At 36.6% G+C, this 57,371-nt stretch carries 64 protein-coding genes, 1 pseudogene and 2 riboswitches (2 of these 67 cut by a window edge); of the genes and pseudogenes, 15 read left to right on the forward strand and 50 right to left on the reverse strand.

The features are described from left to right. Positions 1 to 810, forward strand: partial view of a threonine--tRNA ligase gene (gene thrS / locus BK577_RS00260; RefSeq protein ID WP_078431080.1) — the 3' portion only. 402 nt of this gene lie to the left of the window's left edge; the window shows 810 of its 1,212 coding nt (coding positions 403–1,212); its start codon lies off the left edge, out of view; it ends in the stop codon at positions 808 to 810. A 224-nt stretch (positions 811 to 1,034) separates the two neighbouring features. Here thrS and BK577_RS00265 read toward each other — a convergent pair whose 3' ends face one another. The 9 genes and pseudogenes from BK577_RS00265 to BK577_RS00300 form a co-directional block, all read right to left on the reverse strand. Next, positions 1,035 to 1,784 (reverse strand): ABC transporter permease, encoded by a 750-nt coding sequence (locus BK577_RS00265; RefSeq protein WP_078431081.1) that lies wholly within the window; start codon positions 1,782 to 1,784, stop codon positions 1,035 to 1,037. After that, on the reverse strand, positions 1,785 to 2,546 hold the full coding sequence (locus BK577_RS00270) for an ABC transporter ATP-binding protein (protein WP_078431082.1): 762 nt from the start codon (positions 2,544 to 2,546) through the stop codon (positions 1,785 to 1,787). 178 nt (positions 2,547 to 2,724) lie between these two features. Then, positions 2,725 to 2,870: pseudogene (locus tag BK577_RS26300) on the reverse strand (DUF1048 domain-containing protein); the annotation flags it as partial. Between the two features lie 135 nt (positions 2,871 to 3,005). Then, positions 3,006 to 3,338, reverse strand: a complete 333-nt coding sequence (locus BK577_RS00275; protein WP_078431083.1) for a DUF1048 domain-containing protein — start codon at positions 3,336 to 3,338, stop codon at positions 3,006 to 3,008. Beyond that, entirely contained in the window at positions 3,335 to 3,688 is a 354-nt protein-coding gene (locus BK577_RS00280; RefSeq protein ID WP_078431084.1) for a DUF1048 domain-containing protein, read from the reverse strand. Before BK577_RS00280 ends, BK577_RS00275 begins: the two co-directional genes overlap by 4 nt. Positions 3,689 to 3,731: 43 nt before the next feature. Continuing rightward, positions 3,732 to 4,064: a DUF1048 domain-containing protein gene (locus BK577_RS00285; protein WP_078433406.1), complete on the reverse strand. Its 333-nt coding sequence runs from the start codon at positions 4,062 to 4,064 to the stop codon at positions 3,732 to 3,734. Further along, positions 4,064 to 4,408: a PadR family transcriptional regulator gene (locus tag BK577_RS00290; protein WP_078431085.1), complete on the reverse strand. Its 345-nt coding sequence runs from the start codon at positions 4,406 to 4,408 to the stop codon at positions 4,064 to 4,066. Before BK577_RS00290 ends, BK577_RS00285 begins: the two co-directional genes overlap by 1 nt. A 332-nt stretch (positions 4,409 to 4,740) precedes the next feature. Continuing rightward, a complete protein-coding gene (locus BK577_RS00295; RefSeq protein ID WP_342743263.1) occupies positions 4,741 to 5,880 on the reverse strand; it encodes a M20 family metallopeptidase in 1,140 nt (379 codons plus the stop codon). Between the two features lie 143 nt (positions 5,881 to 6,023). Further along, entirely contained in the window at positions 6,024 to 6,533 is a 510-nt protein-coding gene (locus BK577_RS00300) for a GNAT family N-acetyltransferase (protein ID WP_078431086.1), read from the reverse strand. Positions 6,534 to 6,618: 85 nt separating this feature from the next. On the opposite strand from BK577_RS00300, the gene BK577_RS00305 reads away from it, so the two are divergent. Next, positions 6,619 to 7,047 carry a (deoxy)nucleoside triphosphate pyrophosphohydrolase gene (locus BK577_RS00305; protein WP_078431087.1) on the forward strand — a complete coding sequence of 143 codons (429 nt, stop codon included), beginning with the start codon at positions 6,619 to 6,621 and terminating at the stop codon, positions 7,045 to 7,047. 13 nt (positions 7,048 to 7,060) lie between these two features. On the opposite strand, the gene ilvA is transcribed toward BK577_RS00305, so the two are convergent. The 8 genes from ilvA to BK577_RS00345 form a co-directional block, all read right to left on the reverse strand. Then, positions 7,061 to 8,263 (reverse strand): threonine ammonia-lyase, encoded by a 1,203-nt coding sequence (gene ilvA / locus BK577_RS00310; RefSeq protein ID WP_078431088.1) that lies wholly within the window; start codon positions 8,261 to 8,263, stop codon positions 7,061 to 7,063. Positions 8,264 to 8,374: 111 nt separating this feature from the next. After that, a complete protein-coding gene (locus BK577_RS00315) occupies positions 8,375 to 9,367 on the reverse strand; it encodes an SGNH/GDSL hydrolase family protein (protein WP_078431089.1) in 993 nt (330 codons plus the stop codon). A gap of 151 nt (positions 9,368 to 9,518) precedes the next feature. Further along, entirely contained in the window at positions 9,519 to 10,319 is an 801-nt protein-coding gene (locus BK577_RS00320; RefSeq protein ID WP_078431090.1) for a DUF817 domain-containing protein, read from the reverse strand. 274 nt (positions 10,320 to 10,593) lie between these two features. After that, a complete protein-coding gene (locus BK577_RS00325) occupies positions 10,594 to 10,998 on the reverse strand; it encodes a VOC family protein (protein ID WP_078431091.1) in 405 nt (134 codons plus the stop codon). Positions 10,999 to 11,166: 168 nt separating this feature from the next. After that, positions 11,167 to 12,291: a polysaccharide deacetylase family protein gene (locus BK577_RS00330; RefSeq protein WP_169908049.1), complete on the reverse strand. Its 1,125-nt coding sequence runs from the start codon at positions 12,289 to 12,291 to the stop codon at positions 11,167 to 11,169. Between the two features lie 17 nt (positions 12,292 to 12,308). Next, the gene (locus BK577_RS00335; RefSeq protein ID WP_245823401.1) at positions 12,309 to 13,634 is read right to left on the reverse strand and encodes a 6-phospho-beta-glucosidase; all 1,326 of its coding nucleotides are present in this window, start codon (positions 13,632 to 13,634) and stop codon (positions 12,309 to 12,311) included. A gap of 4 nt (positions 13,635 to 13,638) precedes the next feature. Continuing rightward, positions 13,639 to 14,613, reverse strand: coding sequence for an N-acetylglucosamine kinase (locus tag BK577_RS00340; RefSeq protein WP_078431094.1), 975 nt, complete (start codon positions 14,611 to 14,613; stop codon positions 13,639 to 13,641). A 97-nt stretch (positions 14,614 to 14,710) separates the two neighbouring features. Continuing rightward, positions 14,711 to 15,604: a helix-turn-helix transcriptional regulator gene (locus BK577_RS00345; RefSeq protein ID WP_425435889.1), complete on the reverse strand. Its 894-nt coding sequence runs from the start codon at positions 15,602 to 15,604 to the stop codon at positions 14,711 to 14,713. A 125-nt stretch (positions 15,605 to 15,729) separates the two neighbouring features. Between BK577_RS00345 and BK577_RS00350 the strand changes: the two genes are divergently transcribed. Further along, a complete protein-coding gene (locus BK577_RS00350) occupies positions 15,730 to 16,854 on the forward strand; it encodes a glycoside hydrolase family 88/105 protein (protein ID WP_078431095.1) in 1,125 nt (374 codons plus the stop codon). 223 nt (positions 16,855 to 17,077) lie between these two features. On the opposite strand, the gene BK577_RS00355 is transcribed toward BK577_RS00350, so the two are convergent. Both BK577_RS00355 and BK577_RS00360 read right to left on the reverse strand, forming a co-directional pair. Next, a complete protein-coding gene (locus tag BK577_RS00355) occupies positions 17,078 to 17,332 on the reverse strand; it encodes a spore coat protein (RefSeq protein WP_078431096.1) in 255 nt (84 codons plus the stop codon). Between the two features lie 13 nt (positions 17,333 to 17,345). Further along, positions 17,346 to 17,555 carry a hypothetical protein gene (locus BK577_RS00360; protein WP_078431097.1) on the reverse strand — a complete coding sequence of 70 codons (210 nt, stop codon included), beginning with the start codon at positions 17,553 to 17,555 and terminating at the stop codon, positions 17,346 to 17,348. Positions 17,556 to 17,699: 144 nt separating this feature from the next. On the opposite strand from BK577_RS00360, the gene BK577_RS00365 reads away from it, so the two are divergent. Both BK577_RS00365 and BK577_RS00370 read left to right on the forward strand, forming a co-directional pair. Next, positions 17,700 to 18,731: an ROK family transcriptional regulator gene (locus tag BK577_RS00365; protein ID WP_425435890.1), complete on the forward strand. Its 1,032-nt coding sequence runs from the start codon at positions 17,700 to 17,702 to the stop codon at positions 18,729 to 18,731. A 24-nt stretch (positions 18,732 to 18,755) separates the two neighbouring features. Then, entirely contained in the window at positions 18,756 to 19,991 is a 1,236-nt protein-coding gene (locus BK577_RS00370) for an MFS transporter (protein WP_078431098.1), read from the forward strand. 293 nt (positions 19,992 to 20,284) lie between these two features. Here the strand turns inward: BK577_RS00370 and BK577_RS00375 are convergent, their stop codons facing one another. From BK577_RS00375 to BK577_RS00385, 3 genes are all read right to left on the reverse strand, one after another. Continuing rightward, a complete protein-coding gene (locus BK577_RS00375) occupies positions 20,285 to 20,986 on the reverse strand; it encodes an SDR family oxidoreductase (protein WP_078431099.1) in 702 nt (233 codons plus the stop codon). A gap of 148 nt (positions 20,987 to 21,134) precedes the next feature. Then, a complete protein-coding gene (locus BK577_RS00380; protein ID WP_078431100.1) occupies positions 21,135 to 21,608 on the reverse strand; it encodes a VOC family protein in 474 nt (157 codons plus the stop codon). Positions 21,609 to 21,930: 322 nt separating this feature from the next. Next, positions 21,931 to 22,995, reverse strand: coding sequence for a DUF5105 domain-containing protein (locus BK577_RS00385; RefSeq protein ID WP_169908050.1), 1,065 nt, complete (start codon positions 22,993 to 22,995; stop codon positions 21,931 to 21,933). Between the two features lie 537 nt (positions 22,996 to 23,532). Here BK577_RS00385 and BK577_RS25675 point away from each other — a divergent pair. After that, complete coding sequence (locus BK577_RS25675; protein WP_139367240.1) at positions 23,533 to 23,679, forward strand: BH0509 family protein; 147 nt, start codon at positions 23,533 to 23,535, stop codon at positions 23,677 to 23,679. Between the two features lie 145 nt (positions 23,680 to 23,824). After that, positions 23,825 to 24,301 (forward strand): glutathione peroxidase, encoded by a 477-nt coding sequence (locus BK577_RS00390; RefSeq protein WP_078431102.1) that lies wholly within the window; start codon positions 23,825 to 23,827, stop codon positions 24,299 to 24,301. 36 nt (positions 24,302 to 24,337) lie between these two features. Here BK577_RS00390 and BK577_RS00395 read toward each other — a convergent pair whose 3' ends face one another. The 4 genes from BK577_RS00395 to BK577_RS00410 form a co-directional block, all read right to left on the reverse strand. Then, on the reverse strand, positions 24,338 to 25,516 hold the full coding sequence (locus BK577_RS00395; RefSeq protein ID WP_078431103.1) for a serine hydrolase domain-containing protein: 1,179 nt from the start codon (positions 25,514 to 25,516) through the stop codon (positions 24,338 to 24,340). Between the two features lie 152 nt (positions 25,517 to 25,668). Further along, positions 25,669 to 27,603 (reverse strand): fructose-1,6-bisphosphatase, encoded by a 1,935-nt coding sequence (fbp, locus tag BK577_RS00400; protein WP_078431104.1) that lies wholly within the window; start codon positions 27,601 to 27,603, stop codon positions 25,669 to 25,671. A gap of 244 nt (positions 27,604 to 27,847) precedes the next feature. Further along, positions 27,848 to 29,680 carry a coiled-coil domain-containing protein gene (locus BK577_RS00405; protein ID WP_078431105.1) on the reverse strand — a complete coding sequence of 611 codons (1,833 nt, stop codon included), beginning with the start codon at positions 29,678 to 29,680 and terminating at the stop codon, positions 27,848 to 27,850. Continuing rightward, positions 29,680 to 31,680, reverse strand: a complete 2,001-nt coding sequence (locus BK577_RS00410; RefSeq protein WP_078431106.1) for an efflux RND transporter permease subunit — start codon at positions 31,678 to 31,680, stop codon at positions 29,680 to 29,682. The genes BK577_RS00405 and BK577_RS00410 overlap by 1 nt, the downstream gene beginning before the upstream one ends. 206 nt (positions 31,681 to 31,886) lie before the next feature. Here BK577_RS00410 and BK577_RS00415 point away from each other — a divergent pair, with 206 nt between their 5' ends. Next, positions 31,887 to 32,453 (forward strand): TetR/AcrR family transcriptional regulator, encoded by a 567-nt coding sequence (locus BK577_RS00415; protein WP_078431107.1) that lies wholly within the window; start codon positions 31,887 to 31,889, stop codon positions 32,451 to 32,453. Positions 32,454 to 32,699: 246 nt separating this feature from the next. After that, positions 32,700 to 32,846 carry a BH0509 family protein gene (locus BK577_RS25680; protein ID WP_139367241.1) on the forward strand — a complete coding sequence of 49 codons (147 nt, stop codon included), beginning with the start codon at positions 32,700 to 32,702 and terminating at the stop codon, positions 32,844 to 32,846. 56 nt (positions 32,847 to 32,902) lie between these two features. On the opposite strand, the gene BK577_RS00420 is transcribed toward BK577_RS25680, so the two are convergent. From BK577_RS00420 to BK577_RS00430, 3 genes are all read right to left on the reverse strand, one after another. Beyond that, the gene (locus BK577_RS00420) at positions 32,903 to 34,006 is read right to left on the reverse strand and encodes a 5-methyltetrahydropteroyltriglutamate--homocysteine S-methyltransferase (protein ID WP_078431108.1); all 1,104 of its coding nucleotides are present in this window, start codon (positions 34,004 to 34,006) and stop codon (positions 32,903 to 32,905) included. A gap of 107 nt (positions 34,007 to 34,113) precedes the next feature. Further along, a riboswitch (SAM riboswitch) is annotated at positions 34,114 to 34,218 on the reverse strand. Between the two features lie 117 nt (positions 34,219 to 34,335). After that, a complete protein-coding gene (locus BK577_RS00425; protein WP_139367242.1) occupies positions 34,336 to 35,574 on the reverse strand; it encodes an MFS transporter in 1,239 nt (412 codons plus the stop codon). Further along, a complete protein-coding gene (locus BK577_RS00430; protein WP_078431110.1) occupies positions 35,571 to 35,891 on the reverse strand; it encodes an HPr family phosphocarrier protein in 321 nt (106 codons plus the stop codon). The genes BK577_RS00425 and BK577_RS00430 overlap by 4 nt, the downstream gene beginning before the upstream one ends. Positions 35,892 to 36,095: 204 nt before the next feature. Here BK577_RS00430 and BK577_RS00435 point away from each other — a divergent pair, with 204 nt between their 5' ends. Continuing rightward, the gene (locus BK577_RS00435) at positions 36,096 to 37,013 is read left to right on the forward strand and encodes an AraC family transcriptional regulator (RefSeq protein WP_078431111.1); all 918 of its coding nucleotides are present in this window, start codon (positions 36,096 to 36,098) and stop codon (positions 37,011 to 37,013) included. A gap of 49 nt (positions 37,014 to 37,062) precedes the next feature. On the opposite strand, the gene gnd is transcribed toward BK577_RS00435, so the two are convergent. The 7 genes from gnd to BK577_RS00470 all read right to left on the reverse strand — a co-directional run bounded on the left by gnd (position 37,063) and on the right by BK577_RS00470 (position 43,323). Next, positions 37,063 to 37,956, reverse strand: coding sequence for a phosphogluconate dehydrogenase (NAD(+)-dependent, decarboxylating) (gene gnd / locus BK577_RS00440; RefSeq protein ID WP_078431112.1), 894 nt, complete (start codon positions 37,954 to 37,956; stop codon positions 37,063 to 37,065). 69 nt (positions 37,957 to 38,025) lie between these two features. Beyond that, complete coding sequence (gene zwf / locus BK577_RS00445; RefSeq protein WP_078431113.1) at positions 38,026 to 39,516, reverse strand: glucose-6-phosphate dehydrogenase; 1,491 nt, start codon at positions 39,514 to 39,516, stop codon at positions 38,026 to 38,028. 136 nt (positions 39,517 to 39,652) lie between these two features. Beyond that, positions 39,653 to 40,465, reverse strand: a complete 813-nt coding sequence (locus tag BK577_RS00450; protein ID WP_078431114.1) for a sulfite exporter TauE/SafE family protein — start codon at positions 40,463 to 40,465, stop codon at positions 39,653 to 39,655. A gap of 14 nt (positions 40,466 to 40,479) precedes the next feature. Further along, the gene (locus tag BK577_RS00455) at positions 40,480 to 40,746 is read right to left on the reverse strand and encodes a hypothetical protein (RefSeq protein ID WP_139367243.1); all 267 of its coding nucleotides are present in this window, start codon (positions 40,744 to 40,746) and stop codon (positions 40,480 to 40,482) included. A 161-nt stretch (positions 40,747 to 40,907) separates the two neighbouring features. Beyond that, complete coding sequence (locus BK577_RS00460; RefSeq protein ID WP_078431116.1) at positions 40,908 to 41,477, reverse strand: cupin domain-containing protein; 570 nt, start codon at positions 41,475 to 41,477, stop codon at positions 40,908 to 40,910. A 73-nt stretch (positions 41,478 to 41,550) separates the two neighbouring features. Beyond that, positions 41,551 to 42,594 (reverse strand): flavin-containing monooxygenase, encoded by a 1,044-nt coding sequence (locus BK577_RS00465; RefSeq protein WP_078431117.1) that lies wholly within the window; start codon positions 42,592 to 42,594, stop codon positions 41,551 to 41,553. A 201-nt stretch (positions 42,595 to 42,795) separates the two neighbouring features. After that, positions 42,796 to 43,323, reverse strand: a complete 528-nt coding sequence (locus BK577_RS00470; protein ID WP_078431118.1) for a hypothetical protein — start codon at positions 43,321 to 43,323, stop codon at positions 42,796 to 42,798. Positions 43,324 to 43,538: 215 nt separating this feature from the next. Here BK577_RS00470 and BK577_RS00475 point away from each other — a divergent pair, with 215 nt between their 5' ends. Beyond that, on the forward strand, positions 43,539 to 43,652 hold the full coding sequence (locus tag BK577_RS00475) for a hypothetical protein (protein WP_026560055.1): 114 nt from the start codon (positions 43,539 to 43,541) through the stop codon (positions 43,650 to 43,652). A gap of 70 nt (positions 43,653 to 43,722) precedes the next feature. Here the strand turns inward: BK577_RS00475 and BK577_RS00480 are convergent, their stop codons facing one another. From BK577_RS00480 to BK577_RS00505, 6 genes are all read right to left on the reverse strand, one after another. Further along, positions 43,723 to 44,781 (reverse strand): LLM class flavin-dependent oxidoreductase, encoded by a 1,059-nt coding sequence (locus BK577_RS00480; protein ID WP_078431119.1) that lies wholly within the window; start codon positions 44,779 to 44,781, stop codon positions 43,723 to 43,725. 141 nt (positions 44,782 to 44,922) lie between these two features. Then, positions 44,923 to 45,360, reverse strand: coding sequence for an SRPBCC family protein (locus tag BK577_RS00485; protein ID WP_078431120.1), 438 nt, complete (start codon positions 45,358 to 45,360; stop codon positions 44,923 to 44,925). A 21-nt stretch (positions 45,361 to 45,381) separates the two neighbouring features. Continuing rightward, positions 45,382 to 46,164 carry an SRPBCC domain-containing protein gene (locus BK577_RS00490; protein WP_078431121.1) on the reverse strand — a complete coding sequence of 261 codons (783 nt, stop codon included), beginning with the start codon at positions 46,162 to 46,164 and terminating at the stop codon, positions 45,382 to 45,384. A gap of 321 nt (positions 46,165 to 46,485) precedes the next feature. Then, positions 46,486 to 47,151, reverse strand: coding sequence for a DUF421 domain-containing protein (locus BK577_RS00495; RefSeq protein WP_078431122.1), 666 nt, complete (start codon positions 47,149 to 47,151; stop codon positions 46,486 to 46,488). Between the two features lie 182 nt (positions 47,152 to 47,333). After that, positions 47,334 to 48,335, reverse strand: coding sequence for an LLM class flavin-dependent oxidoreductase (locus BK577_RS00500; protein ID WP_078431123.1), 1,002 nt, complete (start codon positions 48,333 to 48,335; stop codon positions 47,334 to 47,336). A gap of 166 nt (positions 48,336 to 48,501) precedes the next feature. After that, positions 48,502 to 49,701 carry a phosphoglycerate dehydrogenase gene (locus BK577_RS00505; RefSeq protein WP_078431124.1) on the reverse strand — a complete coding sequence of 400 codons (1,200 nt, stop codon included), beginning with the start codon at positions 49,699 to 49,701 and terminating at the stop codon, positions 48,502 to 48,504. Between the two features lie 132 nt (positions 49,702 to 49,833). Beyond that, positions 49,834 to 49,912, reverse strand: a riboswitch (ZMP/ZTP riboswitch). Positions 49,913 to 50,267: 355 nt separating this feature from the next. Here BK577_RS00505 and BK577_RS00510 point away from each other — a divergent pair. After that, on the forward strand, positions 50,268 to 50,996 hold the full coding sequence (locus tag BK577_RS00510; RefSeq protein ID WP_078431125.1) for a DsbA family oxidoreductase: 729 nt from the start codon (positions 50,268 to 50,270) through the stop codon (positions 50,994 to 50,996). 35 nt (positions 50,997 to 51,031) lie between these two features. Here the strand turns inward: BK577_RS00510 and BK577_RS00515 are convergent, their stop codons facing one another. Together BK577_RS00515 and BK577_RS00520 are read right to left on the reverse strand one after the other, a co-directional pair. After that, complete coding sequence (locus BK577_RS00515) at positions 51,032 to 51,490, reverse strand: hypothetical protein (protein WP_078431126.1); 459 nt, start codon at positions 51,488 to 51,490, stop codon at positions 51,032 to 51,034. Between the two features lie 221 nt (positions 51,491 to 51,711). Then, positions 51,712 to 52,818, reverse strand: coding sequence for an HD-GYP domain-containing protein (locus tag BK577_RS00520; protein ID WP_078431127.1), 1,107 nt, complete (start codon positions 52,816 to 52,818; stop codon positions 51,712 to 51,714). A 314-nt stretch (positions 52,819 to 53,132) separates the two neighbouring features. Here BK577_RS00520 and BK577_RS00525 point away from each other — a divergent pair, with 314 nt between their 5' ends. Next, entirely contained in the window at positions 53,133 to 53,357 is a 225-nt protein-coding gene (locus BK577_RS00525; protein ID WP_026560063.1) for an HPr family phosphocarrier protein, read from the forward strand. Between the two features lie 82 nt (positions 53,358 to 53,439). Here BK577_RS00525 and BK577_RS25830 read toward each other — a convergent pair whose 3' ends face one another. From BK577_RS25830 to BK577_RS00545, 5 genes are all read right to left on the reverse strand, one after another. Next, the gene (locus BK577_RS25830; RefSeq protein WP_169908051.1) at positions 53,440 to 53,589 is read right to left on the reverse strand and encodes a hypothetical protein; all 150 of its coding nucleotides are present in this window, start codon (positions 53,587 to 53,589) and stop codon (positions 53,440 to 53,442) included. 74 nt (positions 53,590 to 53,663) lie between these two features. Beyond that, positions 53,664 to 54,527 (reverse strand): manganese catalase, encoded by an 864-nt coding sequence (locus BK577_RS00530; protein WP_078431128.1) that lies wholly within the window; start codon positions 54,525 to 54,527, stop codon positions 53,664 to 53,666. Between the two features lie 145 nt (positions 54,528 to 54,672). After that, on the reverse strand, positions 54,673 to 54,885 hold the full coding sequence (locus BK577_RS00535) for a YozQ family protein (RefSeq protein WP_078431129.1): 213 nt from the start codon (positions 54,883 to 54,885) through the stop codon (positions 54,673 to 54,675). A gap of 117 nt (positions 54,886 to 55,002) precedes the next feature. Then, positions 55,003 to 55,296: a spore coat protein gene (locus BK577_RS00540; RefSeq protein ID WP_078431130.1), complete on the reverse strand. Its 294-nt coding sequence runs from the start codon at positions 55,294 to 55,296 to the stop codon at positions 55,003 to 55,005. A gap of 19 nt (positions 55,297 to 55,315) precedes the next feature. Next, complete coding sequence (locus BK577_RS00545) at positions 55,316 to 55,519, reverse strand: hypothetical protein (protein ID WP_078431131.1); 204 nt, start codon at positions 55,517 to 55,519, stop codon at positions 55,316 to 55,318. A 142-nt stretch (positions 55,520 to 55,661) separates the two neighbouring features. On the opposite strand from BK577_RS00545, the gene BK577_RS00550 reads away from it, so the two are divergent. Further along, entirely contained in the window at positions 55,662 to 56,105 is a 444-nt protein-coding gene (locus BK577_RS00550) for a YndM family protein (protein WP_078431132.1), read from the forward strand. A 35-nt stretch (positions 56,106 to 56,140) separates the two neighbouring features. On the opposite strand, the gene BK577_RS00555 is transcribed toward BK577_RS00550, so the two are convergent. After that, complete coding sequence (locus BK577_RS00555; RefSeq protein WP_078431133.1) at positions 56,141 to 56,335, reverse strand: spore germination protein; 195 nt, start codon at positions 56,333 to 56,335, stop codon at positions 56,141 to 56,143. Positions 56,336 to 56,640: 305 nt separating this feature from the next. Between BK577_RS00555 and cyoE the strand changes: the two genes are divergently transcribed. Beyond that, positions 56,641 to 57,371, forward strand: the 5' portion of a protein-coding gene (gene cyoE, locus BK577_RS00560) for a heme o synthase (protein ID WP_078431134.1). 181 nt of this gene lie beyond the right edge of the window; 731 of the gene's 912 nt are visible here — the first part of the coding sequence; it begins with the start codon at positions 56,641 to 56,643; the stop codon falls past the right edge of the window.

A 57,371-nucleotide genomic window follows, 5' to 3' on the forward strand; every position in this document is an offset into this window, starting at 1 on the left:
TCAGGATCATTAAATGGACTTTTAAGAGTTCGGTCCTTTACTCAAGACGACGCACATTTATTTGTTCGTGCTGACCAGATTGAAGCTGAAATTGAGAAAGTTCTTGCTTTGATTGATGAGTTTTACTCCCACTTTGATTTTGACTATAAGGTAGAGCTTTCTACTAGACCTGGAGAATATATGGGGTCTGAAGAAATCTGGGATAATGCTGAATTAGCCTTGGAATCTGTTTTAAAAGACAAGGGCGTTAATTATCAGATTAATCCTGGTGATGGTGCTTTCTATGGTCCAAAGATAGATTTTCATATATTAGATTCTCTCGGAAGAAGCTGGCAATGTGGAACTATCCAATTAGATTTTCAAATGCCTGAAAAGTTTAATTGTGCATATGTAGGTGAAGATAATAAACTTCATCGACCAGTTATGATTCACAGAGCTATCTTTGGTTCAGTAGAACGTTTTATGGCGATATTAATTGAACACTTTGCTGGGGAATTTCCTCTTTGGTTGGCACCAATACAAGCAAAAATAATACCTATTTCTGATTCACACGTAGCTTTTGCAAATGATGTCAAATCCCAATTTGACTCAGCAGGATTACGTGTGGAAGTCGATTACAGGGCTGAGAAAATGGGATTGAAAATTAGAGAAGCTGAAAAACAAAAGATTCCTTATATGATGGTAATCGGTGATAAAGAGAGGGAGAACCAATCCTTGGCGTTAAGAAAACGAAAAGAGGGAAATCTTGGTGTGATGAGCATACAAGAGACAATTCAACTCTTTATAAAAGATATTAACCAAAGTAGATAAACTATATGAAAAGCTCAAAAGGAATATGGGCTTTCCCTGCTATATTTCTAATATTAGTCAACCTGTAGTATAGAAGAAAGTAAAATGGATTATCTCAGCAATCCATTTTACTTTCCCCTCGTTAAGGACTTAATCTAATTGATGTTACGTTCACATCCATTTGATAACAAATATATTCATCATAATGTCTGTCTATTAATTATGCTATTCTCACAATGCTGTACTTATCCTAGCTGGCGTTTAAATGCTTGATTAGCGAAGAAGTAAGCGATGACCATGATACCGATGCACCAGGCAAGTGCGGTCCAAATATCATTACCAACAGTCCCTTCATACAAGAGGACACGAATAGCATTCACTATTGATGTCACGGGCTGGTTCTCAGCGAACGCACGGACAATTTTAGGCATGGTTTCAGTGGGAACAAAAGCAGAACTTATAAACGGCAGGAAAATCAACGGATACGAGTATGCTGTCGCCCCTTCCATAGACTTCGCTGTTAATCCGGGAATGACTGCTAACCATGTAAGTGCCAGTGTAAAGAGAGCGAGTATCCCAGCTACCATGAAACAATCCAGGACATCAGCACTGGAACGGAAGCCCATCAATAGTGCGACTAGGATAACCACCATAACAGTAAGCGCATTGGAAACAAGCGAGGTCAATACATGAGCCCATAACACCGAAGAGCGCTTGATGGGCATGGTAATAAAACGTGCCATCAGTCCACTCTTTACATCCGTAAACAGCCGCAATGAAGTGTAAGCTACTCCGGAAGCGATAGCCATCAACAAGATTCCCGGCAATAAATAATTGACGTAGTTATCTGTGCCTGTCTCTATGGCTCCGCCAAATACATAGACAAACAGCAGCATCATCATAATCGGCGTAATCGCCACCGTGATAATCGTATCCGGGCTGCGCATGATATTCTTCATTAAACGTCCTAGTATTACCCCTGTATTCCTATTCATTTACATCTCCTCCTTTTTACCAATAATAGATAGGAAAATTTCCTCCAATGTCGGCTGCTTCTCGACATACTCTACTTTCGCTGGCGGGAACATCTCCTTAAGTTCAGTAAGAGTACCGGTCGTAATGATTTTTCCGCCATGCAGGATAGCAATACGGTCTGCAAGTTGTTCTGCTTCTTCCAGGTACTGGGTCGTCAGCATAATGGTTGTTCCTCCGTTGGCAAGCTCCTTGACAGCATTCCAGACTTCAATCCTCGCTTCGGGGTCAAGCCCTGTTGTCGGTTCGTCAAGAAAAATAACTGCTGGCGTCCCGATCAGGCTCATGGCAATGTCAAGCCGGCGCTTCATCCCTCCGGAATACTTATCGGCGCGGCGGTTGGCCGCATCGTTGAGGCTGAATCTTGCTAGCAATTTGTCGGCGACTTGAAAGGGATTGGAAACTCCCCGTAACTTGGCGATCAACATCAAGTTTTCCCTCCCGGTGAGCATGCCGTCCAACGCTGCAAACTGCCCTGTCAGGCTGATGCTTTGACGAACATCATCAGGTTGACGCTGGACGTCATAACCGCAAATACCTACTTCACCGCCATCGGGCTTCATCAACGTCGAGAGGATGTTGACCGTAGTTGTCTTGCCAGCTCCATTTGAGCCCAACAGTGCGAAAATTTCACCGCGCTGCACTTCAAAATTTACTCCTTTTAAGACTTCCTTGTCTTTAAAGGATTTTTTTAGCTCTTTTACAGAAATCGCTGTATTGTTCATATTTTTTCCTCCTTATAAAAGTCCAGCAAGGCACAAGATTGCCTAAACTACCCTACTTAGCCTGACTGATAATCAGTATTACTTACTACCAAGTTAAAAATATAACTGAATAGTGAAGGCGCCATCTAATTTGTAACCAGCTATTCAGTCAGAATTATCTATTGAATTTCCTTTTTTCCTAATCGATCTGATTCATATCTTCACGATACTTGTCGACATAGGTTTTAGCGTTTACCGCAAGTTCGTTGGCAAAGAACATCAAGCGTACCTAGTGATTTCCAAGAGTTGTCTGCCTTATTCCGCACCGGCATCGAACAACTCAATTTATTCAGACCATCGAGCAGTTTAATTGAAGAAGGAATGAGTAATGTTCAAAAATTGTTTTTTATAGAAGTGATAAAAATGGGATTTTGTGGAATCAACAAAGTGAATAAAAAACACAATATTATTAAGTTCCTTCTATTTTTTCATAGTTTTAATGACTTTTTGATTGACCGATTCTTGATAGAGTTCAGCGTAAGTTATTGAATCTTCAATAAGCTCATCACAGAAAGCAGCAACGTCTGTTCCTGTGACTTCAAGTACACCTTTCCCAGCAGCTGCACCTTCTTCAAAGAAGCTGAGAATTTCAGAGAGCAGTCCGATACCTTCGTTTAGCTCAACAGGGCCGACTTTGAAGAGATATTTTTGGATCTCTTTATAGACAATTTGGTAATCTTGTGGAAGCTCTTTGACACGCGAAACATGGACTCTCCATTCTTTTTTGCCTTCGATGATTTTTTTGATACTCATTTTAGTCCTCCCAATTTTCTTGCTACGTTGTTGTTGAGTTGGTCACGCCATTTATCTCTATAAGTTTTTGCTCCTTCGTCACCAACAAGAGCTGCACAGAATCCTTTAATATCATCTCCTAGTACTTCTTCGATTCTCTGGCAGTCTCCTGATGTAACTTCAAGCAGTTCAAGAGCACTGTCAAGAATCGGCATCAGATTACGACCGGTGAAATCTCCGTGAATCCAGAGATTACTTATAATTTCTTTCCAAGCAGTTTGATATTCAGCTGGCAAGACTTTTGCTCGCGCTTCAAAACCTTTCATTGCTTTAGTCATATCACTGCCGGTTATTTTTTCTAAAAAGTTCATTGTCGTCTCCTTTAAGATACTAAGCTGTTTTAGCAAAGTTCTATTATTTAATCGCATCGTTGAGTTTTTGACGCTGCTTATCAACCCACGATTTTGCATCAATGACAAGATCATCACAGAAGGCTGATACGTCATTGCCAGTAATTTCCTTAACTCGCTTACCATTAGCTGCGGCTTCTTCAAGAAGGTCGATGATGTGATTAAAGACGAATTTTGTTTCTTGCCAATCCATCACACCGCCAGTGTTCCAGAGATATTTTTGCATCGCTTTGTAGGCGTTGTAGTAGTCCTCAGGTAAGGCTTTTGCACGTTTTTCCATTTCACGCCATGCTTTCTTTTCGCTAAAATCGCCAAAGATTTTTTCAAACATACTCATCATATTACTTCTCCTTTTGATTTTATTTTTGTTTTGAGTTCGTTAATTTTGCTTGATACGAATTCCCATTTTTTCCAAAAAATTTCAAGATGCTCTTGACCTGCTGCGTTGAGTGTGTAAAATTTTCTCGGTGGTCCCATAGTTGATGGCTTTTTCTCGATGTTCACCAGATTGTTTTTCTCAAGTCGCATGGTAATTGTATAAACTGTGCCTTCAACCACATCAGTGAAGCCAAGTTCTCGCAGCTGCTGCGTGATTTCGTAGCCGTAAGTTTCTCCACGGCTGATGATCTCAAGCACACAACCCTCAAGCACCCCTTTCAGCATTTCTGTAATATTTTCCAACTATTTTCCCTCACTTGTATTTCATATTTTTTTGTTTTCAGTATCACAGGTATTATGTGCTACTGATATTTAGTATTACTTATTACTAGTATATAGTATTACAGAATACCATCACTTGTCAATAAAACTTTTAATCAATTAAGCCCAATTTTAATAACATCATACCGGTTCTTTTCTAATTTATATCTCAGAAGTTACTCCTACCTACTGAGTGCTTACATATAAAAAGACCAGGATAGTATCCATCCTGATCTTTTTGTACAAATAGTATACAAGAAAAAATATTGTGACAAGCACGTTTCTGAGCATATTGCTTGAACTGTAAACAAAAACTATTCACTTAATTTTTCAATCGTTTTTGCAAGTAATGCAGTAAATTGAGGGAATGTCTTTAAGTCAGTATACTCTTCCTTTTCACTATGAGAAAACTCCCCCATTGGCCCCATTCCATCTACGGTTGGAATCCCTTCACTTGCTGTAAAAGATGCGTCCGATCCTCCACCTGAGCTTACTTCACGGATTGTTATGCCGAGATCATCCGCCACTTCATGGATAACATTCATTAACTGCTCAGTCTCACTTGTCTTTAGCATTGGGGGGCGACTAATATCTCCTTTTAGTTTGGTAACGGTACCCGAAACATGCTCCTCCTGTGAAATTTCTGTTATTTTCTTCACAATATCTGCAGCCTGTTGTTCATTGTTAAACCTCACATCAATGTCTGCTCTTGCAACCGAAGGGATCGTATTTGTTGAGGTCCCTCCTTGCACTAATCCAACGTTTACAGATATTCCTTCATCATAATTGTTCAGCTGTTGAAGTTTCAGAATTTTATGGGAGATTTCCTCAATGGCACTTCTACCCCGCTCAGGATCTACTCCGGAATGAGCACTTTTCCCTTTTACGTCAAGAGTGAATTGGCCAACCCCTTTGCGCTCAGTTACTAGTCCTCCATTTGGGCGTGAACATTCCACAACAAGTGAATATTGTTTGTTTTCAGCAACCTGTTTGATTAATGGTTTTGAGGTAGGAGAACCGATTTCTTCGTCACTGTTAAAAATAATATGCACATTTTTATATGCATCAGATCCGGCTTCCTTCAACGCCTTTAGTGCGTATAAAACTTGAACATGACTCGCTTTTTCATCATTAACACCAGGACCAAATGCTTTGTCACCAATCACTTTAAATGGGCGTTTTTCCGCTTCTCCCTTTGGAAAAACGGTGTCCATATGGGCAATGATTAGAATTTTCGGATCAAGATCTCTTGAAGCTTTAATTTCCAAATGATTACCCAGCTTTTCTTCATAATGAACCTTTACATCCATACCAATCTCTTCAAATTTTTCTATTAAGATGTCACCAACAGTATCTACACCTTCTTTATCATATGTTCCGCTGTCTGTATTCACTATACGTTCCAAAAGGTCATACATTTCTTGTTCTTTTGTTTCTAAATAAGTTTCAATCATTTTTCTCTCCTTATGCTTGTTTGTAGGTTCATTACCCACTGTATTCTGTGGGATAAACATATAATTAAGGTCTATACTTTTTTACTTCCGGTTAAATCGGCACAAAAAAATACTCACAAAAACAAAATTGTGAGTATAAATATCTATTCATATTTGTTAATAGTTATTTCTTTTTCAAAATGCACGGTCTGCCATTCATCAAACTCATCCAGTGTTTCGACAAAGCCTTTTTTTCTCCAAAAAGAAAGACCGCCTGGTAAAAATTTATGAGTATGTAGATACATTATTTTATATCCTGCTATATTGCTATAGAGTTCAATTGCTTCATATAAAAGTGTTCCAATACCTTGTCTGCGGGCATTTTTATCAACATAGCATTTAATGATTTCACATGTTTGGTCTAATTCATAGCGATCTTTAAGTGATGATATCCTTCCATCATAAGGACGAAGAGCGATGGTTCCCATTACTTCTCCTTTTGAAAATGCAGCAAGAATAGTCGCTTTACTCTTGTTTATATATAATGATTCCATGTCCGTTAAATCTCTCAATGACGCATCTCCGATTTGAAATGGATATATATCTTCCATCGTTTTTAATAAAAACCGTGAAACCTTCTCAACCTCACTTTTCCTTACCTCACGAATATCCATAAAAATGTTTCCTCTCTATATTATCTTCTTTTCTTTCTATCCTACATGGTATCATATTCAAGTAAAACGTTTTTTGGAGGAGATCATGAAAAAAATTGTGAAGGTTGTAGCTGCCATCATTGAAAATGATCGAAATGAAATTCTATGCGCACTTAGATCTCAAAACATGTCCATGGCGAATATGTGGGAGTTTCCAGGAGGTAAAGTGGAGAAGGACGAAGACATGTCTGCTGCCTTAGTTCGAGAAATTAAGGAAGAACTCAACTGTACGATCGAAGTTACTGACCTTTTCCATGACCATACTCATGAATACGAAAGTGCTACCATTAACCTGATATGTATGACATGCAAAATTGTAAGCGGTCAACCCGAAGCAAATGAGCATTCCGCCTTACTTTGGTTAAAAAGAGAAAATCTCACATCCCTAAAATGGGCACCTGCTGATATCCCGGCAGTAGAACAATTAAGTGGGCCTTATGGTGGGCCTTGGGGACAGGTTCCTCGTCCCAATTAACAGGGACAGGAACCTAGACACGAATATTATATCCTTTATTTTTCAAGACTTTATGTATTTGTTCAATATGGTCATTGTTTTTTGTTTCAAGAGAAATCTCGAGTTGTGCAAATCCGGGATAAATATGTCTGCCTATATGTTGTAGGTTGACATTTTGGATATTTGCATTTAGCTCAGTAAGATAGCGTAGAACCTTTTCAAGCTCTCCCGGCTTATCTTTTAATGTGAGTGAAAAATGTGCATATCTTCCCGCTTCAACAAGACCGCGTTCGATAATTTTTGAAATAAAATGTACATCCACGTTTCCCCCACTTAAAACAGCCGTTATTTTCTTTCCTTTTATATGTAATTTTTCATATAAAAGAGCTGCTACAGGGCTAGCTCCCGATCCTTCAACTAAAAGCTTATTTCTTTCCAATAGCATTAACATTGATCGAGCGATTTCCATTTCATCCACACATACAATATCATCAACGTATTCTTTAATGATGTCAAAATTCCGTTGTCCTGGTTTTTTTACGGCAATTCCGTCTGCCATTGTTGGAGTTGCTTCTACCATGACAGGTTTGTTATGTAATAAAGACTGTTTCATACTTGGACAAGCAAGGGTTTGAACACCGTAAACAGATACTTTCGGATTCATCTGTTTCACCGTCATGGCAACGCCGGCTATAAGCCCCCCTCCACCAACAGGACAAATAATCGCATCTACTTCAGGAAGTTGTTCAAGTATTTCTAAACCAACTGTTCCTTGTCCAACAATCACTTCATCATCATCAAACGCATGAATAAACGTGCCATTCATTCGTTCACAATACTCTAATGCATATGCTAGAGCTTCATCAAACACCGATCCTTCTAAAATAACTTCTGCTCCATATTGCTTAGTCGCAAGGACCTTACTAAGCGGTGCTCCCTTTGGCATCACAATCGTACAAGGAATACCTAACATTTGACTTGAGTAAGCAACACCTTGAGCATGGTTGCCAGCTGAAGCTGCAACAACTCCCTTATGTAAATCTTCCTTTGATAAAGAAATTAGCTTATTATACGAACCCCTTACTTTAAATGACCCTGTTTTTTGGAGATTTTCAAGCTTTAAATACACTTCATTTTGAGAAAGATGACTAAATGTATGTGAATAGTCAAGCGGTGTCGTATGAACAATCCCTTTCAACTTTTTCCTGGCAACTAATACATCATCCACATTCAACAAAAACTCCTCCTAACCTTACATGCTCTTCTTAGGATGTTCAGTTGAGTGAAGCATTATGATTATTAGCTCGTAATAAATAGAAAAACTTGGCTTATCGCCAAGTCCTAGTTTTTATTCTCCATCCTCATCCATGACCTCAGGTTCAACGGTAACTTCCTCCAAGTTCTCCAAAATCCGCTTTGCCATCAGCTTATATCCGCTATTATTTGGGTGGAAATGGTCATCAGATAATAACTCTTCATCAGAATCTATAAATAAATCTGAGATTGGAATATAATTCACATTTTCAAATTGTTCAGTTACCAATCGTCCAGAATCATTCCAATCGTTGATAATCATTTCTAATTCTTCTATTTCAGCTAAATAACGATCAAAGGGATTATAAAAACCGATTAAATAAATTTTGGTATCTGGATTTATTTCGTTAACCCTTTCAAGAATTGCTGTTAATCTCTCAAGATATGTTATTTTTGCTTGATCAAACAGATCTAATTGAAGATTCATAATGTTATTTCTTACTATTTTCATAATGTCATTTGCACCTATTGTTATTAATACAATATCTGCTTTTTTAATTGACGTTTCAATTTCTTTTTTTTCAAGACGTTTTAATAATTGATCTGTTCGATTTCCCCGTTTGCCATAGTTTTCAATGGTAACATTAATTTTATTTTCTATAAAAGTATTATTTAGGATCCCCACATAGCCGCCATTTTCTGTTTCATCTCCTACACCTTGAGTGAGAGAATCACCTATTGCGACAACTTTTAGATCTTTTTTAAATAATTTTATAACACCTTCTACTACTCCCTTAACCCTCTCTCTAAAGCCTTCCGTTTTTGTTTCTTCAGTCTCTCCATCTACAACTTTTTCCTGTTCACTCTCAGCCATTTCGACCGTAACATCCTCAACCATTTCCGCATTCTCAGGATCAGATTCTTTTTCAGTTAAAGATTCATCTATTTTTTCGTTAGGATTTTCACTCACATTAAATGTTTCGACAATACCCTGTTTCGTTTCTTTGGAGTCAGAAAGAAAGAAGTAAACACTAAAACACACTACTAGCATACTAGCAATCAGTAGCCACACTTTCCGTTTTTTCACGTTTAACAACACCTATCAATTTATAGTACGAATTCAACAGTTTATTTATTTTAACATGATGTTAAAAATACACAAACTTTAAGTAGGTTTTAAATCATTGTACTATAAATTTGTATAAACACTTTTGGGATTTTATACCACCATTTAAAAGCTAGGCTTGTTGTTCTTCAATTTGGGACAGTGTTCCTGTCCCTATGTCCCGCTTCACAATTTTTAGAGTTGCTACGATAAGAAAGCTAACGATGACTAGTAGTAGCCATGAGCTTACTTTTCCTAGGTGGACTAGACTCCATGCTTCCGTTTGGTTTGGATATTCCCATGCTCCGAAAAATGTTGCGATGTTCTCGGCTATCCATATAAAAAATCCGATGAGGATAAAAGAAAGCGCAAGTGGCATACGATAACGAGATCCATTTACTTCGTAAATGACCATTGTTCGAAAAAAGACGATAATGACAAGTCCCGATAACCACCAGCGGATATCGATCCAGAAATGATGGGTGAAAAAATTTAAATAAATCGCTGCTGCAAGAGGAACAACGACCAAAAACGGTGGCCACTTTATCAGTTCAACCTTCAGCCTTCTCCACGCCTGGCAAAGATAACTCGCTACACTTGCGTACATGAAGCCGCTGTACAATGGCACCCCAAACACTTTCGAAAATCCATCCTCCGGATAAGACCATGACCCCATATGTACTTTAAAAAGCTCAAGAGCAAGACCAATAATATGAAACAATGTAATCACCTTAAGTTCATCACGTGTTTCAAGTCCGGAACGCACCATCACCCACTGCATAAAAAGGCAAATGATAAGGAGCCAGTCATATCTTGGCAGAAAAGGAAGAGGTATGAACTTTGTTATAGCCAAAGATGCAAAAATGACAACGGGAAATAAACATGATAAGGCTTGCTCCCACCCAAAATGAACAAGTTGTTTAAGTACTTTCATGATTTTTACCTCCAAAGGTTTTTTCCATATAAGAAGGGGTAACCATCGTTAGCCTGGTTTTCCTTGTTAAAGAAGTTATTAACTTTCCATAAAGATCCCTGCCTATATTTCCTATTTAGAATTTAGCACAACTTTTATTGTTTTACAATAAAATATTATTGCTTTTATTTTAATTGTTATTGTTATTGGATAAAACAAAAAAAGCATTCCTCTACAAAAAGGAATGCTTGATTACGATATAAAGTCTATTTTATAAAATATAAGGCGTGTTCAATTAAGCTTCGTGACTAAATTGCCATTGAATCTGATACTTATCAGTTAAACTTCCGTAACATTTACTCCACGGTGTCTCTTGCAACTCCATTTGTACAGAGCCCTCAGCTTTCAACTTCTCAAATGCATCTCTGATGGCCGACTCGTCACCGCTTACATAAGCGAGTGTAATATTATTACCTACATGATATGGAGTCCCAGGAAAATTGTCAGAGAACATCAGCTTAGTACCAGCAATCTCTAAGTATGTATGCATAATTAAATCTTCTGTTCCTGGTGGTAGATGTTCGGAATGCATAGATCCGAATGTCATAAATTGAGGTTCCTCAAGTCCAAACACCTTTGCATAATATTGGACCACCTCTCGAGTATTTCCATCAAAAACTAAGTATGGATTCAATGCCATAAGATCACTCCTTAAATTGGATAGTTTTTACATTAATATCATACCATACAGGAACCTCACAATCAAACATATGTTCTTTATTTTTCGCAAAAAAATAATACCCCTCTATTGTTGGGGTATTACAGATAGCTGCAATAGTTTTTCCGGTGGTATATCAAAGTTGAAATACTACCTTTCAATTAATTGCCCTGCCATTAAAAACTCATCAACTTCTATCTTTGAATTCCATCCCATCTGTTGACACATTTTATGGATTCTTCGCATATCTTGCCTTGCGACAATACTTGAACATCCTACTTTTTTTGCTATATTCGCGGCCTGACGCAGCAAATCTACTAAAGTATCAGCTTGTGTTTCCCTAAATCCAAAATCTAATAATATTAATTCCTCTTTATTCACACCAAAACGGGCATATCCCCAAAACTCGTCTTCCTTTAACTGTCCCGAAAACAACTCTCTATCCTCAACTATTTTATTTGCTTTTATTGGTTCTGTTAATTGCTGAATCCACTGCCTTTCTGAACCTCTTCCAGAGGGAGTTTTGTCTATACCCCATTCTAATGATTCAGCTGCCAGTTTTTGTCTATCTTGTGAGCTTTGTATGATCGTCCACTCATGTAAAGGTATAGAGTTAAAATCAGGAACTTTAATTGAAATTTTCCATGATCGATATTCTGGAGTAATACCTATTCCTTTTAATAAGTCAGATACTTTTACAGGTTTTAAGCCCCTATTCAAAGCACGGCGAATAAGCTGTTTTAGTGCAGCTGGAGTTTCTTTCGTAATATCATTGCTATGCAGAACGAGAATCGAACCATTATAAAGAAACACTGAGCCATTATCGACTATTTTTTGTGCAGGAAGACCTGCCCAATCACCTGTATCATTCCCTGTAATGCTGTGATAACCCCATTTTGAAAGCCAAATTAGGTTTTCTTCATTAAAATTTAGATAAGGAAAACGGAAAAAGTTCGGGCTTGGCTGTCCTGTTGCTTCTTGAAAGGCAAGTTCTGTTTCCTTTAATTCTTCCAAAAATACGTCTTCTGTTAATTCTGTCATTCTGCGATGATAATAGGAATGTGATGCGAGTTCATGCCCCCGTGATATCAACATATTTGCCTTATCAGGATGTTTATCGATCCATTCACCTGTAAAAAAAAATGTTCCTGACACTGAAAATTGTTCAAGTGCGTCCAACCATTCTTCTAATGGTTGTTTACTAGGACCATCATCAAATGTGAATGCACAAGCATTTATAGTTGGATTTCCTTTTGCTATCGATTTATATCCCATCTTTATTCCTCCATTTCCTAATCTTTGCATCTACTAAATTGTGGAAGAAATTCCTTATTTTCATTTAATATATCACTAAAAACCGTTTTCGCTAATTCTGCAGACCCAATAAGAGGATGAATCGTTAATGCTTGCATTCCTGCCTGATAATCGCCATGTACTGCTGCTTCAACGGTAAGTTCCTCATATGCTTTTACCACTTGTAATAATCCACGAATATGGGGAGGTAATTCTGCTGTTTTTAACTGTAAAGGTGTTGCACCTTCAGAATCTATGACACAATTAACTTCAACTGAAACATCATCCGGAAGACATGAAAGAATTCCATTGTTTTTAACGTTGACAATTTGGATGTCTTTTTTATTGTTATAAATGGATGTCATTAGGTTTACTGCAGCTTCCGAATAATATGCACCCCCGCGTTTTTCAAGCTGTGGCGGCTTACGATTTAAAAAAGGATCTTGATAAAGTGCAAAGAGCTCTTCTTCTACCTTTTTCACTTCGTCCGCTCTTGTTCCTTTCGTCTCTAAATCTTGTAATTGCTTTTCTAGCATTTTATCTTTCATATAGTAATATCTTAAGTAACTGCATGGAATCATCCCGACTGATTGAATAAATTCACGTTCCCATTCTATATCAGGGATATTCTTCACTGAAACACCTTTTACACCAGATATGATATCTAGGACTTCACCTGTTTTTTCGATCCCTTCCACCCATACTTTTGTCGTCCAATTCAAATGGTTGATTCCTGCCATTTCAATATCGACTTTTGAGACATCAACACCCAACATTTTCGCCACTAACATTTTGGTACCAATTGGTAGATTACACAATCCGATCGTTTTCACCTTTGTGTACTTCGTAACTGCTTCTGTCACAATTCCTGCCGGGTTGGTAAAATTTAATAAAAAGGCATGTGGAGAAAGCTCCTCAATATCCTTACAAATATCCAAAATAACCGGGATTGTTCTTAACGCCTTAGCAAATCCGCCTGCACCTGTTGTTTCCTGACCCAAAAGACCATATCTTAACGGTATTTTTTCATCCCGGGATCTGGCATCAAGCATTCCAACACGTATTTGTGTTGTGACAAAGGCTGCATCTTTAATGGCTTCCCTTCGATCAAACGTCATGTGGAGTTCAATTGGTAAACCCGCCTTCTTAATCATCCGTTCAGCCAATGCACCAACCGTTTTTAATTTCTCACGTCCAGCTTCAATATCGACTAAAAACAACTCATCAACAGGAAATTCCTGATAGCGCTTAATAAAACCTTCAATCAGTTCAGGGGTATAGGAGGAGCCCCCACCGATTACAGCAACCTTCAATTTTTTTCGCAATTTTTTACGTCCTCCTTTCATCTCTGAATTTTTGATACATTTCCTCCGTTGTTTTAATACTTAAGTGATCCATCGCTAGCAGAATAGACCCATATACAGGCTCGATGTCTGGTATAATGACTGAAATTGTATAATTTTCACTTTCGATTTTTGCTGTCAATGATTGTATTAAATGTTGATTTCTCCCCTTTTGAAGAATAGAACCGATTAGCACAACAGGTATGTTATCGCTTTCAAAACTACCCAAGCTTTTTATAACAGCATTGGCGGCAATCCCTAATTCTTCACCCGTTTTCATCAAAAGTTGAATCGCGAGTTGGTCACCCTCAGCTGCTGCTTCATGTAAGACGATCGTTAATTCACCAGGTACTTCATAAATGTCCTGATCTAAAAAATCATTAACAAGTTGTTCCATCGTTTGAAAGCCAAAAAACCTTGAAACTTTTTCTATTAGTATAGAAGGGATTTCTCTCTGCTCCCATGACCTTACGGCTGAACGAAACGTCTCACGTGCCAGATATATTCCACCTGCAGCATCTCCGTAAAGATATCCCATACCACCTATTTGCACGACTCTCCCTTCCTTATTTCTTCCGGCTGCATTTGTGCCGCTTCCACATACAAGGACAATCCCGACGTTATTTTTACTGCCAATTCTCAATCCTTCAAATGTGTCACATACAACATCCCACGATCTAAGGGGTAAGGTACTCAGAGCCGGGCGTAAAATAGCAAAATCCTTTTCCCGATCAGCTCCTGCGAGTCCAAATTGTGTAAAGAATATATCCTCATACTGAAGACCAGCACTCGCCAAAGCTATATCGATCGATTCTTTTATATTCTTCATTGCAAACTGAATTCCTTCAACTTGATGATTTCCTCTTCCAGATAAACCTTCCCCTACTTTATTTCCATATTCATCCGTAATAACGGTGTATGTTTTACTGCCTCCCCCATCAACACCCATTAAATAACGCATAAACTCTCCCCCTGATAATCACGTATCTTATCATAAATGATTATTCAACTAATCACGTACACATGACTACTTCTGGAACATAGGTCCCTTGTCCCGTTTAATTGGGACGGGGGACCTGTCCCCTCGACCCACTTTTTCTGTAATGTAGTGGAGCATAGCCGGTGATTGATTTGAATACTCTGCCGAAGTGTGTGATGCTTCTGAAGCCTACTTTTTTGTAGATTGTGTTGACTTTCATTGAGGAGTGTTCCAGTAGTTTTTTGGCTTCTTTAATTCTTACACTGTTCAAATATTCAATAAAGGTGAAGCCTGTTGCTTCTTTAAAAAAACGGCTTAAGTAGTAAGGACTAACGTAGAATTTCTCTGCAACTAAATTAAGTGATAAATCATTCATATAATGGTTGTTCATATAGCGGACAACTTCTGAAATTCTTTCATGCATTGGGCTTGGGTATTCCAATGATTCTAAACTGTTTTGTTTAACATGCCGGCAGCAAATAATGAGCAGTTGGAGCACTAGAGTCTGTGCGTACATCTCGAAGCCTGGCATCTCGTCTATAATTTCCTGACTGACCTTCTGACAAAGAGATTCAATCCATAGTCGCTCCTGAAGAGAACACCTAACAATGATGTACTCCTGTTCGAACAAAGGCTGAAATATTTCCTGATAAGCTTGATTTACTGAGCCCATATAGTTCTCATGTATATTAACAATAAACCGCTCATGCTTTGGCATTTCAGCATTCGTTGTTCGATGGAGGATATTAGGTGAAATGATGATCACATCACCTTCCTGAACGACGAATGTCCGATCTTTTATAAAAAATTCCCGTTTGCCTGACAGTAAATAATACACTTCAAACGTACTGTGGAAATGATTCGCCGGCATATGATGACTTAGCGCTTTCCGGTATGATACTGTAAATGTTTCTTCATCATTTTTATATAAAAGATCTTTCAGTCTGTTTCCCTCCCTCATAAACCAATTCATTTTTTATATTACACATATGTATTTCATATCCTGCAAAATATAAGAAGTTTTTATAAAATACTGCAAAAAATGTACATTTTATTGTGCTACCCTATTGTTAAACATATGAAGGAGGAATAATTAAGATGAGTACTTCAGATTCACGTACATATGAACCATCAAATAAGACGTTAACTCCTATTCAATGGGCAGAAAAAGCATGTGAAACATTAATGGCTAAATTCGAACCGGAACTGCTTCCACCGGAGCGGTTTCATTATCATCAAGGTGTATTTCTATCTGGGATGGAAGAATACTGGAGGCAGACAAATAAAAGTAAATACTATGACTATATAAAACGATGGGTAGACAGCCATATCCTTGCTGATGGAAGCATCATGAAATTTAATTCTAATGAACTTGATGATATACAGCCTGGTGTTCTTCTTTTTACCCTCTATGAGCAAACAGGAGATGAACGGTATAAAAAGGCATTGTTCAACCTGGTACCTTTATTAAAATCCTGGAAGACGAATCCATCAGGAGGCTTCTGGCACAAAGAGCATTATCCGAATCAAATGTGGCTGGACGGTTTATATATGGCAGGACCAATTGCTGTCCAATTCGGTAAAACTTTTGATCAAAGCGACTATTTTGATATGATGACCTACCAAGCCATTCTTATGGAGAAGCACACAAAAGATCCGGACACAGGCTTGCTGTACCATGGCTGGGACGAAACGAAAGAAGCAAATTGGGCTGATCCTATTACAGGCTTGGCACCTGAGTTTTGGGGCCGTGCGATCGGCTGGTACCCTGTAGCACTTTTAGAAATGTTTGATCATCTACCAAAGGATCATAAGGATAAACAAAAACTCACAAGTATCCTTCAAGATCTGCTCATCGCATTAACAAAATACCAGGATCCTGAAACCGGATTATGGTATCAAGTCATTGACAAAGGTAATCTATCAGACAATTGGTTGGAAAATTCTTGCACATCGCTGTTTGTTCAAGCGATTGCAAAAGCGGTTCGAATGGGTTATCTTGATGCCAAGTATATGAAATATGCGTGGAAGGGCTACAATGGAGTCATTGATACATTGAAATATGATGAAAAAGGAAATCTTCTCATAGGCAATATTTGCATAGGTACAGGAATCGGTGACTATGCTCATTACATTGCACGACCTACGAGCGAGAATGATTTACACGGTGCAGGTGCATTTATTTTGATGTGTGTGGAAATGAGCCAGGCTAAAACAGTATAAAAACAAGTAAAAAACAGAGACATAGGTCTCTGTTTTTTACTTATTTTCCCTTTTACATTCTATCCAACCACCAACAAAATAAAGTGAATCGAGAGATCAAAAAAATCCAATACTTCTTTCCCACGAAATCCATTCCCTTAGAACACCTACTGTTTAAAATAAAAAGAGACATTCCGCCCAACACGAAAATGTGTGGAGGAATGTCCCTTTTTGTCTGTCTTACTTAACTTCCCTGCTGAAATTGTTGCTTAACTTCCATTACATCTTGTTGTTCGGCTTGTGAAGCTGGTGTGTAATAATTACGTTGAACAGCTGCCTGGTAAACTTCCCATTGCTTTTGTTCATCACTATTTCGAATTTGGATTAACGTATTTCGCAATTGTTGATTGTTACATTGAGCGATCATTTGTGCATAGCTTGCCAGACTGGAATTTAAATTTGATAAGTAGTCTGACACCATATCCTTTTCTTGTAGCATGTTTTGTCCCTCCTTATCCTAAAAATGACATTAATTGTTGTTTTGTTTGTCTTGCACTGTTTGCATGGTTTTGAAGCATTGCTTTTATTTGCGGATCTTGACATTGCTGTGCATATGTATCAAGCTTTGTTGCACAAGTTTCATGGCCACCGATTAAGTGACGAAGGTTCTGAAGCTCAAGTTCATTTAAATTCACGACCGTTTCCCTCCCTTCCTCTTTCATAATGTGTGCCTCATTGTTCCTTTTCATGTAAAAATTATTATAATAAAATCTCTCCATTGTTTTCGGATACTTTATATGATACAGTAATCACAACTTATTAAAGAACTTTAAAAAGTAATTCAGAAAGTTTTAGGCGGTGATATAGTGGATGAATTAATAGCTTCTCCCAAATCAATGAAGAAGATCATCCTTCGAGGTATTCGTAAAAACCTTTTAGAATTTGGTAGTGCAACAAAACTTGAATTAAGCAATTTATTAGAAGTTAGTCTCCCGACAATCAGTAAGTTCCTATCACGGATGGAAGAAGAAGGTGAAATTCGTTTAGTCGGATTAGATGAATCCAGTGGTGGACGACGGGCAAAAAGATATACATACAACCCAGAGTTTGCATTAGGTCTTGCGATTTTTTTGGAGAAATCAGATACGAATTTTACCGTTTTCAATTGCATTGGAGAAATAAAAGCACAGGGCAAAGCTCCGAGTGTATTAGTGGATGATGGAATCCATTCATTAACTACGTTCATTGAAAAATTAATGACTACTTACCCCAAAATCAGTTCTATTGCAATTGGTGTCCCCGGTTCAGTTGAAAATGGAAAGATCTTTTATATACCAGGGTATGAGCAGTTTCAACATTTTGATTTAAAAGCCTACTTTGAGGAATATTTTTCTATTCCTGTCGTTGTTGAGAATGATATGAATGCTGCTGTTCTTGGATATCACAATACACGAGGAATGAAAGACAAACAATCCCTTATCTATTTGTATTCCGGTCAAAATGGTCCTGGAGCAGGGATTATGATTAATGGTGATGTCGTACGCGGAAGTACATTTTTCTCAGGTGAGGTTTCATTTGTTCCAATGTACGATAACCAAAACTTTCGACAAGCATTAGAAAATGATAGCGAATCAAAAAAAATGATCCAAGAAGAATATGAATTGGATGCAATTAGTAGATTGATAGCCTCATTTGTCGCGATTATTAACCCTCATACGATCATTTTTTGTAACAATGAAATGGATAAATTGAGTTTAGATAAAGTTGCTATCAGCTGTTCTAAATACATACCTTCTGAACATCTCCCAAAACTTACCGCAAGTAATTGGGAACAAGATTATTTAGATGGATTACAAAGTCTCGGACTTGATCTCATACTAAATGGAACAACCACTTAAAATATAAAAAGGCGAGGTTTAATTATGGCAACATTCCTTTTAATCATTATTTATTTGGCTTTTATTAGTTTAGGTTTACCTGATTCATTATTAGGAGTCGCATGGCCTGTGATGCAGACGGACTTATCCGCCCCACTTGAAACTGCCGGATACCTTTTTATGGCGATTGCCGGGAGTACCATTATTTCCAGCTTAATTAGCGGAAGATTACTTAAACGATTTGGAACTGGAAATGTGACATTTGTCAGTTGCTTACTCACTGCATGTGCTTTGCTTGGATTTCATTTTTCTCCATCGGTTATTTGGTTATTCGTTTGCGCCATTCCACTTGGACTAGGTGCAGGCGCAGTTGATGCTGGATTAAACGATTATGTAGCAACACATTACAAAGCACATCATATGAGTTGGTTACATTGCTTTTGGGGAGTTGGAGCCACACTGGGTCCTGTTATCATGGCCCAGTTTATTTCCGGTCAACATTCTTGGAACAATGGCTATCTTGCCATCGCAGGTATGCAATTCTTACTGGTGATCATCCTTTTGCTTACTTTACCTTTATGGAACAAAGTAACTAAAAAAAACCATACCGACTTAAATCAACAGCCTGGGGACACAAAAGATGTAACCAATCACCTTGAAGATGGTATGAACATAAAACCTTTACAAATTAAAGGTGTTAAATTGGCTATGCTATCCTTCCTATTTTATTGTGGAGTTGAAGCCACAATGGGTCTGTGGGGAAGTAGTTTTTTGGTTAATGTAAAGGATTTAAATGCTGCTGTTGCCGCCCAATGGGTTTCCTTATACTATGGAGGAATTACAATCGGCAGATTTATAACAGGCTTTATTACGTTTAAAATGAATAATCTTACTCTTATTCGAATTGGACAATTCATTGCCCTTACAGGTGCTGTCCTTCTGTTCCTGCCATTTCCACCTGTTTTCTCGCTTATCGGCTTTATCATGGTTGGTTTAGGTTTAGCACCAATCTTTCCATGTATGCTCCATGAAACGCCAGCACGATTTGGAAAAAAGCATTCGCAAACGATTATGGGCTATCAGATGGCCATTGCTTATACAGGAAGTACCTTTATTCCACCGCTTCTTGGATTCATTGCATCGAAATCAAGCATTGGGATTTTCCCGTTCTGTATTGTCGTTTTCGTTGTTGTCATGCTTTTTAGTTCAGAAAAATTAAATCAGTTAATGAAAAAGAAAGTGATAATAAATAAAAATACAAGCTCGACAGTTAGTTCCTAATGTTGAGATTCAATTCAAGTAATAGAAAGAAGGTAAAAACGCCCTCATCATCAAGTGATTTGAGGTCGTTTTATCTAATTTAAAGGCATAAACACCCCACTTGGCTTATTACGTTTTATTCCCACTCACCCATTCAATTGTGTTCGTAAGGAGTTGAGTAGCCTGTTCTAATGAAGCTTGAATCCATTCCTGATAATAATCACCAATTATTGCAACAATTCTTTTCACCTTATTTCCTCCTTGCTGCTACATTCCGTTCTACCATTGGTAAAAGTCGTATCGTAAAAATTCTTTTATAAAGGCATCGGATCTCCCTTACTATTAATAAACGTTGCATTTCCCGTTATTTTTTGTTTTTTCTCGGCAATATCAAGTATCCCTCTTGCCGATACTTCAGGTATCCCAGGCGCTTTATCTCCCCCCATGTCCGTTTTGATCCAACCGGGGTGAACAGCAAAAACAGACACTTGAGCATCGGCGAGATATTTTTTTAATTGTTGAGAGAACATATTTAACGCACTTTTCGATAGTGCATAAGGAAAGTCTCCGCCATAGGCATTTTGAAAGCTTCCCGCTTCAGAAGAAATGTTTATAATTGATGCATCAGGTCCTTTATTCAGATATGGCAGAAAGTGTTTGACAACCCGCATTGGACCGAAAAGATTAATATTGAAACTTTGCTCAACCTTTTCAATATCCAGTTCTTCAATACTTTTTGATCGTTCATTTAAGATTGCTGCGTTGTTAATGATTACATCCAGCGTAATGTTTTCTGATGCTAATGTTTCCGAAGCCTCCTGACAAGTCGCTTCCTCGGCAACATCTAATGAGAGAAGCATAACTTGATGAGGAAAAAGTGAACGGAGATGGTGTAACTGGTCTGTTCCTTTTACCAAGTTTCTCACCCCGGCAATAACAGTGTGCCCCCTCTTTACTGCTTCAGTTGTTAGAGCTAAACCTAGCCCCCGATTTGCGCCTGTAATGAGTATGTTCATAGAAACCTCCTTGATTAATTTCTTCGTCTATTTCTCATATATCAACATTTAGCCAAGTTGAAGCAATAACGACTAACTCCATACTCTATTTATGTATAAGAGAAAATCCTTCTATATTTACAAGATTAAGATTTTTGACCACTCCCCATTATTTATCATTTTCTAAAAGCTCTAACATAATCTTTAAATCTTTGAAAGTGTCCATATAGGCATATCGTCCACCTGTATATTCCCCTTTTTGGACTAAAGGCATATTTTTTGACTCCATTAGTGTCACTTTTTCTTTCATTCCATTTATGATAAAAGCAATATGGTGAGGCCCCTCTCCATGTTGATCCAAGTGATTTCTCCATGTACTCGGATGCTCATCCGGCTCAATTAATTCCAACTGTAGAGAACCCATATCAAAAAACGCCAACTTAGAACGAGCTTCAGAGGAAACACCTTCAAACTCTGTTTGAGCAACATCGACTGTATCTGTCCAGTTCCACTTCGGTTTTTCCACTCCGAAGAAATCTGCGTATGCTTGCGAAACAGTTTCAATATCATGAACCAAAATACCGATTTGAGCTATAACGTTCGTTCCTAAAACACTATTTTGAGCTTGAGTTTCATTTGCCATTATATTTCCTCTCCTCTTAAAAGCTATATTTTCACATCTGAAATGGTTTAAATTCTCTTTGTACACACCTCCTTTAAGTGTATGTACGCGCGTTCATTAATAATTATAATACAAACTTTGATTATTGTTAACGCATACATTTCGATATATTCTAAAAATATAAGTTATTCCAACAATATTTCATACCATATTCTTTTGTATTACCTCAAAAACATAAAGAAAACCTACCTTTTATTGATAAGTCTCTACTATCCGGAGATTAGTAAACAACAACTAAGGTAGGTTTTCTTCTATTATATTATTTTCTGTTATAAAGCGATCATCAATAAAATTTCACAAACGGTGTCGCGATATCTTCTGATCGATAATCATCCGGATCGATCTTCCATTGGTCTTCACCATGCTTCACCATTTGAATTTCAACGATGACTTCTTCAGCAGTTGTAACATTTTTAAATTCGTTCCCCATTTTTTCAAAAACAAAGTTTAATGCTTCTGCCTCAGTAGCATTCGGGTTTGACGTAATAAATTTTTCCATTTCCTGTTCCAGGATAGGTTGTAATGAAGGAACATCTAACGGTTTCCCTTTTAACTCAACAATCGCTTCTTTACCATTGCTTGTTTTTGTAATAGTTGTTGCTCCTACTTTTTCTTTAAAAGCGGCTTTCATAGAATTTACCAAGCTTACTACAACTTTTTGATCAAGTTGGTCTTCAGACATGTATGTTGCACTCGAAAATCCTTCGATAATCGCAGCGTCAAATTCTTCTAAGAGTGCATCTTTCTTTTCACCTGTTAACTTTTCAAATCTTGGATTTTCAACATTATAAAATAAAATATCTAAGTAAGCAGATAAAGCTTTTGCCGGATCCTGTAATTTATCAGCTGTTTTTAATAGCTTTTCGTCAGCTCCATCAATTTCGATTTCAATAGGATCTTCCTCTTTGTCACCATATGCTAAAGGAGTGTAGACAAGTTGATATTTTTCACCTTTATCAACGATGTAAAATAAACTGCCTTTTATTTTTTTACCTTCAGTAAGTCTAGTATATTCTAACTTCTGCTTATAATCCTCTGGCTCACCTTCAGTTGCTTTTGTGTCACCTTGGTACAAAGCAAAACTAGGTGGTTCGATATCAATTGTTTCTTTTCGTTTATTTGTCATTTCAACATCAATCTTGAGCACAAGTTGATCCTCGGACACATTATCATATTCAGATGGAAGAGTATACTCTGCATTGTCCACCTTAATTTCAACAGACGCGTTTTCATTCTTCCCTGTTTCTTTTTCTTTCTCTTCTTTACTTGTCGTTGAAGATGAACAAGCAGCAGCAAGCATGATCACAACAAGCATTGATAATACAAGGCTAATTCTTTTTTTAATCATTATTCTCCTCCTAGGTGTAATTCGTGTTAAAAAACACAACATCCATTATTCTAAAGAGATATTCCTTTATTTGGAATAGTCATTTATTACCTATTATAAATACAAAATAGTGCAAAATACCTCCATTCTAAATATTGGTAAATTAACTAAAGAACAGTGAACAAGCAATTGAAAAAACCACTTAATAACATCCGGAATCATAGAGTTTAAGATTCAATAACCACTAGCAGTATATGCTATTTGACCTAGTAATTAATTCACCTAAAATACGACTTCCCTAATATTCTAATCAACCATTTTACCTATTTTTTCCTTTGTACACTGCAGGTAATTGTATATTTTTACCTATAAGCAAACAATCATTAATTTTTAGGGGTCAACAACCTTAGATAACTATTCTATATTATTTCTCGGAAAACCATCTCAATTTGATATTTGTTTAATATCAAATTGAGATATATAATTAAATTAAGAAATCGGAAAAACGTTTACAACAAAAAAAATAAATTGCTTCTGATTTTTTAAGGAGGAGTAAACATGAGCCAATTAGCGAGAGAAATCAAAGTCAAGGCATTATTAGCTAAGCAAAAATTCAATGAAAAAGAGATCTCAGACATGTCAGATGCACAAATTGAATATTATCACTGGCTCTATTTCGAAGATTCTGTTTACGATTATATGTAAATCTAAAAACCTTATATAAATAAACTAAGCTTTTGTACCTGGTGCAAAAGCTTTTTTGTTTGGAACAAAGGCATATTATTCATTGAATGACGATATTGTATTTGATACAATTTAATTGCACACAATATTCCAAGGAGGAAGATGTATGAAAACCGTCTATGACTTCACTGTAAAAAAACCAAATGGCGAGGAAAAATCGTTAAAGGAATATGAAGGTAAACCTTTATTAATTGTAAACACAGCAAGTAAATGTGGATTAACGAAGCAATTTAGCGGACTTCAAGAACTCTATGATAAATTTAAAGATGATGGTCTGGAGATTTTAGGATTTCCTTGTAGCCAGTTTAATAACCAAGAATTTGATAATATTGATGAAACAACAGAGTTTTGTCAGCTGAATTACGGTGTCTCCTTCCCCATGTTTGCCAAAATTGATGTAAATGGAGAAAAGGCAGAACCTCTATTTTCATACCTGAAAGAACAAAAGAAAGGTGTTTTATCCAAAGACATTAAATGGAATTTCACTAAGTTTCTGATTGATAAAAATGGTCAAGTGGTAAAAAGATATGCTCCAACGACAGAACCTGCGAAAATAGAAAAAGATATTACAGATCAATTCTAACAAAGAGGCAGAGAATTTATTCTCTGCCTCTTACCGTTACTCACAACAAGCACTAAAAACAATATTACGCAACTTTCTAGTTAGCGGAGTTGTGCCTGAATCTTTTTTCTGCATCATAAATAAAAAGGTTAGTTCATCTTTCGGACAGTTAATGAAATAACAGCCAAGCCAACCGTCCCAGCCATATTCGCCAAGACTTCCTATACTTGCTGATTGACTTTGATCTGTTAATACACGCATAAAGTTTCCGTAGCTATAGCCCAGTTGACCCCATAAGTCAAAGCCTTTTTGCTGTTCTATGTTTAATGTAGCCGAAGTTAAAAAGCTGACTGTTTTTGGTCGTAATAGTTTAGTCCCCTCCAATGTTCCTTGGTTCATCAGCATTTTCGCAAATTTTGCATAATCATCGACTGTTGAAACTAAACCTGCTCCACCAGATTCAAAGGCGGGATTTCGATCCATATGATGAATAATTCCTAAGTGATTGCCCGTATATAGCTCTAAACCTCCCTCTTCAGAATTTGTATACGTTTTCACAAGACGGCTTCTTTTTTCTTCAGGAAGCCAAAATCCTGTGTCATTCATTTGGAGAGGATCAAATAATTCCTTCCTCAAGAATTCGCCAAATTTTTGTCCGCTTACGACTTCAATGACTGCACCTAATACATCTGATGAGGTTCCATATTGCCAGGAAGAACCAGGCTGGAATGCTAGAGGTACTTTTCCTAATTTGTTCATTGCTTCAATAGTACTCAATGGCGAATCACCTAAAAGCTTACAATCTATCTCTTCAAACACAGCGGCTGTTCCTTGTCCTGCTTGTTCATCCCCGCCATAGACTAATCCAGACGTCATGCTGAGTAAATCATGGAAAGTAACTTCGCGTTCGACTGTTATAAGCTTTCCATTCTTTTCAACCATTTGATACTTAAATCCATCCAAAAATTGACTAACAGGTTCATTTAAATCAATCTCCCCACGTTCAACCAGAATCATAGCCGCAGCTGCAGTGACCGGCTTTGTCATCGAGTATAAACGAAAAATAGAGTCTCTTAAAATAGGCTTGTTCGCTTCTATATCAGCAAAACCGTCTTCATGGTAAAAAATTTCTTCTCCCCTTTTTAGCACAAGAAGGTTCGCACCTGCGATGTCCTGATTATCTAGGCTTTTTCTTAAAGCTTTTTTGATCTGATTACTAACGTTTTTATCTATCAAACCAATCTTCTCCTCTATGAATCGATTTTATGTATAGTTGAATTTACACAGTAAAAAGAAGGGAAAGATTCCCTTCCAAATTTTAAAAGTACAGAAATTATAGACTTTTACACGAGGTTTTGGTGTCTAGCTCCAGGCGCATTGCGCTTTTCCTATTTCATATACCGATATTCCATTAAACTATTTAATATAGAGATCTCCTGCAATAATTCTTCTCCAACATTTGTCTCCAACACCTTTTTCCGCTCTAATTCTTTATCAACGATTCTTTTAACAGATAATACATCTGTTCCATTTAGTAATACATCGTCTTTTGAATTGAAATGTTTATGTGCAACGAGCTGCATGCCGTAGGAATTATATAATAATGTGTAACCGGCAATTCCTGTAGTAGATTGATAAGCTTTAGAAAAACCACCATCTATTACAATCATTTTACCGTTTGCTTTAATTGGATTTTCTCCTTCAATTTCTTTTACAGGGGTATGTCCATTTATGATATGACCTTGATCTGGATTAAGATTGAATTCTAATAGAATTTTCCGGCAGATTTCTTCATTTTCACGTAAATAGTAATATGGATTTTTCTGCTCTTTATGTGTGGCCTTATCTTTAATAAAATAACGTTCAAATGTTGTCATTGCTCGTTTCCCAAAGAGTGAGGAATATTCTCCTGTCCATAAATACCACACCATATCTGTCGCTAGGTCATCCGTTTTTTCAGGATGTGCAAAGGAGTACCGTAAATAACGTTCAAACACATCGAGTAATTCACGGCCTGCATATGTTTTTCCTTCAATGACCATTCCTTCCATATTCCCGTCTTCATCTAAAGGAATACAGCCATGTATCAATAAATTCCCGTTATATTTCAAATATAGGCTGCCTTTTTTCATGAGAAAATTCATATGTCGAGCCAATTTTTCTGAATGCTGAACAGAGAATAATAGCTTGTCTATTACTTGCTTTTCTTCCTCTAATAATTGATCAGGCTGCTCGGGGTTAACTGTTGTAAAACATGAATTTTCCAACGGATATGTTTTTCCGCGAATGGTTATTTCATTATGTTCAAAGTCGATTTCTTCGAGTAAAAGTCTTTCTGACATATTAAAACCGGGACGTCTTTTAATGATAGGACTTTCAAGTTTGAATTGAATCATGGCAATCGCTTGATGGATTTTAGTAATTTGCAGTTTTTCTTCATCTGAAACGAGATCATCAGGTTGAATTTTCGGTCTGAAAGCCGGATTGTCTTTATAATATTTATCTGCTAGATTCATAAGCGGCCGCAGATTAATTCCATATACATCTTCAATTATGTCAAGATTGTTATAGCGTGCACAAATTCGAATAATATTTGCAAGACAAACCTTAGAGCCTGCAAAAGCACCGATCCATAAAACATCATGATTTCCCCACTGAATATCTACAGAATGATAGTTAATAAGGGCTTCCATTATTTTATCAGGCTCCGGTCCACGATCATAAATATCCCCTACAACATGGAGATGATCCACAACCAAACGCTGAGTCGTATATGCCAGGCCGGTAATGAGCTTATCAGCTTGTCCAAGCGTAATAATTTGCTCAACAATGCTTGTATAGTAAGGTTCTTTAAAATTCGTGAACTCATCAGTTTTGTATAAAAGTTCCTCAATTATATAAACAAATTGACTAGGCAATGCTTTCCGTAATTTTGAACGAGTATATTTGGAAGAGGCATAGGAAATCAGCTTGATCATCCGTTCAATGATGACTGTGTACCATTGGTATAATTCTTCTTCATTACTAAAATGATTTTTCATTAGATTGATTTTATCTTCAGGGTAATACACTAGTGTCGCAAACTCTTTTATTTCTTTTTCAGTTAACACCTTTTTATAGATGTCTTCTATTTTCTCTCTTACCTTCCCTGAGCCATTTCGCAAAACATGTTGAAAGGCCTGAAACTCTCCGTGTAAATCACTGACAAAATGCTCTGTACCTTTCGGAAGATTCAAGATCGCTTCAAGATTAATAATCTCAGTAACTACCTTTTCCTCACGATCATACTTCTGCGCTAATAAATCCAAATGTTTTGTATGCAAATCATGTATCCCCTTTCACTACTCTCTCTTTATTATACAAAAAGGTGGGACGGAGGGACAGGTTCCTTGGCCCAATTTCACCGTATTCCTTTTAATTTTATTATATAAGATTAAGAAAATTTGGATTGTTTTTATTTTAGAGGTCATTTTGCAGGGGGTCAATAGAAAAGCAATGTGTTTGGTCCATCGGGACAGGTTCCTTGGCCCAAAAAAAGAGGGACAGTGAACCTGTCCCTCTGACCCATTATGAAAACAGGTTCTTTAGGCGTGCCCAGAATCCTGTTTGTTCTTTTGTTGTTTTTTCTGGTTTTTCTTGTTCTTCTTTTTTGATGCTTTCTGTTTTTATGACAAATTGAACGGAATTTATTTGATGGTTTTTAGGTGATACGAAGGATACGGCTTCGAAGTCGGATTTGTCATAGTCTGCGATCATCTGATCCACTTCTTGTTTCATTTGTTCAGGTAAATCACTTGTCGATTCATAAAGTTCATCTGTTCCATCATGAAGCTTGCCTACACCGTTTTCCAATTCATCCGTTCCATGTGAAAGTTCATTAATACCAGTGTGCAACTTAGTATAGGAGTTAGATAATTGGTTTACTCCTCCTGAATACTCTACTAGACCTGAGTGGAATGCTCCATAATTGGAAGAAAGCTGATTAATTCCTTCTTGTAACTGTGCAAATGATTCTGCAACATCCATTTGTTCAAGTGAGGATGAAATTCCATTTGCAATCGTATCAAGATTGTCAGCCATTTCTGATAGAGCACTGTTAACTTGGCTTAATGTCACATCTACTGCGTCAAATGCTTCTTTTAGAGCCGAATAGGTTCCCTTTGCCGTACGGGCGGCAGCATATGTTTCCAGTAATTGATTCAGTACTTGTTGATCTGCTCCGCTCTTGTATAACGCTTGTGTTTGTTCTTTTGTTATTTCGTATTCAGGAATAGCTTCCATTGCTTTATTTAACTCATTGTATGCTTTGGCAAAGTTTTCATTAAATGTCATTAAACCATCAGACGTTTCTCTTAGCCCGCCTGAAATTTGACTGAGCCCATCATCAAGCTTTTTAAAATCACCAAGACCCATTTCCTCTGAACCACTGCCGCTAAGAGATGTATTCAATGTTTCGAGTGCCTGCTGAATGTTTTTAGAGGCATTGATCAGTTCAGTTGACGAACCATCTATTTTTGACATCCCTTCTTTAAATTGAGAAGAACCGTTGCCTAATTGATGTACGCCGTTATTGAGTTCCGATACTCCATCCTTTAAGTCACCAACACCATTGTTAATGTCCTTTATAGCATCTGTTAAAATTTCCATATCGCCTGTCATGTCATCAATATTAGGTGCATCGATTGGCATGGAAGATGGAATAGCTGTGATATCGATGCCATCCAGTTCAAAATGAAGAGCATCTGCTTCAACTGTAAGTTTTTCCTCTTTTTCAGGCATGACGGTAAATGTTACTTGTTTGTTTTTTCCGGCATTCGCTAGCATCCCGTCAGGTGCCTTAATATTGCTATATTTATCGGTATCAAGGGCAAGTGATATTTGTAATAAGTAGTTTTCAAAAAATATCGAATCCACTTGTTCGTTAGCTGATGTACGAATTTCTATTTGTACATGTCCCTTTTTCCCAGCCAGTTCATCAGGGTTTATTTGCTTTCCATCTAGTATATAAGAAATGGAAACATCCCATGGCAAAGGCTCTTCCTTCATATTACCTTGATAATAAAATTTCCCCTTCGAATCAGCTGTTACTCGAACAGTATTGTTTTTTTGCTCAAGCTCTGTTAGGTCTGTTAAGTTTTTTAAGCTTGTGTATGGCCCATAATCAACTATTTCACCAGGCTTTTCAATATCTAAGATATTAACCACATATGCCTCTTGTCTTTCTCCGGTCGCACTTAGCTTTGCATAGACAACTTCATCTTTAGATGAAATTTCTCCAGTACCTTGAGAAGAATCACCATTTGATTTGCTGTCATCTGAAACAGCCGTAACATGTAATGAAGGAATCACGAAAATAGTTGTTGTCAAGACAAGTAGAATTTTACTTATGCTTTTCTTCATCATTTCTTCTCCTTATAAAAATGTGCTTTTAACGTTGTTTTTGCAATTAGCTTATCGAAGACAATGAACATAGCCGGCAGGAAGATCACAACCATAATAAAGGCAAGTAATGCCCCTCTTCCCAGCAATAACCCGATAGAAGATACAATTGGGTTTGAGGATGTAATCCATAAAATAAACCCTACACTTGATAAAATGACACCTGAAATTCCAATCGAAAATATCTTCTCATCCAGTGTTTTTTTCATTGCTTCCAGTGCTGTCATTTCTTCACGATATTCTTTATAAGCATCTGTTAAAAGGATCGCATAATCAACTGTTGCCGCAAGTTGAATAATACTAATCAACAGGTAGCCGACATAAACTAATGCTGAATCTGTAAAATACGGAACCGAAAGATTAATCCAAACAGATGTCTGAATCGTCAAAAGTAGTACGATCGGAATCGAAATCGATTTAAACGTTACGATCAGGACAATCGCAATCGTAATGATGGTCAAAAGATTTACCAATGTATTGTCTTTTTGAACGGTATTTTTTATATCATATAATGTTACGCTTTCCCCAACTGAATAGACTTCATCATAATATTGTTTTGCCTTACTGTTGACTTGTTCAATTAATTGGAATGCCTCTTCTCCCTCGTTTTTTGTTTCAGTTTGAAGAATCAATCGACTATAATTCTCTGAATAAAACTGTTCTGTTACAGAGGGATCCAAATACTCGGGAGGAATCGCCGAACTTACCGTATTCACATAGGCAAGAACACTTGATACATGTTCAATGTTCTCTAGCTCTTGGACAAGCTCATCTTCTTTGGCAATATCTCCCCTTGGAACAAGCAGGACAAGCGGTGTACTTTCACCAAACTGTTCTTTTATTTTTACGATATCACTTCCTACTCTTGTATCTTCTGGCTGATCTCCGACACCGTAAATGAAATTTGTCTGACTTTGTGCTAAATATGCCGGTACGATTAGTAATAAAACAATAAGTAAGCTTGGAATTTTCATTTTCACCAAAGCATTGCCTTTATTTTTAATACTAGGCAGCAATGGTTTATGCTGTGTCTTGTCAATCCATTTATAAAACACAAGCGTTAATGCCGGTAAGAACACCATTACACTTATAAAACTTAGTAAAATTCCTTTTACCAGGTTGATCCCTAAATCGGAACCAATTTCAAAGTTCATAAATGATAGTGCGATAAACCCAAAGAAAGTTGTTGATGCACTTGCCGTTATCGCCGAAAAGGACTTTTTCATTGCAAGCTGCATGGCTTCCTGTGGATCTGCTGTTTTCTTGCGATAATCAGAAAAACTATGTAGCAGAAAAATCGCATAATCAAGTGAAACAGCAAGCTGTAAAATCGGGGCAACAGACTGGGTCACAAAGGATACTTCTCCAAGAAACATATTCGTACCCATATTAATTAAAATAGACACACCAATTGCGGTTAAAAATAGTACAGGCTCTACCCAGGAATTTGTTGAAACAACTAAAATAATAATAATAATTGGAACTAATAAAGCTGCTGCATACATGGATTCTGTTCCGGCCATCTTTTGTTGTGTGGCCGTATTAAGAGATTCCCCTGCCATCGCATTATCTTCCCCAATAAGTTCATAGATTTCATCTGTAATAGCGACTTCATCACCATCACGGATACTGAATGAAAATAATGCTTTTTCGTCCTTATAATACGTTTCTACAACCTCTTTATCCGCCATTTCGAGCGGCGCTTTTATGTCGATCGCATCATCCAACCAAGTCACATCTGACACACCATCAATGGCAGCTAATTCTTTTTTAAAAGCAAGAGCTTCCTGAATGGTCACATCATTGATCATCACACGGTTAGACGGAACACTTCCCTCAAACTCCTGCTCCATTATGTTCATCGCTTTCGTTGACTGAGCATCTTCCGGCAGGTAATCTGTCATATCATAGTTTACCGATACAGTTAATGTTGCTAAGGAACAAATGATCGTCAGGACCATAAACGTGATCACAACTGCTTTTTTGTGTTTAATAATTCGTGCTGCAATATTTATAAGATTTCACCCTCTCTTGCCATTTTTTCTTGTACACCCTATCATTATATGGACACGGTGTTGGCTATTCAACAATCAGTTAGTTAACATCCGTTAGTTGAACAACACATATTCAAAATGTGTTGGATAATGTATAAGAAAAGGTGATTTTCATGGCTAGTTCTAAACTGGATCGACGGAAAAAATATACTCAGATGGTCTTAAAGGATAGCTTAATGAGGCTTTTAAAAGAGAAACAAATTTCTTCCATAACAGTTAAGGAAATATGTGAGCATGCTGATATTAATCGTTCTACATTTTATTCCCATTACAGTGACCAATTTGATCTTCTTGATAAAATAGAAGATGAAATCATTGAGGATTTAACAGGATATTTAAATCAATGTCATTTTGAAAATGATGAAGATGATCTTCAGATGATCGAAAAGTTATTAGAATACTTCGCTTCAAAGCATGAAGTGTGCCAAACACTCCTTAACGAAAATAGTGATACGACATTTCAAAAAAAAGTAATGGTTTTCGCTCAAGATTTCTTTATGAATCATTGGAAGGCTGAAAAACAACTCAGTGAAGAACTCTCAATGTATGTCAGTACGTTTATTATAAGTGGAAGTATTTACGCAACGAAAACCTGGCTTAATAACGGAATGGACAAATCTCCAAAAGAAATGGCTGAACTCATTAATCATGTCATTAAATACGGCCTCTATGGAAAGTAGCATGTTTCACTGGGTTCGTATTTCCCCTTAACATTCCCAGAAATCTCTGGCCTATTTCTTATATAAAACAATCATTCTATGTATAAATAACATTTCTATATTAGTTTTCGCAAAATCATATCAAATTGATATTTGTTTTATCTCTTTTTGAGATATATAATAAAGACAAGAAGTTAAGGAAAGCGATTACAATATAACAACAACAAAAGATTTATTCTTGGTTTATACATAAGGAGGATTTTAAAAATGAGCAAAGTTGCCAGAGATTATAAAGTAAATAAATTATTAGACAAACAAAAATTTAGTGAAAATCAAATTTCCGAAATGTCAGATGCACAAATTGAATATTACCACTGGCTCTATTTTGAAGATTCTGTTTACGATTATATGTAATGTCTAGTTCAATAGATTAATAAAAGCGAACATCAATTGATGTTCGCTTTTACATGTTATCCCCAAATCTCTTTAGAAATGTCAACGATATATTTTAACTTCTCCCATTGTTCCTCTTCCGTTAGGATATTTCCATGATGTGTGGAAGCAAAGCCGCATTGTGGGCTGATACATATTTGCTCTAGTGGTACATATTTTGTTGCTTCTTCCACACGCGCTTTAATGTTTTCTTTATCCTCTAACTTGCCATGCTTTGATGTGAATACACCAAGCACAACTTGTGGTCCACCATTTGGTATGTGTTCTAATGGCGCAAAATCTCCAGAACGGTCATCATCATATTCCAAGAAAAACCCGTTTACTTTTTCTTTTGCAAATAATGTTGGCGCAATTTTAGCATAACTGCCTTCAAACGCCCAAGTTGAACGGTAATTTCCGCGGCAAAGATGTGTTGTGATAATAAGATCTTCCGGTTTATCTTCTAATACACCGTTTGCCACACGTAATGCTAAGTCAATTAATTGTTCACGGGAATAACCACTATCATTAAATGGAATTTCCGGTGCATTTAATCCGGCAATGTATACATCGTCAAGTTGCAGATAGCGGCACCCGGCATCATAAAAAGCTTTAATAGCATCACGGTAAGTTTGAATCACATCATTTGTGTATTCTTCAATGTCAGGGTAAATATCCAGATTACGGATTCCTGCATTAAATAATTGGTTTGGACTAGGAATCGTTTGTTTTGCAACAGCACGGTCTCCAACGATTTCCTTAAATTCAATGAACTCTTTTACATGTGGATGGTCCTGATTAAAGGAGATTTTCCCCGTTACTCTTACATCATATCTTTCGGTTTCTTCTCCATTGAATTTGAAGCCATGTCCCGGTACATACCCTTCAACACCATGTAAATGTTCTAAAAAGTCTGTATGCCAAAATCTGCGGCGGAATTCACCGTCTGTTACTGCCTGCAACCCTACTTCAATTTGCTTGTCCACAATTTTTTTAATTTCTTCTGTTTCAATTGTATGTAATTGTTGAGCAGTAATCGTTCCTTCTTGAAAATCCTTTCTTGCATTATGAATTCTCTCAGGTCGCAACAAACTTCCTACATGGTCTGCTCTAAATGGCGCTTTTACTAGTGTTTTTGTCATATCTATTTCTCTCCCTTTTTGGTATTACAGCATAACTTTCTGATAACATAAAAAACCCTCTTCCAAAAATAAGAAGAGGGGTCAGTTAGCATCATTATGCCTTGCTCCTCTTATCTCTATAGCGTCACACGCTACTGGAATTGGCACAGTACTTTTGAAAGTCCGCTGCCGAGGTTTCAAAGGGCCAGTCCCTCCACCTCTCTTGATAAGAAAATATCAAAATATTAAATTAATATCATTACTATACAGTGAGTATTCATCCATTGTCAAACGTTTGAGTTGATTTCTTCCAAAAACCGACTTTTTTCTCCATATTATCCAACACTGTATCAGCCTGTTTTGCTTGGAAAAGGAGAAACTTTCACTTTATGTAGACTGTTGCTTACTAACAAACGTTTTACTAGCATATGAAACATGATCAATGAAAAACCGACAGCCACAGCACTTACTATAAACAAAACTTGATAGCTTGTATGTTGGGAAACCCAGCCCAACAAAATGGCACCCAGGCCAATTCCAAGATCAGTCGCTGTTGTAAAAGAAGCATTCGCTACCCCGGTTCGTTCTGGTTGAACAAGGCGAATGGTAGCAGCTTGTAAAGCAGGTTGAGCAGCACCAAATCCAATCCCGTAAAGGATTGCAGCTAAAAGAACAGCAAACAATCCGTTCGAAAATCCTAATACAGCCAATGCGATTATTGTGATGATGAGGGCCGGACCTATGACAAATGATTCTCCGTATCGGTCTGAAAGCTTACCGGCAATTGGTCTAATAAGAACGAGAGTAAAAGCATAAACGAGAAAAAATGTTCCGGAATTAACGCCAATGGAACTAGCAAACAATGGAACAAATGTGGTGACTCCGCCATATGCGATAAATAGAAAAAAGACGGTAATTGTGACGGGTAAAACTGATTTTTCGAAAAACTCCATTTTCTTCAAGCTCGATTGCGGTTGAAAAGGAATTTTTGCTCCGAAGATTAAGAGCAAGGCAATGACGGACAGACTAAAAGCAAATAGAAATAAAGAATGATAGGAAAGGTTTTCCATAACCCAAATTCCAAACATCGGACCGATCGCCATTGCAAGCGTCATTGCCATACCAGACCAGCCTAATCCTTCTCCTCTGCGGCCTGATGGAATCATATCTGTGATCGCTGTAAGAATTGAAGTTGTGGAAACAGCCCAGCTCATCCCATGCAAAATTCTTAATGCCATCAACACAACAATTCCACCAACCCAGTTATAAAGGTACATTGAGATAGAAAAAAGAAGGACACCACCTATAATAAATGGCAGTCTTCCGAACCGGTCCAGTAGACCACCTACTATTGGACGAAAAATAACCGCAGAGAGCATAAACGCTCCCATCATAAGTCCGACCTGTGATTCATTACCACTGATCTCTTTAATAAACAAAGGTAGTGTAGGATACAACATATAAAATGCGGTAAATAAAAACAGCATGCTTATCAGCATATTAATATATGACTTCGTCCATAGTCGTTCCATTTTTTCCTCCTTTAAAGGAGATTTGTTCGTACTTTCACTGGTGTCATTTCTTTCTATAAGCTTAATTTAACGTTTTCTAACAGGACAAGTTTCTTGCTGTTTTTTACCGCTTGAGCTTCTCGTATATGAACATTAATTGTGTGTAAAGCTTCATAAGCATCAACTCCATGTACTGTTATTAGAAATTGACAACCGGGATACAGTTTTAGATCCATAAGCTCCATTAATGACTGTGCTGAATTTTTTAAATTAACTTTATGTCCTTGGTATTCAAGTTCGATCTTTGAACTGAACCTGCTTGAAACAATGACCAACATTGCTGATAACCGGGCAATTCCTGTATTCGGTTTCATTTTAAATTGTTTTTTAATCACCCTTCTCCTCTTCCCCTTTCTAATAATGTGTTTTCCTCTTTTTAGAAAAGTGTTATAGTCTCATTATCCAACAAATGTTAGCATTCTGATATCGCATTCCTATCAAATGTTTGCCTAATCCTCTCACACCATCTTACGGATTTCCTTAAAATGCTGTAAAATAAAGTGAAATATTTATCCTTGTTAAAGAGAGGAGAATGACAAATGTCTGAACAAATGCATTTGCAGCAGTCTGAACTTGCCAACATCATTGAACGAAAGGCAGATCAAAATGGTGTTTCCCTTACTGATATTCCTTCTTTATTTTTCATCAATAGAACTAGTGTGACAGAGCCTTTTCACGGAGTTTATAAACCATCTTTTTGCTTGATTATTCAAGGTGAAAAAGAGGTATTCCTGGCGAAGGAACGCTATGTTTACAGTCCTGCCGATTATCTTGTAGCCTCAGTCAATGTACCTGTTACAGGACAAGTGATAAAAGCTTCTACTGAATCTCCATACATAGCATTAAAACTTGAATTTACACCAAGCCAAATTTTAGAGATATTAGATGAAACGAAGATACAAGTCGGATTCGAAAAGAAATCAAGCCGCGCTATTCTTGTCAGCAAAGTGGAAGAGTCATTGTTGGATGCGGTTGTCAGGTTAGTGAGATTAGTTGACTCTCCTAACGATATTCCAATTCTCGCTCCGATTTTCAAAAAGGAAATTTTATATAGAATTCTTCAAGGACCTCATGGAAGTGCCCTGAAACAAATGGCTATTGAAGGTAGTGAAGCATATCGAATTAGAGAAGTTATTAGTTATATTATGAACAACTTTGAAAAGTCATTTCGAATTGATGAACTTGCTGAATTAGCAAAAATGAGTGTCTCATCATTACATAGACACTTCAAAGAAATATCAGCAATGAGTCCGATTCAGTTTCAGAAGCAGTTAAGACTACAAGAAGCTAGACGCTTGTTACTTTTAGAATCAACTGATGCTGCTGAGGTTTCTTTTCGGGTAGGTTATGAAAGTCCTTCACAATTCAGCCGTGAATATTCCCGTATGTTTGGCCTTCCACCTAGAGAAGATATGAAGCGTTTGAGGAAGAAGCTTGATTATAAAATTAATGCTTAACATGTTAAAAGCTACCCAAGTTGCAACATGCAGAGGGTAGCTTTTCCTACTATTTCTTCTCTACTGCATGTCCACCAAACTCATTTCTTAATGCTGCAACAACTTTACCAGTAAACGTATCGGTTTCAAGAGAACGGTATCTCATCATTAATGAAAGAGCAATAACAGGTGTTGCCGCCTGGAGATCTAACGCTTCCTCTACTGTCCACTTTCCTTCACCGGATGAGTGCATAATCCCTTTAATTCCATCCAACTTCGCATCTTTAGCAAAAGCGTTCTCAGTTAGTTCCATTAACCATGAGCGAATAACTGATCCGTTACTCCATACTCTTGCTACTCGTTCATAATCATAATTAAATTGGCTTTTTTCCAAAACCTCGAAACCTTCGCCAATTGCTGCCATCATTCCATATTCAATCCCGTTATGAACCATTTTTAAATAGTGACCACTTCCTGATTTACCTGTATACACATATCCTTTTTCAACAGATGTATCCCGGAAGATCGGTTCCACGATTTTCCATGCATCTTGGTCTCCACCAATCATGTAGTTGGCACCATTGCGGGCACCTTCCATTCCTCCTGATGTACCAACATCAAGGTAGCTAACACCAACTTCCTTAAACTCTTCATATCTGCGCATTGACTCTTTGTAATGGGAATTTCCCGCCTCAATGACAATATCACCGTCAGATAGCAATGGCTTTATGTCCTGAATCACTTGATCAACGACTTTATGCGGAACCATGATCCAGACAATTCTTGGACGATCTAGTGATTGTACCAATTCATTTAGATTTGTCGTTCCTTGTGCTCCATATTGTTTAATCTCTTCGATTGCTTGTTCATTAATGTCAAACGCAACCACTTCATGATGGTGATCAATTAAGTTTTTGCTAATATTTAGGCCCATTTTTCCTAAACCAATTAATCCAACTTTCATCAAAATCACTCCTACGATCTAGTCTATGATCTGTACTAAGATGTTCGTCTCCTGGCACTAAATAGTGCTTCATTTCCCATCTTCATCTATATCTTCTTTTTCGTTTTTATTGTCAATTGACCACCAAAAGAATCCTTCTTCTTCAAGTAATATGTGAGCGGCTTTTGGACCATATGATCCGGATGGATAGTCATGTAGAGGGACTAAATTTTCCTCAAAAGCCTCTAAGATTGGCTGAACAAGCTGCCAAGATAATTCAACTTCTTTCCAATGAGCGAAAAAAGTAGCATCACCTTCTAATGCATCTACTAATATGTTCTCATATGCCTCCGGAATTCCCCTCTGTTCAGGTGTAAAGTCAACATGTATAGGTTCAATTTCCCCTTCTTTCAACGGATTTCGGCTATTTAACTGTAATGACACTTCACTTTCCGGGTTAATTCCGATTTCCAATAGATTAGGCTCTGTTTGTTTATTATATTTTTTCAAAGGATTTTTAAATTCAATCACGATCCTTGTTGATTTTTCCTTCATACGTTTCCCTGTACGAATATAAAACGGAACACCTTTCCATAAAGAATCATCTATCCAAAGGCGGGCTGCGATGAATGTATCATTTGTTGAAGATGGATTCACACCGGGTTCTTTCTTATAACCTATTACTTGTTCACCATTTATCTCTCCTGGTCCGTATTGACCCCTAATAACTTCTTTGAATACATCCTCTTTTTTTATAGGACGAACAGCCTCCATGACCTTTCTTTTTTCTTGACGAATGTTTTTCGCAGAAAAACCATTTGGAAAATGCATGCTGAACATCATAAGCAATTGAAGTAAATGATTTTGAAACATATCACGAATTGCCCCTGCTTTTTCATAATAGGCAGCCCGCTTCTCGACTCCAACTATTTCACTTGCTGTAATTTGGACATTTGCAATATACTCATTGTTCCAAAGAGTCTGGAGAACAGGGTTCGCAAATTCCAATGTTTCCAAGTTTTGAACCATTGGCTTTCCTAAGTAATGATCTATTCTGTAAATTTCTTCTTCATCAAAAACACGTGATAATTTTTCATTCAATTCTCGTGCAGTAGTCACATCTTGTCCAAATGGTTTTTCAATAAGAAGTCGCTTCCACCCATTTGTTTGAACGATTTTAGACTCTTGTAGCTTTTTAACAATTACGCCAAAAAACTGGGGAGCTACCGAAAGATAAAACAGTCTGTTTTCCGGAATATGTAACGCGGTTTCTTGCGCTTTGATTAACGAATATAATCTTTCATACTCTAAACCTTTTGTCACATCGACCTTACAATATCGAATGAGATGAAGAAAATCACTCATTTTTGGATCACTTGATGAATGATGTGAAAATGAATCGATCGATGATTTGACATGATCGTGAAACGCATCATCGGTATACTCAGTAATACTCGAACCTATAATTGAAAATGGGGTTGGCAGCTTTTGGCTAAGAAATAATTCAAATAAGGCCGGAATGATTTTTCTTTTAGCTAAATCTCCAGTAGCTCCAAATAAGACAAATGTAGAACAATCCATTTTCCGCCCTCCATAAAAACTCATCTTTTACCTGTAGTCTGTCCAGTTTATTCCGATTTATCTAATTATTTTTGATCACGCCAAAAAATCCTTCATGTCTGCACAAAAAGGATTTTCATTCAAAAAGAGTACCATTTTATAAGCCTTGAAAAATCAACCGGACCCCGACAACAACCAGGACAAGTCTTAAAATGACAATAACCGTTCCGTCTTTTAGGCGACGATTAATAAAAGCACCTGCTTTCGCACCAATCCAAGCTCCTGGTGCTAAAACAAGGATCCATAGCCACTCAATATTACCAAGCTGAATATGCGCAATTGATCCAACAATCGAAGACAAAAACACCATAAACATCGAAGTTGCCACCACAATGGAGGCAGGAAACCTGAATAATAAAAGCATCGTCGGAACCATTAAGGAACCACCGCCAATTCCAAATAAACCGGACAAAACGCCAACGATAAAAGCAATCAAAACTGCAAGTACAGGTTGAAATTGTAAGATGTGCTCTTCACCCTGTTTATCTCTAAACGTATGAGTAATACCAACTGGATTTGTATTCGGCTTCAAATATTTTTGAACACTTAGGAGGAGTGAAATGAAAATGACAAAAGTCCCGAAGAATATGTAGAAAAGATGTAAATCAATTGTTTTATTAATCAATGCTCCCACAAAAGCTCCAGGCCCGCTTCCGATAAAAAAAATCATTCCTGCCTTAAAGTAAACTGTTTTTTGCTTCATATAACTTAGTGTTGAAGAAAGGCCTGTAACAATTAAGATGATCATTGAGGTCCCAACAGCAAGCTGTGGTGTTATGGATGGCAATAGACTTGTATAGTTTCCAATAAAAAGTAAAGCAGGTACGATAATAATTCCTCCGCCTAATCCGACTAGGCTACCGAGCATTCCTCCTGCTAGACCTATAAAGAATAATAAAACCAACAGCATATAAAAATCTCCCTTTAAGATTTCAACTTTTTACCTACTATGTAACCCGCATAAAATATGACAAGTGTGTAACCAAAAACCAGCAAAATTGATGTAGGAATGGACTTAGCAAACGTAATAAGAGCAGCAGATAGCTTCATTAGTTGTGGAAGCAATTGATCAATGGTTGATAAATAATATACATGAACAATGAGCAAACAAAAAACAATGATAAAAATTGGACGAAATAACTTAATAATAGTCCTTTCTTTATTACCTTTTTTATTTGCAGTTTTTCTCACCACAGCCACACCCCTACACCTCTTTCTATCATTCTACTGATTCTAGTATGAAGGATTGATATATCTTAAGCAAGAAGAACAGATTTGATCTGTATGAAAGAAGAAACTTAAAAATAAAAGCGACCCCTTATAAAAGAGTCGCAACCTAACTAATGATTATCCTAATAGGATTCTTCCGCTGCCATCGCTTCAGCTTTGGTAGTATGAACTGTACCAAATGGATGGTTAGGAGGGGCATAAATCGAGTAAAGCTTCAAAGGAGAATTCCCCGTATTTATAACATTATGCCATGTTCCTGCCGGTATCAAGATAGCAAAATCATCATAAACATTTCGTTCAAAGCTTAAATTATTTTTTCTTTTTCCCATTCGAACAAGTCCCTGCCCTTGTTCTATACGTAAAAATTGGTCAACATTTGGATGCATTTCCAATCCAATATCCTCACCGGCATTAATACTCATTAATGTAACCTGTAAATGTGTTCCAGTCCACAAAGCTGTACGAAACGTATTGTTTTGCTTCGTTGCTTCATCAATATTCACAACATATGGCTTAGCTCCGTAATCTGCAATCGCCACTCTTTGATTGGAAAATTGTTGCCCATTTATCACATTGGCTTGATCAGTTACATTTGGGTATGTCCAATAGACAGACTGTCTTCCATAAGACGGCATCGGTGAAGGAACATAGTAAGAATATGGATTTTGATATACATAAGGAACAAAGTACATTGATCTTACCCCTTTCCTAGGTTCTAACCTATCCTATGCAATAGAAGATAAAATGTACTTTTAATTACTCTTACTAATCTAATTTGTCAAAACTATTTATTTTCTTTACAATATACTCCGCATCAAATCCAACCCCTTGTAATAAAGCAGAACTACGACGATATTGCCAAGGTAGACCGATAAAATATAACCCTTTAATATTTGTTACTCCACGGGTATGGATAACATATCCTTTTTCATTTATTATATGATTTATGTTCAACCAAGAAAAATTAGTTTTAAACCCTGTAGCCCAAATGACATTTTGAATTTCGAGTTCTGTTGAGTCCTCGAAAACCACTTTATGTTGATTTCCATCAGTTACACGTTTTTTCAACTTGATACGACCTTGTTTTATCGCTTCTTTTAATTCAAATCCAAAAATAGGGTCGCCTCTTTTTTGGATGAGCCTCCCTATTAAAGAAGTATTCGATGCTTTTAAAATACCGATTTTATCAAACCACCAGAAGATACTTTTTCTCCTAAGTAGCAATGGTAAGTAATTTAATTTCCTGCTAACAGCTAAAAATGTCTCTCTTTCTTTCGATAACTCAACAGCAATCTGTGCCCCACTGTTTCCACCTCCAACCACAAGAACATTTCCATCTACCAGTTGTTTTGAATTTCTGTATTGTGAAGAGTGAAGTTGATTGATGTTTACTTTCTTTGATAATGCAGGCAATGAGGGTATCTGAAAAGGACCTGTAGCGATGACAAGATTTTCTGCTGAAAATTCATCATTTTTTGTCTTTATTATAAAATGACCTTCCTTTTCTGAAACACTCACAACTTCTGATTGAAAACGAATCTGTATATTAAATTTCACTACATACTTCTGTAAGTAATCCACAACGTCATCTTTTGTTGGAAAACCGTGTGATTCTCCCTGAAACTTCATACCTGGTAAGGCACTGTACATACGGGGAGTAAATAAGACTAACGAATCATATCTTTGTTTCCAACATTCCCCTACCTCATTCTCTTTGTCTAAAATGAGAAAGCTTTTGTTAGATTGTTTTAAATAATATCCCACAGCAAGCCCGGCTTGACCAGCTCCTATTATGATTGTGTTGTACAATGCATACACCCCTTTATATGTATAAGTGTTCATATAAACATAATGACTGGAGATATTTGGTTTTTCAATAATTTTGTTCTATATAATATATGTAGAATTACGTCGAATATTGTCTAATCGAAAATAAACTAGTAGAATCGTACAATATCTAGCGATAATCGTTAATATCCTACTAAAATCGTAAATAAACTGTGTCATTTGTCAATTTCTATGTACTTTTGAAAAACCCGTAATTAAAAAACAAGTTAAAAAGGCAACTGCTGTAACAAAAGAGGCAAAAAATAGACCAATAAACCTCATAAACGTGTCTTCACCAGGATATTGAGGCTCTATCGTCATCATCATATAAATAAAAACGATCGTTAATATTAAGTAAAAACTACTGCCAACAGCTCCAAGTTTCAGTCTGTTACCTTTTGTTCCTTCCCAAGCTTTGTTGATCAAAATCCAAACATAAATACTTATGATAACAGCTAAAAACATAATCACTAAATGTAAATATGGAATCATGAGAAACATATGGCCATACAACAAACCTCCTGTAAGGAGAAATAAACCGGCGTTTATTCCAAATAAACTTAAACCCGCTAACCAATGATACTGAAACCACCCTAACTTTTCCAACCTTTCAACAAATGAATGATTTTCAGGTATTATTCCTCTTAACCGATTCTTAAAAAGAATGATCAATAGTAGGACCAAAAAACCAAAAAACAAAATTGAAGTCATTTACTCTACTCCTTTTCCACTTTCTTTTAATATATTTCTAGCTTAATTTATATTTTATTGTTTTTCAATAAAAATGATTTATTTATCAATATTTTTTTGATGATTATTAACAATATTAAACAAAAATATGTCTCAACTGTATATTCTTTTTGATAATTATCATAATAAGGAAGGCAAACAAAATATCATTTATTTGAAAAGGCGGTGTATGAACAATGAAAAAAGGTCTACAAAATTCTAGTCTTGAGCAACAAAGAAATGATCATGAAACAGAATCAGCTTTTAAAAATGAGGGTGCAAAACAAAAAAATAAAGGTTCAAAAAAATAAAATTCAGATCAGTTTTAATCTACAATACAAAAAAGCACTCGTTTTACGAAGTGCTTTTTTTATTATTTGTTTATTTCAATCCACTTTGAGACTCCCATGCCGCTACTTCCTCACGAACTCTTGGTGCAACTTCTTTTCCTAATAACTCAATCGCTCTCATGACATCTTCATGTGGCATTGATCCCACTGGAACATGGAGCATAAATCGTGTAATCCCTACGTTTTTGCGAAGGTGAATAATTTTCTCTGCAACCGTATTCGGATCTCCTACATATAGAGCGCCATCAAAACTTCGGGCTGCATCAAAGCTTTTCCTGTCATAATAACCCCATCCTCGTTCTTTCCCAAGCTGATTCATTACTTGTTGTGTAGAAGGGAAAAATTTATCTGCTGCCTTTTCAGTCGTTTCGGCAATAAAACCGTGTGAATGGGATGCAACAGTTAGTTTTGAGATGTTATGCCCCGCATGAGCAACTGCTTTTTTATATAGCTGAACCAATGGTTCAAACTGGATCGGACTTCCACCGATAATAGCCAATACTAATGGTAAGCCAAGAATACCTGCCCGGACTACCGATTCAGAGTTTCCTCCACTACCTATCCACACTGGAAGCGGATCTTGCACTGGTCTTGGATATACACCTCTGTTTTGAATAGCTGGCCGGTGACCACCTCTCCATGTTACTTTCTCAGAGTCTCTTATTTTGAGTAACAGTTCGAGTTTTTCTTCAAATAATTCATCATAATCTTTTAAGTCGTAGCCAAACAAAGGGAAAGATTCAATGAATGAACCTCTTCCTGCCATAATTTCTGCTCGTCCATTTGATATCCCATCAAGAGTTGCAAAATCCTGAAACACCCGGACCGGGTCAGCTGAAGAAAGAACTGTTACAGCACTTGTTAAGCGAATATGTTTCGTTTGAGGTGCTGCTGCTGCTAAAATGATTGCAGGATTCGATGCAGCAAAATCTTCACGATGATGCTCACCGACTCCAAACACGTCTAATCCTACCTGATCAGCTAAGATAATTTCCTCCACTACTTCCCTGATTCTCTGTGCATGACTAACAACTTCACCGGATTCTACATCTGGTGTTGTTTCCACAAATGTACTTATGCCTATTTCCATATTATTTTTCTCCCTTGTAATTAGCTAGTATGTAAAACAAACAGGTACTTTTAACTACTATATTCTAATATTTTTTTTCAATTCTTTGTAGTAATACAGCTTAAAGGAACATCCTCTCCTAAAAGTGAATGTTCCTATGAGTTATTTTGTTTCAAGTATTCGTTTTATCTTCTGTAAGTCTTTATTATTTGCCTTTTTCATCATAGTTGACATAAATGGCGTAAAAAGTTTAGAAAATCCAGTTGGAATTCCTTTATTTCTTAGAATCATCCGTGTTCGTCCCAGATCTTCTTCCTGCCATGTATACGTAGTTTCCATTGGAAATGGTCCAGTTGCAGTTTTCATCACTAATTTTCTTTGTGGTTCATATTCGACAATTTCGTATACGTATGCAAGTTCCCGCCCCAGGAAATTGGCTTTAAAAGCAATTTGACTTCCTATAGCGAGAGGTTTTGGTGTTTTCCACTCAACAGCATGAATATTTACATACCATTTCGGAGCATGATCAGGATCTGTTGCATAATCTGAAACGACTTCAATAGGTTGATTAATTACTATATCTGTTACCACATCCACCATTTTTTGTTCCTCCCCCTGTTTCTAGGCTTTATTTTCTACATATTTTTTCAATAATGTTCCTAGGAGATATTCCCAACCATGTTTATGATCCTGCTCCCAGTTTTCTTGGAGGACTCCTGAAGCAGTATGGGAAAGCTGAAGGACTGTTCCACCGTCTTTGTCAATAAGTTTATAGGTGTATGCACTGTTTACGGCTCCTTGCATTCCTAAATGACCTTGAACACGTATTTCTTCGGGTGCATTGACATAATAAACTGTCCCCCAAACAGCTCCTGCATTTTCTCCCCATTTTTCCATAAATTGTCCTCCCGGAACAGGTTCGAATGTAAATTGAGAGGATAGATGTTTAGGAGCTAAGCGGAATTCCCACCAATCTTCAACTTTTTCCGTTAGTGCTTTAAATACTTGTTCACGACTTCCATCTATAAAAATCTCTTGTTCAATATGAAAAAACTTATTTGTTTCCGTCATTTTTTGACCATCTCCTTTTTTCTCTACAACTGATCTAAGATTTAATAAAGAATTTGCCGTTGGCTGCATATACTTACCAACCCATCGGTTATACATTTCTTGTAGCGGGACAGCATTTAAATAATTGAGTTTGAATTTCCCTTTTCGTCTTGTAACAATCAGATTCCCTTCTTCTAAAATCGTTAAATGCTTCATTATGGCATATCGTGTTACGTCAGGAAATGACTCATTAAGTTCACCTGTTGTTTTCGGTGATTGTTTTAGTAAATCGAGTATGTTTCTACGGATTGGGTGGCCCAATGCTTTAAAAACATTTGAAAGCATCTCTTCCATTTCACCCCTCCTCACTTAATCATTCATTGTTTCTTATGTTACCAAATGGTCACTTATCAATCATGTGACCTTATGGTAACATGTTAATAATATATTGGTCAAGCCTTCAAATGGATAAGCTAATACACTGTTTCTTAAAGTCTTACCTATTCACTTATTCAATTTAACTATCTTAATTATGGGCCAATTGATAAACTAACTGTTATCTCATTCCTATCAAATTATTGCCTTTTTATTCCAATTCAATTATTTAAACTGAAATAAAAAAAGCATGGAAATGACCGTAGATTCCACGCTTAAATATCCTATATTCATTTCCAATCATGACATAATTCGTTTCTTAATGATCAACTTTTTTGTCTTCTCATTCACATAAGCATAAAAAATATCTTTTTCTGTCAGGTTTTGCTCTTTTAATTTATTTTTCAACCATTCCTTGGTTTTTCCTAATAATTTCAAATTACGTACCTGGATTCTCCTATCGACAATGACGGAAATCGGTAATCCTTCATCTTCAATTGGTATGTTCATGTGTTGTACCGTTACTGGTGTATTTTCTGGTTTTGCTATGACACTAATTTCTCCGATTGGCTCCAAAATTGCATAATCGATATCGGAAACCTTTGGAAAACCTTGACTTCTTAAGATTGATAATATCTGCGCAATGGATAGTCTTGATTTTTCAATATTGTCCTCCACAAACTCACCATGCTTAATTAAAATGGTAGGTTCTCCTAAAAAAAAACGGTTTCCCCATTGCCATAATGTAAGCTTTGAGAACAAGATATGAATTAAAACCAGGATCGCCAGAGCATAAACTGTTGGAAGAAACTCTGTGCTTATAAGAGGTTCTGATGCTACTGTACCAACAATAATAATTGCCACTAAATCATAAGGTGTCATTTGAATGATCGTTGATTTTCCCATTAGCCTCATGATCATTATCGTTAGGAGATAGATTACAAAAATCTTGAGGAGCAATTCCATTCCGTTCACCTCATACTATTTTTTCCTATCTTCCCCACTTTTTTCCCATTTATGCTGAATTGGAATTATATCACAATTTAAATAACAGTGAAATTCATTATGTCTATTATTTAGGATAAAAAATCCCTTAAATGTACAGGATTTGTCCAACATTTAAGGGATAGATCAATTATGTTTCTATTTTATTTTCCATCAACAACTTCTTTTAATATTTCGTATGATCGTTTTTGTTTTTCCGGATCATAAATGTATGATACTGCCATAATTTCATCAACGTTATATTTTTCTTGGAAACTTGTTAACTGGTCTTTAATTGATTCCCTGGAACCTAATAATGTAACACTTGACATTGAAAGTGACATTTCTTTTTCATGCGGTTGCCATATACCCTCCATGCTTTCTACTGGAGGACGTAATGGACTTTGAGTTCCCCTAACGACATTTAAGAAGAATTGCTGCATAGTTGTTTGTTCTCGTCTCGCTTCATCATCACTTTCAGCCGCAATGACATTTAGGCATACCATCATATATGGTTTTTCTAGGTATTCAGATGGTTGGAAGCGGCTACGGTAAATTGAGATCGCTTCTTCCATGTATCGTGGAGCAAAATGGGACGCAAACACATACGGTAAGCCCAACTTCGCCGCTAAATATGCTGAGTCTGTTGATGAGCCGAGAATATAAATTGGAATATTTGTTCCAACTCCAGGAAAAGCCTTCACATATTCTTGTTTATCGGATGGTCCGAAATATGTGAGTAATGCATTCACATCATCAGGAAATGTGTAAACAGAATCGTTCTGTGAACGTCTTAATGCACTTGCCGTCATCATATCAGTACCCGGTGCACGACCAAGTCCAAGGTCCAGACGATTTGGATAGATTGTTGCCATTGTTCCGAATTGCTCGGCCACAACTAATGGTGAATGATTTGGCAGCATAATTCCACCAGATCCCACCCGGATTTTATTAGTATGCTCTAACGTATGTTTCATTAAAATAGAGGTCGCCGAGCTTACCAAAGTTGATGTATTATGATGCTCAGCAATCCAGTATCGAGAGTAACCCATCGCTTCAATAGCTTGAGCTAAATCAACCATTGAATCAATTGCTTCCTTAGCATCCTGCCCTTCACGAATTGGCACTAAATTTAAGACTGAAACAGGAATTTGTATATTCGACATTTCTACTTTCCTTTCTTCATTAAGTTACGATTCTATAGTAACAAGTTCAACGACAGAAACAAACTTTTATGCTTAGCATTCACTTCTATTTACATTCCATTCTTTTAAAAAAACGAAAAAAGCTGCTGTTTACAAGAACAGCAGCCTTATCCTAATATCATTAATTTTAGATTAAACGAGTTGTAACAATTCCTTCAATATTTGTAATTTGAGCTTCTAGTTGAGGGATAATATCACCGTTTACTTCATTGTCAATGTCAATCATTGTGTATGCATATTCCCCACGGCTTCTATTCACCATGTCTGCGATATTTAAATTATAACTTGAGATCGCTTGAGTGATTTGACCAACCATGTTTGGAACATTTTTATGGAATGTCGCAACACGGCGCTTACCAGTGTATGGAAGTGCTGCATTCGGGAAGTTTACAGAGTTTTTAATATTTCCAGTTTCTAAAAAGTCCTTTACTTGACGAGCAGCCATAATCGCACAGTTTTCTTCAGATTCTTTCGTAGATGCACCTAAATGTGGAATCGGTACAACATTATTCATTTTCAATACATTTTCATTTGGGAAATCTGTTACATATTTGCCTACTTTTCCACTTTCAAGTGCTTCTTTCATGTTCTCTTCATTTACTAACTCACCACGAGAGAAGTTTAAGATGTGCACACCCGTCTTCATAATCGCAAATGTTTCTTCATTGAACATACCTTTAGTATCAGGTGTTAATGGAACGTGGACAGTAATATAATCAGAATTTGCATATAATTGCTCAAGGCTCATCGCACGCTGTACTTTACGAGATAAGTTCCATGCTGTATCGACAGAGATGAATGGGTCAAAACCGATGACGTCCATATCTAATCCAAGTGCATCGTTTGCCACAAGTGCACCAATTGCACCTAACCCGATTACTCCAAGAGTTTTTCCTTTGATCTCTTTACCAACGAATTGTTTTTTACCTGCTTCAACAAGTTTCGGTATTTGGTCTCCTTCAGCTTCCAGAGATTTTGTCCATTGAACACCTGCAAATAAATTTCGTGAAGAAGCCATTAATGTTGTCAAGACCATTTCTTTTACCGCATTTGCATTTGCACCAGGTGTATTAAATACAACAATTCCTTGATCAGTGCATTTATCAACAGGAATATTATTTACACCTGCACCGGCACGTGCGATAGCTTTTAAATTGTTCGCAAATTCCATTGAGTGCATGTTGTAGCTTCGTAAAACAATGGCATCAGGATTTTCGCTATCATTGTCAATTGTGTAGTTGCCTTTGCTAAACACATTTAAACCAACTTCTGCGATATTGTTTAACGTTTTAATTGTTTTTACTTTTTCTAGAGTTGTTGTACTCATTGAAATCTCCTCTTTTCAGGTATTTTTAAAATTTTATGAATATTTTCATTTTAATAAGATAATGGGATTATATCATAATTCGACATAAACGTCCTCCTTATTAAACAGAAAAAGGCAAGGGATTTAATCCCTTACCTTTGCCCAGGCGAACGGCTTCGACACTATGTGCTCCCTCACGGTAATCCGTGTTTCGCCAGTTACACATAGCCTTTTCAATTACCTATATGATACCATATTTTGAATGAACTTCAACCTTAATTTGAAGAATATTCTTATTAACATAATAATTATATTATTGGCTTTTTCTAAAAGCATTTTTTGAAAACGAGCCTCCTTTTAGTCAAACCTTGGTTTAATATGCTCTTAAATTATGATAGAGTTAAAAACCCAGCTCCACTAAAATTAATTTCTAGATCACAAGACATTTCCCGGGTAAGCGCAGGAGTTGACTTTTTTCATGGTTTTGTGTCGATTTTTAGAAAGTTGGGGTGTGTAAGTTCAAGTGTTTGCAACTGGATTGAACAAATTGCTAAAATAGCTTCATTAATAACATAGAGGTGACGTTTATGAAAATTGAGATTTGGTCAGATTTTGTTTGTCCATTTTGTTATATAGGAAAACGTAGATTGGAGATGGCACTTGAGCAATTTCCACATAAAGATCAAGTTCAAATAGAGTATAAGAGTTTTGAATTAGACCCTCATGCACCAACTCATTCAGAGCAAGGTATATATGAAGCATTGGCAGCTAAATATGGCTCAACTGTAGAACAAATGAAGCAAATGAATATAGGCCTGATCCAACAGGCTGCAGAACTCGGGTTATCTTTTGAATTTGAAGGGATGAAGCCAACTAACACATTTGATGCCCATCGTTTATCAAAATACGCTAAAACCATTGGAAAAGATAAAGAAATAACTGAAAAGCTATTATCTGCATACTTTACAAAATCTAAAAATGTTGGGGATATCGATACATTAGTTGAAGTTGCTTTAGAGGCTGGAATTGAAAGAGAAAAAGCATTGGAAGTTTTATCTAACAAAACATCTTATGAACAAGAAGTACGAAATGATCAAAGCTTGGCAAAGCAATATGGAATTCAAGGAGTACCATTCTTCTTACTTAATCAAAAGTATGCCATCTCTGGTGCACAGTCTCCTGAAACATTTGCAGGTGCACTTCAAAAAGTTTGGGATGAGGAACATCAAAAGCCAATGTTTCAAGACCTAACAGTTTCTGATCAGGATGTATGTACTGATGATGGTTGCATAGTACCGCAAAACACTGAAAAATAACAGAACCAATAAAAAGAATGACTAAAAACTATAAGTCATTCTTTTTCTATTTTTAAAATCCATTTATAATACCCAACCAAAATAAGCAGTAGAATTGGATTAATGAAGGCTGAAATGCCTAGATTCCACCATCCATATCGAAAATACCCCCACGGTGAAGGCGAATTAGCTAACCATTCGTAAAATAGTAAAAATATTTCCCAAATGAAAATATAACGTGCAATTTTAAAGAAACCTTTTTTAAAAGGAAACCAGTTAAGAAACATAATATTAACAGGTGGAATTAATACTGTATATGCTGGAAATGCCAGCCAATCTATTCCTTTTGTTATATACCAATAGCCATGGTATTTTAAGTCCACAAATATATCGAAAACTAACTGAAATGCTATAGTAAAGACCCAAATATGGACAATATGGTTTTTTGTCAGCCTCTCATTCGTTTTAAAAGCTAAATAATTAAAAATAATGACTGAAAGAAGTAATATAATCAACTGATTACTCCTTCCTGTATGCAATTACCAAGTCTTAAGGAAAGAATCATGAAATCAACGTTACTAACAAAGAATTGAACCATATTATGTCTCCGTTCTAGTTAATAATCTCTCCCTGTATTCTTCACCTTAATGAAAATCTTTATCCTCAAATTGAAAATTTTGGAAAATAAAAAAATGACTTATAAGATACTTTTTCAGTAGCCTGATAAGTCATTTCATTACAATAATGCATCTGCCTCAACAATTTCTAATGTTAAATTTCCCCGTTCTGATAAATCGACTTCATATGGCGTTATGCTTTGGCCGGCCTCACCTTTAATAATTCGAATCGTCGGACGTCCTACCGAATGGAAATGATATTTCGTTACTATTCCGAGCCTGCCATCATTTAATTTAACAGTTAATCCTTGTGGATAGATTGCTATACAATTTTTAAACAGCTTTAACTGCTTTGTATCGAATTGGGTTCCACTTCCTGAAAATAGTAGTTCCATTCCTTGATGTGGCAGCATTGCCGGCCGATAGACTCTATGACTGGTAACGGCATCAAAAACATCGGCTACACTCAAGATTTTTGCATACGGATGAATTTTGTCACCTTTTATTCCCCTGGGATATCCTCTTCCATCGATTCTTTCATGATGCTGCAGGGCACAATGTGCTACAACCAAGGGTATTTCATGTACCTTTCGAAGAATATCAAACCCTAACTGAGAATGTGCCTTCATTTGTTGGTACTCTTCTCCATTGAGTCTTCCCGGTTTATTTAAAATTTCAGGTGCCACAAATATTTTCCCCAAATCATGTAATAGAGCACCTAAACCAATTTCCTCTATTTCTTTTGTAGACATACCATTTTTAATCGCAAGCTGACAGGAATAGATTGTAACATTTAAACTATGCGTGTAAACATGACTTTCATGAATCTTTGTTGTTGCAAGTAGATTTAGAACACTTGGATTCTCGGTTAAACATATCATGATATCTCTAAAGATTTTTTGAAAGGTCCGAACTGTTTTTTCTGTTTCAATCATGGCCTTAAATGTAGGCTTAGTTCCGTTCAATTCGGCGATTGTTTCTATTCCTTCTTTAATGACATTAGTTGCTTCGTTTAATAGTTCTATCGGAATCGACTCAACAATGTCAATCCCTTCAGAGGCTTTATCTTCTATGTAAACTGTATAGATATTTAAGTTTTTCAATCTTTTGATAAAACTATCAGTAAGCTCCGTCCCCTTAGTTAAAAGAATTTTACCCTTTTCACTATATATGGATCTACCTAATTTGATACCTGATTGACAATGATCTAATTTTACTAAACGCATTTTCTTTCCCCTGTCTCTTTTATATTTCTTTATTAAGTGACGTAAAATGCGTTCACAGCATTGTGTTGCATTTTTGACCTTTATATCTATAAAAGGCGGATGCAGAAATTTGTCTCTTACTGTCGATTATAGTCAACTTTCATTTGAATTTCAATGAAATATCTACCCTAAAAGAACTGGTTTTCATTGAAAATATGACAATCGAACCATAATGTTACTTTTTGATCGTTCAAAGGTCTGTTCAAAAATATCACGTTATTTATCTTGCAATTTAGAATTATTAAACTATAATTCTAAAAGAGGGAGGTTGATTTATGGTCATTCATTTTAAATTATCCGATAAAGATCAAGTACCAAAGTTAAACAAAATTGCGTCAAAATATCCTTTCGATATATGGATTCATAGTGAAGATCGAAAGTATGACGCAACTTCTATCCTTTCATTGTATACCCTACCTTTTAAGACAGAGTTAAAACTCGTAGTTGAAGAAGACGTTAACTCTACAGCATTACTGGAGGATATGAAAGCCTTTCGATAATCCTCTATCAGGTGTAACTATTTTACATAAACATTACTTGCTCCCCTTCTTTTAATAATATGGTGGAGCAACACTTCTTTTTCTATTTCTGATTAGTTTGTCTTGTATCGTCCTGTGTTGAAGTTGTTGATGTGACAGATTCCAATCCATAGCCAGTAGAACTTATTTCCAGATGCTCTTCTTTTTTATTTCCGTTTAAATGTAACATATCATCGTATTGATCTTTTCTCATCTTCTATTCTCCTTTCTTAAATAAGTGAACAGCCCGTTTAGGCTGTCCATATTTACCTTGTTACTGTATGTGAGTTATTGCAGCGGTTCCATTTTCCCTAACCCTTGTTTAACTCTCAACTCTTCAGGATTCGTTCCGTGTAAAGAAGCAGGACCCGGCTGAAGAGATGGTTTCTGCCCCATTGGTTGAGGATGTTGAACATATTGGAAATTTGCTTGTCCATCCAAAGTTGGCCCATTTGCCCAGCTACCGTTGCTGCTATCTTCACCTTCAGAAAAGTTCATAAACGAATAGGACACATCTTGTTTTTCATACTCTTGATTAAAATTACTCGGAACAATGGAACCTTGTGTTTGCTCAATTTCTTCAATTGCAGCCATCCATTGATTTTGATGCATTGTATCACGGGCAATCAAGAAAGACAGCATATCTCTTACACCAGGGTCTGTTGTCATTTCGTACAAACGACATACTTGTAACCTTCCTTGAGATTCTGCATTTAAATTTGCCCGAAAGTCAGCTAATAAGTTTCCGCTTGCAATCGTATATCGGGCATTCCATGGATAACCTGCACTATCGTTTGGCTGAGCCCCAAGACCATTTACAATAGCATGTTGGGGATTCATCCCACCTAAAACTGCTTCAATAACAGGATCTTTTGCTGCATCCTCCTGATCTTGAACAGGTGCACCATCTAATAATTGAGCAATCATTGTTGCAAGCATTTCAACATGACCAATTTCTTCTGTTCCAATGTCTAGAAGCATATCTCGATATTTTCCTTCTGCACGACAGTTCCATCCTTGAAAAAGATACTGCATCATAACCGATATCTCCCCAAATTGACCACCAAGGACCTCTTGCAATTTCTTGGCATATACAGGATCTGGTTGGCTTGGTTTTGCCGTATATTGTAATTCTTTAACATGATAGAACATCTAATTTCCCCCTCGAAAATTAACTTTCTTACTTTACTAGTATGAGGAACCTGCCAAAGGATATAGTGACCAATTGTCACCATTTAGAGTTCCAGGACAAAAAATAAGGCTCAGAACAATACTTATTCTGAACCTTTCCGGTATCTTATTGATTTTTATAGCCCTCACGCTTTACTTGAATATCTTCACCCTCAACATTTTCAATAACTGCATTGACTTCACCTTCCATGTAAGCATCTGACGCTTGCTCATGTGTGGTTGCTAAACCTGATGATAATGTGTTATTTGCTTTGTAATCTTCCACTTCATACGTTTTACCTGCAAGTAGAGATGAATGACTATTATTCGTTTTTTTCATGATCGCACTTCCCTTTTATCTAGAATTGTGAGAATCTTATTTCATTATGTCCAACGTTGATAAAACCATGTATGAAAAGTAATTGAGCGAATTTCTATTTTGAGAAAAGCCTTTTTGTCAAAATTGCTGATCTGGATGTAAATTGTTTTGCATATATTCCTTCACCTTCTCCATTTGATCGGATGAAGCAAGTTCAGTTTTGTACCAGCCCTTTTGTTCCATTAGTTTAAAAAGCCGATAATGATTATTTGTTGCTTTTTCAAGACATTGTTGATAGATGTCCCGAAGATCTTTATGTGACGCCTCTAACATCGTACTACTAATGCTCTGACATCTTCCCTTTTCCAGCTCCAAACAAAGCTGTGTCATCTCCCGATCTGTTAAACCGCGTCCTTCCATATTGTTCGGCATAAACTTGTCCCCTTTTATCTTATTGAATCATTTTTGATTGGTTAAAGTATTGTGATAGAGCGGCAACATTTAATTGATGTTGCTCCGCTAATTGTTCTAACTCATTTTTTAATGTTTGATCATCACATAATGATGCACACCAGTTCATTGTCTTTCCTAAGATTTCTTCCGCCCTTATTTCGTCTTCTATAAAGGAAAGTTCTTTCATTGTGAGCTGTTTCATCTTCCTCACCTCCAAAAATCTCACCCTTTTCTAAACTAGTATTGATTAGTACAAGAGCTTTTATCCAATTGGATATATTTTCTTACATAAGCCTTATTTTTAGAGTAAATAGTAAGGATGTAAAAGTGAGGAGGAATAGTAGGTGAACCATATTCAAGCTTTTTTGATAAAAGCAGGCGCTACTTTCTTGTTGCTAATGATTATTTTAGGTTTACTGTTTCGATATTCAGTTGGAGATGTATTTATCTTAACGTTAATCATCGGAGTTGTATCTTATCTACTTGGGGATCTTATGCTATTGCCAAGAACAACAAACATGACAGCAACTATTTCCGATTTCGCCATTACAATGCTTATTACGTGGTTTTACTTAGCAAACATTACCACTTCAGCAACAAATGTATTTCTAGCTTCACTCTTAACCGCTCTGGGTGTAGCTTTATTTGAAATGTTTTTCCATCGATATATGATTAATCATACCCTCCATCAAAAAGATGAATTCGAAAGACTTGGTCACTTGCGATATAATACTGAAATATCAGAAGAAATCACTCCAGATCGATCTAAAATTAGAGATCAAGAATAAAGTAGAAGGCACGTAAAACTGTGCCTTCCATTTGTTTATTTATTATTTGGATCAGAGCAATTCGTCATACTTTTCCCATTAATTACTAGCTGGAAATCTCCTATTCCTCCTCCACCCGAACCCGAAGTTGACGATTCAACATTTTTGGGAGAAATACAATGCGAATCTCCAAAATTCACCACACCACCATTAACACTTTCTATGGTTACTTTTTTAATAAAACATGGCATCGTTTTAACTCCTTTTCACCTGAGACCTTGTTGTATAGTATGTACTGAATGTCCATTGTTGTGGACATGACTACTAGTAAAGGAGAAAATGGACTATAAAAGGTATAATAATAAAAAAGGACACACTCATAGTTCATTCATTTGCCATTGTTTCACTTTATACCCCTGTTCGTTTTCTTGACAATCATACCTCTTAGAATTAATATACCAAGTAGTATATTCATTAGTTTAATATACATATTTCATAGATAATAGAACGATCGAGATAGAAAAGAAAAATGATGTAGATAGAAGGGGAAGAAAAAATGGACCAAGGAGATATACGACAAAGACAGCCTTTGTCAAAAATCTTGGCATTGACGATTAAAACAGGAATTATAAAATCTAACTTGATTCCAATGTTTGCCGGATTAACATTATCACTATATACCTATCAATACGGGCTTTTAGAAAAATTACCAGATATAATTTTTGCATTGATTGGTTCTATTTTAGTCATCGGGGCTGCTGGCGCTTTTAATAACCTCTATGATCGGGACATTGATGCAATCATGCAAAGAACCAAAAACCGTCCAACTGTTACTGGGGAAATTAACCCTAAAGTGGTTTTATGGCTTGCAATATTCATGTCTATTTTTGGAATACTGGCACTTTCATTAACAACTATGTTAGCTGCATTCCTGGGATTTCTAGGTTTGTTTTTTTATGTTATCCCCTATACAATGTGGAGTAAAAGGAAAACCGTTTACAATACCGAAATTGGAAGTATTTCAGGTGCAATGCCTCCTCTCATAGGGTGGGCAGCTATTCATCCTGATATCACACACCCAGCTATACTAGGACTATTCGTTATCTCCATTATTTGGCAAATGCCACATTTCTATGCAATTGCCATAAGAAAACACGATGAATATAAGGCTGCTAATGTACCTATGCTGCCAGTTGTCAAAGGGGTTAAGAGGACATATATCCAAACGAATATATACTTAATCATTTTAATTGGAAGTAGTTTTCTTTTTAGCTCTTTAAGCATTGG

Source organism: Metabacillus halosaccharovorans, assembly GCF_002019635.1.
Classification (GTDB): domain Bacteria; phylum Bacillota; class Bacilli; order Bacillales; family Bacillaceae; genus Metabacillus; species Metabacillus halosaccharovorans.

Excerpts from the sequence above, each read along its gene's own strand:
- BK577_RS00410 (WP_078431106.1), bottom strand. The coding sequence starts at position 31,680 with ATGGTCCTGACGATCATTTGTTCCTTAGCAACATTAACTGTATCGGTA.
- BK577_RS00480 (WP_078431119.1), bottom strand. The coding sequence starts at position 44,781 with ATGGAAATAGGCATAAGTACATTTGTGGAAACAACACCAGATGTAGAA.
- BK577_RS00450 (WP_078431114.1), bottom strand. The coding sequence starts at position 40,465 with ATGCTGTTGGTTTTATTATTCTTTATAGGTCTAGCAGGAGGAATGCTC.
- BK577_RS00370 (WP_078431098.1), top strand. The coding sequence starts at position 18,756 with ATGGCAACATTCCTTTTAATCATTATTTATTTGGCTTTTATTAGTTTA.
- gnd (WP_078431112.1), bottom strand. The coding sequence starts at position 37,956 with ATGAAAGTTGGATTAATTGGTTTAGGAAAAATGGGCCTAAATATTAGC.
- BK577_RS00270 (WP_078431082.1), bottom strand. The coding sequence starts at position 2,546 with ATGAACAATACAGCGATTTCTGTAAAAGAGCTAAAAAAATCCTTTAAA.
- BK577_RS00320 (WP_078431090.1), bottom strand. The coding sequence starts at position 10,319 with ATGAAAGTACTTAAACAACTTGTTCATTTTGGGTGGGAGCAAGCCTTA.
- BK577_RS00525 (WP_026560063.1), top strand. The coding sequence starts at position 53,133 with ATGGTCATTCATTTTAAATTATCCGATAAAGATCAAGTACCAAAGTTA.
- BK577_RS25675 (WP_139367240.1), top strand. The coding sequence starts at position 23,533 with ATGAGCCAATTAGCGAGAGAAATCAAAGTCAAGGCATTATTAGCTAAG.
- BK577_RS00505 (WP_078431124.1), bottom strand. The coding sequence starts at position 49,701 with ATGAGTACAACAACTCTAGAAAAAGTAAAAACAATTAAAACGTTAAAC.
- BK577_RS00385 (WP_169908050.1), bottom strand. The coding sequence starts at position 22,995 with ATGATTAAAAAAAGAATTAGCCTTGTATTATCAATGCTTGTTGTGATC.
- BK577_RS00305 (WP_078431087.1), top strand. The coding sequence starts at position 6,619 with ATGAAAAAAATTGTGAAGGTTGTAGCTGCCATCATTGAAAATGATCGA.
- BK577_RS00405 (WP_078431105.1), bottom strand. The coding sequence starts at position 29,680 with ATGAAGAAAAGCATAAGTAAAATTCTACTTGTCTTGACAACAACTATT.
- BK577_RS00360 (WP_078431097.1), bottom strand. The coding sequence starts at position 17,555 with ATGAAAGAGGAAGGGAGGGAAACGGTCGTGAATTTAAATGAACTTGAG.
- BK577_RS00420 (WP_078431108.1), bottom strand. The coding sequence starts at position 34,006 with ATGACAAAAACACTAGTAAAAGCGCCATTTAGAGCAGACCATGTAGGA.
- BK577_RS00355 (WP_078431096.1), bottom strand. The coding sequence starts at position 17,332 with ATGCTACAAGAAAAGGATATGGTGTCAGACTACTTATCAAATTTAAAT.
- BK577_RS00490 (WP_078431121.1), bottom strand. The coding sequence starts at position 46,164 with ATGGAAGAGATGCTTTCAAATGTTTTTAAAGCATTGGGCCACCCAATC.
- BK577_RS00535 (WP_078431129.1), bottom strand. The coding sequence starts at position 54,885 with ATGAAAAAAACGAATAATAGTCATTCATCTCTACTTGCAGGTAAAACG.
- BK577_RS00345 (WP_425435889.1), bottom strand. The coding sequence starts at position 15,604 with ATGAATTGGTTTATGAGGGAGGGAAACAGACTGAAAGATCTTTTATAT.
- BK577_RS00280 (WP_078431084.1), bottom strand. The coding sequence starts at position 3,688 with ATGAACTTTTTAGAAAAAATAACCGGCAGTGATATGACTAAAGCAATG.
- BK577_RS00350 (WP_078431095.1), top strand. The coding sequence starts at position 15,730 with ATGAGTACTTCAGATTCACGTACATATGAACCATCAAATAAGACGTTA.
- BK577_RS00435 (WP_078431111.1), top strand. The coding sequence starts at position 36,096 with ATGTCTGAACAAATGCATTTGCAGCAGTCTGAACTTGCCAACATCATT.
- BK577_RS00500 (WP_078431123.1), bottom strand. The coding sequence starts at position 48,335 with ATGTCGAATATACAAATTCCTGTTTCAGTCTTAAATTTAGTGCCAATT.
- BK577_RS00300 (WP_078431086.1), bottom strand. The coding sequence starts at position 6,533 with ATGGATATTCGTGAGGTAAGGAAAAGTGAGGTTGAGAAGGTTTCACGG.
- BK577_RS00540 (WP_078431130.1), bottom strand. The coding sequence starts at position 55,296 with ATGCCGAACAATATGGAAGGACGCGGTTTAACAGATCGGGAGATGACA.
- BK577_RS00545 (WP_078431131.1), bottom strand. The coding sequence starts at position 55,519 with ATGAAACAGCTCACAATGAAAGAACTTTCCTTTATAGAAGACGAAATA.
- BK577_RS00295 (WP_342743263.1), bottom strand. The coding sequence starts at position 5,880 with ATGATTGAAACTTATTTAGAAACAAAAGAACAAGAAATGTATGACCTT.
- BK577_RS00510 (WP_078431125.1), top strand. The coding sequence starts at position 50,268 with ATGAAAATTGAGATTTGGTCAGATTTTGTTTGTCCATTTTGTTATATA.
- BK577_RS00285 (WP_078433406.1), bottom strand. The coding sequence starts at position 4,064 with ATGAGTATGTTTGAAAAAATCTTTGGCGATTTTAGCGAAAAGAAAGCA.
- BK577_RS00530 (WP_078431128.1), bottom strand. The coding sequence starts at position 54,527 with ATGTTCTATCATGTTAAAGAATTACAATATACGGCAAAACCAAGCCAA.
- BK577_RS00380 (WP_078431100.1), bottom strand. The coding sequence starts at position 21,608 with ATGGCAAATGAAACTCAAGCTCAAAATAGTGTTTTAGGAACGAACGTT.
- BK577_RS00325 (WP_078431091.1), bottom strand. The coding sequence starts at position 10,998 with ATGGCATTGAATCCATACTTAGTTTTTGATGGAAATACTCGAGAGGTG.
- zwf (WP_078431113.1), bottom strand. The coding sequence starts at position 39,516 with ATGGATTGTTCTACATTTGTCTTATTTGGAGCTACTGGAGATTTAGCT.
- BK577_RS00375 (WP_078431099.1), bottom strand. The coding sequence starts at position 20,986 with ATGAACATACTCATTACAGGCGCAAATCGGGGGCTAGGTTTAGCTCTA.
- BK577_RS25830 (WP_169908051.1), bottom strand. The coding sequence starts at position 53,589 with ATGAGAAAAGATCAATACGATGATATGTTACATTTAAACGGAAATAAA.
- BK577_RS00460 (WP_078431116.1), bottom strand. The coding sequence starts at position 41,477 with ATGTACTTTGTTCCTTATGTATATCAAAATCCATATTCTTACTATGTT.
- BK577_RS00275 (WP_078431083.1), bottom strand. The coding sequence starts at position 3,338 with ATGAGTATCAAAAAAATCATCGAAGGCAAAAAAGAATGGAGAGTCCAT.
- BK577_RS00475 (WP_026560055.1), top strand. The coding sequence starts at position 43,539 with ATGAAAAAAGGTCTACAAAATTCTAGTCTTGAGCAACAAAGAAATGAT.
- BK577_RS00470 (WP_078431118.1), bottom strand. The coding sequence starts at position 43,323 with ATGACTTCAATTTTGTTTTTTGGTTTTTTGGTCCTACTATTGATCATT.
- BK577_RS00265 (WP_078431081.1), bottom strand. The coding sequence starts at position 1,784 with ATGAATAGGAATACAGGGGTAATACTAGGACGTTTAATGAAGAATATC.
- BK577_RS00415 (WP_078431107.1), top strand. The coding sequence starts at position 31,887 with ATGGCTAGTTCTAAACTGGATCGACGGAAAAAATATACTCAGATGGTC.
- BK577_RS00340 (WP_078431094.1), bottom strand. The coding sequence starts at position 14,613 with ATGCGTTATTTAATGGGTGTTGATGGGGGAGGCAGTAAAACATACACC.
- BK577_RS00555 (WP_078431133.1), bottom strand. The coding sequence starts at position 56,335 with ATGCCATGTTTTATTAAAAAAGTAACCATAGAAAGTGTTAATGGTGGT.
- BK577_RS00330 (WP_169908049.1), bottom strand. The coding sequence starts at position 12,291 with ATGGGATATAAATCGATAGCAAAAGGAAATCCAACTATAAATGCTTGT.
- BK577_RS00495 (WP_078431122.1), bottom strand. The coding sequence starts at position 47,151 with ATGGAATTGCTCCTCAAGATTTTTGTAATCTATCTCCTAACGATAATG.
- BK577_RS00520 (WP_078431127.1), bottom strand. The coding sequence starts at position 52,818 with ATGCGTTTAGTAAAATTAGATCATTGTCAATCAGGTATCAAATTAGGT.
- BK577_RS00485 (WP_078431120.1), bottom strand. The coding sequence starts at position 45,360 with ATGGTGGATGTGGTAACAGATATAGTAATTAATCAACCTATTGAAGTC.
- BK577_RS25680 (WP_139367241.1), top strand. The coding sequence starts at position 32,700 with ATGAGCAAAGTTGCCAGAGATTATAAAGTAAATAAATTATTAGACAAA.
- BK577_RS00390 (WP_078431102.1), top strand. The coding sequence starts at position 23,825 with ATGAAAACCGTCTATGACTTCACTGTAAAAAAACCAAATGGCGAGGAA.